Genomic DNA, 57,671 nt, shown 5'->3' with positions numbered 1-57,671 from the left:
CAATATTTATAAGTATTACATTGCCTATCGGCTGGTGCTGGATGAGATCAACCGCAAGCGAGCGGCAACCGGGAAGCCGCCGATTATTCCGGCGAGCGATAAGGCGCAGCAGTAGGCTCCGAACCGCCCCGGGGTCGGCGTGAACGCCTCGCTCGGGCTACAAAAGTAGAGTAGCCCGGCCAAGCACAGCGCCGCCGGGATCGGCTCCGACCCAACAGACATAAAAAAACCCCGACGAATCGGGGCTTTTTTTCAGACGGTTATCTGCCGTTTATCAGAACGGGATATCGTCATCGAAGTCCATTGGCGGTTCGTTAGACGGTGCCGGAGCGGACTGCTGCTGCGGGCGAGACTGTGCGCCGCCGCTGAACTGGTTGCCGCCCTGTGGCTGCTGAGGCTGACCCCAACCGCCCTGCTGCTGCTGGCCGCCACCTGCTGGTGCACCGCCGCCCTGGCGTCCACCCAGCATCTGCATGGTGCCGCCAACGTTAACCACGACTTCGGTGGTGTATTTTTCAGCGCCGGACTGATCGGTCCATTTGCGGGTACGCAGCTGGCCTTCAATGTAGACCTGAGAGCCTTTACGCAGGTATTCGCCTGCTACTTCCGCCAGCTTGCCGAACAGCACAACGCGGTGCCATTCAGTCTGCTCTTTCATTTCACCGGTCGCTTTGTCGCGCCAGGATTCGGAAGTCGCCAGCGTAATGTTGGCAACTGCGCCACCATTCGGCATGTAGCGTACTTCCGGGTCCTGGCCCAGGTTACCGACGAGAATCACCTTGTTTACGCCTCTGCTGGCCATGTTTGTCTCTCCTGAAATATGAATCTTGATTAAGTGTAAACGCGCCAGTGTATCATTTCCAGACGGTATTTTGGTAGCTGGGAGACAGATTCCACTAAACATCTTATCCCGCTGCAATTTTCATCAGCATCCGGAATCGGCATTCCAATACTGTATATTCATTCAGGTTAAGTTGTGTCATAATTAGCCGTTTCTGCCGTTTGTCCTTCTAACAAACCAGGCAATCCGTGTATCTCCTCTACCGGGAAAGGTGAATGGATAAGATCGAAGTTCGGGGCGCCCGCACCCATAATCTCAAAAATATCAACCTCGTCATCCCTCGCGACAAACTGATTGTTGTGACCGGGCTGTCCGGGTCTGGCAAATCCTCACTGGCTTTTGACACCCTCTACGCCGAGGGGCAGCGTCGCTATGTAGAATCGCTTTCTGCCTATGCGCGCCAGTTCCTGTCGCTGATGGAAAAGCCGGATGTCGATCATATTGAAGGGCTGTCGCCTGCGATTTCTATCGAGCAGAAGTCGACGTCACACAACCCGCGTTCGACGGTCGGTACCATTACCGAAATTCACGACTACCTGCGTCTGCTTTACGCTCGCGTAGGCGAGCCACGCTGCCCGGATCACGATGTGCCGCTGGCGGCGCAAACCGTCAGCCAGATGGTCGATAACGTGCTGTCGCAGCCGGAAGGTAAACGCCTGATGCTGCTGGCCCCAATTATTAAAGAACGTAAGGGCGAGCACACCAAAACGCTGGAAAACCTGGCAAGCCAGGGCTATATCCGCGCGCGTATCGACGGTGAAGTCTGCGATCTGTCCGATCCGCCGAAGCTCGAGCTGCAGAAGAAACACACCATCGAAGTGGTGATTGACCGCTTTAAAGTACGCGATGACCTGACGCAGCGTCTGGCGGAATCGTTTGAAACCGCGCTGGAGCTTTCCGGCGGCACGGCGGTGGTCGCCGATATGGACGACCCGAAAGCGGAAGAGCTGCTGTTCTCCGCCAACTTCGCCTGCCCAATCTGCGGCTACAGCATGCGCGAGCTTGAACCACGCCTGTTCTCATTCAACAACCCGGCGGGCGCGTGCCCAACCTGCGATGGCCTGGGCGTGCAGCAGTATTTCGACCCTGACCGCGTGATCCAGAATCCAGAGCTGTCGCTGGCTGGCGGCGCGATTCGCGGCTGGGATCGTCGTAACTTCTATTACTTCCAGATGCTCAAATCGCTGGCAGAACACTACGAATTCGACGTTGAAGCGCCGTGGGAAAGCCTTGATGCCGCCGCGCAGAAAGCGATTCTCTACGGCTCCGGCAAAGAGTCGATTGAATTCAAATACATCAACGACCGTGGCGATACGTCCGTGCGTCGCCATCCGTTCGAAGGCGTGCTGCACAACATGGAGCGCCGCTATAAAGAGACGGAATCCAGCGCGGTGCGCGAGGAGCTGGCGAAGTTCATCAGCAACCGTCCGTGCGCCAGCTGTGACGGCACCCGCCTGCGTCGCGAAGCGCGCCACGTCTACGTTGAAAATACACCGCTGCCGACGATCTCAGATATGAGCATCGGTCACGCGATGGACTTCTTCAATAACCTGAAGCTCTCCGGCCAGCGTGCGCAAATTGCGGAAAAAGTGCTGAAAGAGATCGGTGACCGCCTGAAGTTCCTGGTCAACGTCGGCCTGAACTACCTGACGCTTTCCCGCTCCGCAGAGACCCTCTCCGGCGGCGAGGCGCAGCGTATCCGTCTGGCAAGCCAGATTGGCGCGGGGCTGGTTGGCGTGATGTACGTGCTGGATGAGCCGTCCATCGGCCTGCACCAGCGCGACAACGAACGTCTACTCGGCACGCTGATTCACCTGCGTAACCTTGGCAATACGGTGATTGTGGTAGAGCACGACGAAGACGCGATTCGCGCCGCCGACCACGTTATCGACATTGGCCCTGGTGCCGGTGTGCACGGCGGTCAGGTAGTGGCTGAAGGGACGCTGGACGACATTATGGCGGTGCCAGAGTCGTTAACCGGGCAGTTCATGAGCGGAAAACGCAAAATTGAAGTGCCGAAAAACCGCGTGCCAGCGAACCCGGAAAAAGTCCTCAAGCTGACGGGCGCCACAGGTAACAACCTGAAAGACGTCACCCTGACGCTGCCGGTCGGCCTGTTTACCTGCATCACCGGCGTCTCCGGTTCTGGTAAATCGACGTTGATTAACGACACGCTGTTCCCGATTGCCCAGACCCAGTTAAACGGCGCCACCATCGCTGAACCGGCACCGTACCGCGACGTTCAGGGGCTGGAACATTTCGATAAAGTTATCGATATCGACCAGAGCCCGATTGGCCGTACCCCGCGTTCCAACCCGGCTACCTACACCGGCGTCTTTACGCCAGTACGTGAGCTGTTTGCAGGCGTGCCGGAATCGCGTTCACGCGGCTATACGCCAGGCCGTTTCAGCTTTAACGTCCGCGGCGGTCGCTGCGAAGCCTGTCAGGGCGATGGCGTCATCAAAGTCGAAATGCACTTCCTGCCGGATATCTACGTGCCGTGCGACCAGTGCAAAGGCAAACGCTATAACCGCGAAACGCTGGAGATTAAGTACAAGGGCAAGACTATCCACGAAGTGCTGGATATGACCATTGAAGAGGCACGTGAGTTCTTCGATGCCGTTCCGGCGCTGGCGCGTAAGCTGCAAACGCTGATGGACGTTGGCCTGACCTACATCCGTCTCGGCCAGTCGGCCACCACGCTCTCCGGCGGTGAAGCACAGCGCGTGAAGCTGGCGCGCGAGCTGTCAAAACGCGGCACCGGTCAAACGCTCTATATTCTGGACGAACCGACCACCGGCCTGCACTTTGCCGACATCCAGCAGTTGCTGGAAGTGCTGCATCAGCTCAGAGATCAGGGCAACACCATTGTGGTTATCGAGCACAACCTGGACGTGATTAAGACCGCGGACTGGATTGTCGATCTCGGTCCGGAAGGCGGTAGCGGCGGCGGTGAAATCCTCGTTTCCGGTACGCCAGAAACGGTAGCTAACTGCGAAGCCTCGCATACGGCACGTTTCCTGAAGCCTCTGCTGGGTTAATCACGAGTACATCTGCTGTCGGAGCGTTTCCGGCAGCAGATCCACCGCCAGCTGATACGACGCATCTACCAGATAGTAAATTTGTGAGCTTGGCAGCGAACCGTCCAGGTAGATGGTGCTCCAGTGCGCTTTGTTGAGATGGCGACTTGGGCGAACGTCTTTATGCTGCTGGCGCAGCAGTTCTGCCAGTTCGGGGCTGGTTTTCAGCGACACCGCCGGGCGGTCTTCCACATCCTTCACCATCGCAAACAGCACGTCGGCCACTTTAATTTGTGTTGCTTTCCAGTCGCTGTGTACGCTCTGTTCCGCGCCACGCTTTGCCATGCAGTACTGCAGAAGATCCGAACTGGTCATCATTTTATACTCCTCAGTCTCGCAAACCACGTTGTGCAAAAAAGCATCACCTCAGTGTGCAACAAGACGCCGAAAGGATAAACCTTTCAGCGCCTGATTTTGACTAAAAAAGCATCATTTATTGGTAGGGCGTTAGTACTCGGAGTTAACGATCACTTCTTCGTTAAACGCACCGGCCTGCGGCAGCGGGCGGTAGGTCGAGTTAGAGGCGCGCAGGACGCGGATACCGCGGGCTCCCACTTCACGCGCGGCGGTGATGTCGTTATCGGAATCACCGTAGAACACCCTGATGTTCTTCTCTTTCAGCCACTGGGTCTTGGTGTTCTGGCCCGGTTCATCACCGGCAAAAATCACCGGGTTCATGTTCGCGCCAGGGATCAGGAAATCATCCTGCAGCGTTTTGGAGACGGTTTCGGTTTTGGTCTGGCTACGACCGGTGACGAAGTAAATGCTGTCGCCGCGCTTCACGTGCATCGCAATCAGCGAACGCGCTACTTCTTTCGGGATGCTGAACGCGTCCCAGCCGTTATTCATTTTTTCCCAGAACTCCGGGTTCTTCAGGTAATCCTGGCTGTCCGGGGAGTAGGTTCTTTGCCCGCGCCAGAAGCCTGGGCTTGAGAACAGGACGGTGTCGTCGATATCAAAACCGACCGCCATTGGCGGATGGCCCATCAGGCTGTTTTCAATTTGCGCCACGGAAACCCAGTGGATAGGAGCCTGTTCGGCCAGCTTCGCAACGTCGGTGCCTGGATAGATTGGAGAAGGTGACGAGGCGTGAGCCGTCACCGAAGCATTCAGTGCAAATAACAAGCAGACGGCACTGAGAGCTTGCGTGATCTTGCGCATGTTTTCCCTTAATTCGTCGAGTCGTTATTGTAATAAAGTGAGTGTTGCTTCAAATAAAAGCACTGCGACCTTACCGTCTGAGGGATACGATTGAAAGGTTTATCTCAGAATAATCCTGAAAAAAGTAAGGGGATCACAGTTTAGTGCTTTGAAAGGACGCTGGCTCAGAATATACCTCCGAGCCAGCGTAAGCACTTACTTACATCACTGCAGCAAATGCTTTTGCCACGCGCTGTACGTTACGGCTATTGAGGCCCGCCACGCACATACGACCGCTGGCAATCAGGTAGACACCAAACTCATCGCGCAGGCGATCGACCTGTGCAGCGCTCAGGCCGGTGTAACTGAACATCCCGCGCTGTTTGAGCAGATAGTCGAAGTTACCGTTCGGCATCTCTTCTTTCAGCACATTCACCAGCGCCTGACGCATGTCCAGAATGCGGGTGCGCATCCCTTCCACTTCCGCCAGCCAGTTGGCTTTCAGCTCGGCATCACCAAGCACGGCGGCCACAATCTGCGCGCCGAAGTTCGGCGGACTGGAGTAGTTGCGGCGTACGGTCGCTTTCAACTGGCCCAGTACGCGCAGCGCGGTGTCGTTATCTTCGCAGATAATCGACAGGCCGCCGACGCGTTCGCCGTACAGGGAGAAAATTTTGGAGAACGAGTTGCTGACCAGCGCCGGCAGGCCTGCGTCGGCAATCGCGCGGATCGCGTAGGCGTCGTCGTCCATGCCCGCGCCAAAGCCCTGGTAGGCGATGTCGAGGAACGGAATCAGATCGCGGGCTTTCAGCACTTCCACCACGCCGTCCCACTGATCATGCGTCAGATCTGCGCCGGTTGGGTTGTGGCAGCATGGATGCAGCAGCACGATGCTGCGCGCTGGCAGCGTGTTCAGCGTTTCGAGCAGCGCGTCGTAGCGCACGCCGTTGGTGTCGTTGTCGAACCACGGATAAGTGCCGACCTTGAAGCCTGCGCCTTCAAAAATCGCGATATGGTTTTCCCAGGTTGGGTCGCTGACCCAGACGCCGGAATCAGGGAAATAGCGCTTGAGGAAATCTGCCCCCACTTTCAGCGCGCCGGAGCCGCCCAGCGTCTGGATGGTTGCTACACGCTGCTGCTGGAGAACCGGGTGATCGGCGCCAAACAGCAGCGGAGCCACGGTATGGCGATAGCTGTTCAGCCCTTCCATCGGCAGATACAGCGACGCGCCGTGCGGCTGCGCGTTAAGGCGCGCTTCGGCCTCTGCCACCGCCTGAAGCTGCGGAATAATGCCATCTTCGTTGTAGTACAGGCCGATGCTGAGGTTAACTTTGTCGCTGCGCGGATCTTCTTTAAAGCGTTCCATTAAAGAAAGGATAGGGTCGCCCGCATAGGCGTCAACTTTTTGAAACACGCGATGGTTCTCCAGGTTTACAGAAGGCAGGAAATAACACAATAAACCGGATGGGGAGGAAGGTCGAGCGGTAGTTGGTGGGTTTTTCCCGGCGTCACTGCGTTCGGCCGGGCTACGTTAGCATTGTAGCCCGGCCGAGCAACGCGACGCCGGGGAATAGCGGCGTAAAACTAATCGATATACTTCATCGCCACCCGCGACGTCAGGCGCGTAATAAGTTCGTAAGCACTCACTTTTGTGATTTCAGCAATGCGTTCAACCGGCAGGCCATCGCCCCACATAATCACTTCATCACCGGTTTTATCCTCGGCGTTCGGGCCCAGATCGACGCAGACCATATCCATCGCCACGCGGCCGACAATCGGCACTTCACGGCCGTTGACCAACACAGGCGTGCCGGACGGTGCCGCGCGCGGGTAACCATCGCCGTAGCCCATTGCCACCACACCGAGGCGGGTATCGCGTTCACTAACCCAGGTGCCGCCATAGCCAACCGGTTCACCGGCTTTATGCTCGCGCACGGCAATCAGGCTAGAGGTCAGCGACATCACCGGCTGCATGCCGAAGTCCGGGCCCCACGGTTTCTGCTCCAGCGGAGAGACGCCGTAGAGAATGATGCCAGGGCGCGCCCAGTCGAAGTGCGACTGCGGCCACAGCAGAATGCCGCCGGATGCCGCGATAGAACGCAGGCCCGGCTTGCCGTCGGTAAAGGCGGTGAAAATGGCGAGCTGTTTTTCCGTTGCGCCGCATTCCGGTTCATCGGCGCGGGCAAAGTGGCTGACCACGTTAACCGGCTGGCGCACGTTTTTGCACTGGCTCAGACGCTGATAGAACGCATCGGCATCTTCCGGGAGTACGCCCAGACGGTGCATGCCAGTGTCGAGCTTCATCCACACGGTGACCGGTTCGCTGATGTCGGCAGTTTCCAGCGCTTCAAGCTGTTCGATGTTATGTACGGCGGTATGCAGATGCTGCGCGGCAATCGTCGGCAGGTCGGTCGCATTGAAGAAGCCTTCCAACAGCAGGATCGGCTGGGTAATGCCGCCCTCGCGCAGGCGCAGCGCTTCTTCAAGACGGGCAACGCCAAAAGCATCGGCGTCGGGGAGCGTTCGCGCGGTCTCGAGGAGGCCGTGTCCGTAAGCGTTCGCTTTCACCACCGCAACCAGCTTGCTGGCAGGTGCCAGTTCACGCAGACGTTGCAGGTTGTGTCGCAGAGCGCGGCGGTTAATGACTACAGTTGCCGCTTGCATTTGTGTTCCTTGGTATGTGTTTGCTGATTCAGCGTTGTTATTCGTCGTCGTATTGCGGGCCAGCGTAGTTATCGAAGCGCGACCATTGACCGTTAAACGTCAGGCGTACCGTGCCGATGGGGCCGTTACGCTGTTTACCGATAATAATCTCGGCGATGCCTTTTAAGTCACTGTTTTCGTGATAAACCTCATCACGGTAGATAAACATGATTAAGTCGGCATCCTGCTCGATGGAGCCGGATTCACGCAGGTCGGAGTTGACCGGGCGTTTATCCGCACGCTGTTCCAGAGAGCGGTTAAGCTGCGACAGCGCCACCACCGGCACGTGCAGCTCTTTGGCTAACGCTTTGAGCGAGCGGGAAATTTCGGCGATCTCCAGCGTACGGTTGTCGGAAAGCGACGGCACGCGCATCAGCTGAAGGTAGTCGATCATGATAAGGCCGATGCCGCCGTGTTCGCGGGCGATACGGCGCGCACGAGAGCGCACTTCCGTCGGCGTCAGGCCGGAGGAGTCATCGATATAGATGTTTCGTTTTTCCAGCAGAATGCCCATAGTGCCGGAGATACGTGCCCAGTCCTCGTCATCGAGCTGGCCGGTACGAATACGGGTCTGGTCAACGCGCGATAGCGATGCCAGAGAACGCATCATAATCTGTTCGGAGGGCATCTCGAGACTGAAGATCAGTACCGGTTTATCCTGCAACATCGCCGCGTTTTCGACGAGGTTCATCGCAAAGGTGGTTTTACCCATCGACGGACGCGCTGCCACGATGATCAGATCCGACGGCTGCAGGCCCGCTGTTTTCTTGTTGAGGTCGTCATAGCCGGTGTTCACCCCGGTGACGCCGTCATGCGGTTGCTGGAAAAGCTGTTCGATGCGCGCGACGGTAGCGTCGAGCACTTCGGTAATATTTTTTGGGCCTTCGTCTTTGTTGGCGCGGCTTTCGGCGATTTTAAAGACGCGGGACTCGGCGAGATCCAGCAAATCTTCACTGGTGCGCCCCTGCGGGTCAAAGCCGGCTTCGGCAATCTCGTTGGCCACCGCAATCATTTCACGGACAACGGCACGTTCGCGGACGATGTCAGCGTAAGCGCTAATGTTTGCCGCACTTGGCGTATTTTTGGAGAGTTCTGCCAGATAGGCAAACCCGCCGACGCTATCCAGTTGCCCCTGGCGCTCCAGCGATTCCGCGAGCGTAATCAGGTCAATCGGGCTACCGCCTTCCTGCAAACGCCCCATCTCCGTAAAGATGTGACGGTGCGGACGGGTATAAAAATCTTCCGCCACCACGCGCTCGGCAACGTCGTCCCAGCGCTCGTTGTCCAGCATTAGACCGCCCAACACCGATTGTTCCGCTTCAATCGAGTGCGGCGGTACTTTCAGCCCGTCTACCTGAAAATCGCGGACGCGAGGTTCGGTTTGCGGTTTGTTGAAGGGTTTATTTGCTGCCATAGTGAATGGTATTACCGAGATAAAGAGTGGGTCGAAAGATTACCACATAATCGTTCTGGAGGAAGCATGGCAACCCGTATTGAATTTAGCAAACATGGCGGCCCGGAAGTGCTGAACGCCGTTGAATTCACCCCATCCGCCCCTGGCGAAAACGAAGTGCAGGTGGAAAACAAAGCCATCGGTATCAACTATATCGACACCTACATTCGCAGCGGGCTGTACCCACCGCCGTCAATGCCGAGCGGTTTAGGCACCGAAGCGGCGGGCGTGGTCAGCCAGGTCGGCAGCAACGTGAAGCACATCAAGGCGGGCGATCGCGTGGTCTATGCGCAGTCCGGGCTTGGTGCTTACAGTTCGGTGCATAACGTCCCGGCGGATAAGGTCGCCCTGCTTCCAGCGGCTATCTCCTATGAGCAGGCCGCCGCCTCGTTCCTCAAGGGCTTAACCGTCTTCTATCTGCTGCGCAAAACCTACGAAATCAAACCCGGTGAAGCGTTCCTGTTCCATGCCGCCGCAGGTGGCGTGGGGCTGATTGCCTGCCAGTGGGCGAAAGCATTAGGGGCGAAGCTTATCGGTACCGTCGGCAGCGCGGAGAAAGCACAGCGTGCGCTCGCGGCCGGTGCCTGGCAGGTGATTAACTATCGCGATGAGAATATTGCCGAGCGCGTCAAAGAGCTAACCGGTGGGAAAAAGCTGTCGGTGGTGTACGACTCGGTGGGGAAAGACACCTGGGAAGCGTCGCTTGACTGCCTGAAGCGCCGCGGGCTGATGGTCAGCTTCGGGAACTCTTCCGGCCCGGTCACCGGGGTTAACCTCGGCATTCTTAATCAAAAAGGCTCACTGTTCGCCACCCGCCCTTCCCTGAACGGCTACATCACCAACTATGACGAGCTGAAAGAGGCCAGCCACGAGCTGTTCTCGCTGATTGCGAGCGGCATTATCAAAGTGGACGTGGCGGAGAGTCAGAAGTACCCGCTGAAGGATGCACGACGCGCGCATGAGATTCTGGAGAGCCGGGCAACGCAGGGTTCAAGCCTGCTGATTCCATAACGGTTGTATCGCACAAAAGACTAGGGCTTCCCGTAGGAAGCCCTTTCTTTTTTTAGTTCGGCTGTATGTAGGGTACAGCTCGATGAATTCGTTAACGACGGCAATAGTGACAGATTTATTACGCAAATCCTATGGGGTTTTATGCAAAATTATTGAGGTTGTGACGAGTACCTCAATACCTCCGATAATTGCCGCGATACGGCCGTTCTTTCGGTGAATTAATCGCCCGGATAATCCACACCACCGCGACGGCAAGGATTAGCCACGGCAGTAACTTAATCATAATCGCAAACAACCCGCCGACGAACATTAATACGGTGGCCACCACCAACGCGGCAATAATGCCGAGCAGTGAAATCCCGGTGACCAGCAGCATCACAAAAAATCCAATTACAAATAACAGTTCCAGCATGGTGGTTCTCCCAGAATTCAAACATCACTGTCTGAACTATTACAAAAACCGTGCCAAAACTAACTTATTGATTATCAATAAAAACGCCCCGCAACGTTGTGCAGGGCGTGGTGAATTTGACCAGAAATTAGCGAAAAAATTAACGCTTATTGGCCACCAGCTGTAACGCGTGTTCCAGCACGTTGATATCGGCACCGGCTTTATGGGCGTTCTCACTCAGATAGCGACGCCACTGGCGCGCGCCCGGAATCCCCTGGAACAGGCCCAGCATATGACGGGTGATATGGCCCAGATAGGTGCCGTTACTCAGCTCACGCTCGATGTACGGATACATGGCGCGCACCACCGCGATAGGGTCAGCGTCAACGTCGGTAGCGCCAAAGATTTCGCGGTCAACCGAAGCCAGAATGCCAGGGTTCTGATAGGCTTCGCGGCCCACCATCACGCCGTCCATATATTCCAGATGCGCTTTGGCTTCTTCCAGCGACTTAATGCCGCCGTTGATGGACATGGTCAGGTGTGGGAAATCACGCTTGAGCTGGTAGACGCGCGGGTAGTCCAGCGGCGGAATTTCGCGGTTCTCTTTCGGGCTTAAACCGGAGAGCCAGGCTTTACGGGCGTGAATAATAAACATCTCGCACTCGCCGCGGCCGGAGACCGTGTCGATAAAATCGCAGAGGAATTCGTAGCTGTCCTGGTCGTCGATGCCGATGCGGGTTTTCACCGTCACCGGAATGGAGACCACATCGCGCATCGCCTTGACGCAATCCGCCACCAGCTGCGCATTGCCCATCAGGCAGGCGCCAAACATGCCGTTCTGCACGCGGTCGGACGGGCAGCCAACGTTGAGGTTAATTTCATCGTAGCCGCGCTCCTGGGCAAGCGCGGCGCAGTGCGCCAGTGCCGCCGGGTCGCTGCCACCAAGCTGCAGCGCAATCGGATGCTCTTCTTCGCTATAGGCCAGATAGTCGCCCTTGCCATGAATAATCGCCCCGGTGGTCACCATTTCGGTATACAGCAGCGTGTGCTGCGACAGCAGGCGCAGGAAGTAGCGGCAGTGTCTGTCGGTCCAGTCGAGCATGGGCGCGATGGAGAAACGGTGAGCGGGGAAATGGCGTTGTGATTCTGAAGACATGGCGAAGTTTTGAGCATCTGGTGAATTGGGGGCGCTACTATAGCACAGGCCGCAATCGGATACGATTCGCCTTGATGTGATATCACAAAGTGATATCATAAATTGGACTTTGGCGGATGCAATACACAACGCAATGGAAGCATAAATGAAGTCATTAAACGCCAGGCACCAGAAAACACTGCGGCTGATATTTTCGTTACCCACTCCTGCCACTCTGGAATGGCGAAAAATTGAGTCTCTGCTTGTCGCGTTAGGTGCAAAAGTATCGGAAGGAAACGGCTCCCGGGTACGGTTCGAAATCAATCAGATTGTGGCTTCTTTCCACCGTCCCCACCCCGATAAAGAGGCAAAGGTTTACCAGGTTCGTGATGCAATGGCATTTCTTATCGCAGTAGGAGTAACTCCATGATGAATACCATGACGTACAAAGGCTATGCCGCAAAGATTGATTACAGCGACGAAGATTTATGCTTTATCGGGCGAGTGGCAGGCATCAGGGACGTGATTGGCTTTCACGCCGATAACGTTGCTGATCTTCGTACGGCCTTCGAAGAAGCCGTTGACGATTACATTGCCTATTGCGCTGAGCAAGGACGGGAACCACTGCGGCCAGCAAGTGGCAAAATCAGCCTGCGCATTTCTCCTGAGGTTCACTCCGCCATCAACGTTGCGGCAGAGGTTTCGGGGAAAAGCGTTAATCAGTGGATTAACGATACGCTTTCCAGGGCCGCGCACGGCTAGCAAGTATTGAGAGATCCCGGCGGCGCTTCGCCTGACCGGGCTACAGGTTTGTGTGGCCCTGTAGCCCGGACGAGGTGCGCAGCACCGACGCCGGTAAGGGAGCTCAGTCAGAACGCGACGCTCAACTGCGCCCCCGCGCCCCAGGTTTGGTTTTCGCCATACAGCCCCATCAGGTCAACGTGTACCCGGTTAAACGGCGCAAAGCCAACGCCGCCGGTAAAGACGTTGCTGTCGTTGTGCTTTACATCGGCACGATAACCTGCGCGCACCGCCAGCCAGTCGAGTGGCCGCACTTCCGCGCCCACGCCAACGTACTGCGAGGTGTCTTCGCTTTTAAAGCCTTTGGTTTCGGTGAGATCGCCATCGGCGCTGAGGGTCAGCATATCGGTGTGCCAGGCCACCCCGGCGGTCACCAGCGGGCGAATCTGGTAGGTATCGTGCACGCCATCGACCTCTTTGGTGTCGATGTCACGGGAGAACAGGTTTTGCCCGCTTAGGCCTACCGTCCAGTTATCGCCAACATCAGCGGCCAGACCGGCGTCAACGTTGAAGCCGGTATCGTCATTGCGATAGCGGCTGCTATTGATATCGTCGCTGCTGAAATTGTAGATGGAGGTAGTGTAGTTATAGAGCCAGGTTTGCTGCAGCTTTGGTGTAATACCCAGCGACACCGGCACGCCGCCGACGTCAAACTGGCGCGCGATAGCCACGCCGTAGTCGCTGACGATCGCTGCGCGGCCGTAGCCTTTCGACTTGAGATCCTGAGCACTCGCACCGGCCGCATTAAGAGGATTCGACTGAATGCGGCGCAGAAGCTCGATATCCCCTTGATCGATATACGAACTGACCCTCGCCCTTGCATTCGCTTTCGCCACGAAAGCCACATTCAGCGTATCGTTAGGAATACTGACTGCCAGTCCGGCACCGGCTTTGCCGCTGGCGGTTTTTCCTTTCAGCGAGGAGAGTTGATTTGCCAGATCGCCTGCCGCCGCTGAAATCTGGCTAAGATTAAGCGTACTTAACACCCGTCGGTAGTTGTTCACCTCATCGCTGATGTCGTCAATTTTGCTGCGCAGATCGTCCTTATCGGAAATCTGCGCACCAATGGTCGGCGCAATCAGCGTGATACCATCGTCCGGCTTCGCCTTCGCCAGCAGCGCCGGGTTGATGAGTACGCCGCTGCCATAATTCGCAGAGGCTACCCCCGTACCGCCCATCGCGTCGTTACGCGCCTCCGTCCAGCCATTTGCCGCCCCTGCCTGTCCCGCCACGAAAAAGGAGACAGCGACTCCCATTAGCGAAAATTTGTCTTTTTTATTCACAGTTTGCTCGTCTTATTGTCGGTAATGAAACAACCCTCCATCCGTTATCACCTGGATGGAGACGAACTGTTGCTGTGAATAGCGGGAAAAAAAGCGGTGTGTTCCCCTAACTGAAATTTTTTCGGTTATCGTTATTTTTAATAAGCACCCTAATCTTTATAGAAGAAGATGCTAATTTCGCCCAGGTTTTCCATCGTGAGGGCCGAAAAACTGCGGCGGGTGATCGACCCAGCGATCCTCGCGCGTCACGGCGTACGAGGCGTTCAGCGGGTAATAGATGCGGTTGTGTTTTTTGTTCGCCTCACCCACCACCAGTAGCCGAACCTCTTCGGAGGTGTTGTTGATAAAGGTATGGCAAACGCCGGTTCCGGCAGGAAAGCCGACGCTATCTCCCGGCTGCAGCTTCCACAGATAGCCGTTGATCCACGCCTGCGGGTAGCCCTCCAGCACGTAGATAAACTCCTCTTCGTCGCTCTCCGCATGTGGGTATGAGGTGCGGCGACCTGGCGGGAGGCGCTCGTGGTGTATACCGAGATGACGTAGCCCCAGCGCGCGGGCCAGCGGCGCACCGATGGCAAAAAGCTCATTGCTGTCGGGGTAAGTGGAGTCATCGGGTCCTTCAACATCATGCCAATGGCGAATGCAATCGGGTCTTTTCATCATTTTTCATCCTGAGTGTGAAGTACGCCTGCTATAACACACCTATAGCACACCTGCGGAAACTCGGCGTTTCCGGCATAACATGATAAAGTAGGGGTTTGTTTCACCCGTAACCCGAGGACGCCAATGGATAAGACCACTACGCAAGAACTGTTAGCGCAGGCTGAAAAGCTGTGTGCGCAACGCGGCGTGCGCCTGACTCCGCAACGTCTGGAAGTGCTGCGTCTGATGAGTCTTCAGGAAGGGGCGATTAGCGCCTACGACCTGCTTGACCTGCTGCGCGTTAAAGAGCCCCAGGCTAAACCGCCGACGGTTTATCGCGCGCTGGAGTTTTTGCTCGAACAAGGCTTCGTGCATAAGGTCGAATCAGCCAACAGCTACGTGCTCTGCCATCTGTTCGATCAGCCAACTCACACCTCCGCCATGTTTATCTGCGATCGCTGCGGCGTGGTGAAGGAAGAGTGTGCGGAAGGGGTGGAAGACATTATGCATGCGCTGGCGGCCAAAATGGGCTTTGCCCTGCGTCACAACGTGATTGAAGCACACGGGCTGTGTTCGGCCTGCGTGGAAGTGGAAGCGTGCAGCGCGCACGAACACTGTCATCACGACCATACCATTCAGATTAAGAAGAAATCCCGCTAGCAGGCGCTAAACAGGGGGAGCGTACTTCCTTGTACGCACGGGCAGGAGGACGTTATTACCAGCGGTGGTTGTGGCGTTTGTCCCAGCTATCCACCTCTTTCTCGGCCTGATCTTTCGCGTAGCCGTAGCGTTCCTGAATTTTACCGACCAGCTGATCGCGTTTGCCTTCGATCACCGTCATATCATCATCGGTCAGTTTGCCCCATTGCTCTTTCACTTTACCTTTAACCTGTTTCCAGTTACCGCCGACTTCGTCTTTATTCATCATCGAATCCTCGATCGTCAGTGAGTGAATAGCAAAACCGATGTTTCAGGAAAGACATCTTTTTCGCTAAGCGTGAGGTTAATTGTAGTCAGTCATTCTGAGGTCATTTCATTATTCGGAATCTTTAACCATTTTGTCAGGCAAACCAGCTGTTGTTTTTCCAGTGGCGGCGCCAGATAAAGGCCAGCGACAACCCGCGCAGCGCAAGGAATACGGCGAGCGCCAGCCACAGTCCGTGGTTGCCAAGCAGCGGCAACGCCAGCATGGTGAGCGCAAACCCGGCGGCAGCCACCGCCATACTGTTACGCATCTCCGCGCCGCGAGTGGCGCCGATAAACATTCCGTCCAGCAGATAGCACCACACGCCAATCACCGGCAGCACCGCCTGCCAGAGCACATAACGGTCGGCAAGCTGCCGTAGCTCAGGCAGCGACGTCAGCAGCGCCACAATATGTTCACCCAGAAGGGCGTAAATCAGCGCAAACGCCAGCGCCACGACGCCCGCCTGGCGGCATGCTGCGCGCCATACCGCCAGCAGCTTACTGCCGTCGCGCGCGCCATAGGCCTGCCCGGAGTGGGCTTCCACCGCGTAGGCAAAACCGTCCAGCGCGTAGGCGGTGAAGGTCAGCATGGTCATCAGCACCGCGTTCACCGCCACCACTTCGCTGCCCAGACGGGCGCCGAAGACGGTCACCGCGCCGAAGCAGAGCTGAAGCAGCAGCGAGCGCAGCATGATGTCGCGATTGAGCGCCAGCAGGCGGCGAAAATCGCCCTGCCAGGCCGTTTTCAGCATCGCCCACGAGATCCCGCGCATCACCAGCACCTTGCGCGCCATCCCCAGACCCACCAGCAGCGTAGCGTATTCGGCAATCACCGTTGCCAGCGCCGCACCCTGCACGTTCATATGCAGCCCCATCACCAGCCACAGGTCGAGCACGATATTCAGTACGTTCCCCACCACCAGCAGCACGACCGGCGCACGGGCGTACTGCACGCCCAGCAGCCAGCCAAGCAGCACCAGGTTCGCCAGCGATGCGGGGGCACTGAGCCAGCGGATATCAAGGAAGCGCCGCGCCTGCTCCAGCACTTCGCCGCTGCCGCCAACGATGGAGAGCGCCAGGTTAATCAGCGGCGTTTTGAAAAGAATGATCAGCAGCCCGGCGCCCAGTGCCAGCATAAGCGGCTGCACCAGCGCGCGGGCCAGCGCCTGCGGGTTCCTCGCGCCAAACGCCTGCGCCGTGAGCCCGGTGGTACTCATGCGCAAAAACAGCAGCAGCATAAACAGAAAGCTGGTTGCCGTGGCGCCAATGGCTACGCCGCCCAGATAGACGGGGCTATCGAGATGGCCGATAACGGCGGTGTCGACCAGGCCCAGCAACGGCACGGTAATGTTGGAGAAGATCATCGGCAGCGCAAGGCGCCACAGCGCCTTATCAGCGTGAGTAAGTAGCGGCATGAGTTTTGACCAGAACGAAAAAAGGCTGCGATAGCGGAAGTATCGCAGCCATTAGAATGGGGGGAGAGTTACAGCCACTCGCCGTTGCGGATAACGCCAACGGCCAGCCCTTCGATGGAGAAGTTCTGCTGACGCAGATCGACCACGATAGGCTTAAATTCGCTGTTTTCCGGCAGCAGTTCGACGACGTTACCCTGTTTTTTCAGGCGTTTTACCGTCACCTCTTCGTCGATACGCGCGACCACAACCTGGCCGTTACGCACGTCCTGGGTTTTATGCACGGCGAGCAGGTCGCCATCCATAATACCGATGTCTTTCATCGACATACCGCTGACGCGCAGCAGGAAATCCGCGCTCGGCTTAAACAGGGACGGGTCAACCTGGTAGTGACCTTCGATGTGCTGCTGCGCCAGCAGCGGTTCGCCCGCCGCGACGCGGCCTACCAGCGGCAGGCCCTCTTCTTCTTCTACCAGCAGGCGGATACCGCGAGAAGCGCCTGAAACAATCTCAAGGACGCCTTTACGCGCCAGCGCTTTCAGATGCTCTTCAGCTGCGTTCGGGGAACGGAACCCCAAGCGCTGAGCAATTTCCGCACGCGTTGGCGGCATGCCCGTCTGGCTGATGTGATCCCGAATGAGATCAAACACCTCTTGCTGCCTGGTCGTTAACGCTTTCATTCCGCCCCCTGGGTGTATATACAGTTATGCTGTGAGTATATACAGCTACTGCCTATTTTGGAACCATAAAACTCACGAAATCAGGCAGTTTTCACGACTTTAGTGAAAATGAGACCACAGCAGCGTCGCCCAGGTGAACACCGCCACGAAAATAGACAGCAGAACCGCCGCCGAACCCATGTCTTTCGCCCGGCCGGAGAGCTCGTGATAATCAGAGCCGATACGGTCAACGACTGCTTCCAGTGCACTATTGAGAATTTCCACTATCATCACCAAAAGGACGGACCCGATGAGCAGGACACGGGTGATGGCATCGACATCCAGCCAGCAGGCGATAATAATCGCGATAACAGAGGCAACCCCTTCCTGGCGGAACGCCGCTTCATTGATCCACGCCGCGCGGAATCCTTTCCAGGAATAGCCCGCAGCTTTGATGATTCGGGTAATCCCAGTGGTATTATTGGCCATCTCAAGAACCTTTTTCGTTTTTACGTCAATGACAATGCTTGTTATGAGGCGGTAGAACAGAAATTTTACGGACTTTCTGATATTCTTGCCGCGCATTTGCATGATTAACCAGAGGCTTTACATCGTTTATGTCCGGCTGGCCACGAATTTACTACAAATTACTGAATTTACCATTAAGTGTTCTGGTAAAGAGCAAGTCTATTCCGGCACAACCTGCCCAGGAATTGGGGCTTGATACGTCGCGTCCTATTATGTACGTCCTGCCTTATAACTCTAAGGCTGACTTGCTGACGCTGCGCGCTCAGTGCCTGGCGCACGATTTACCCGACCCGCTTGAACCGCTTGAGATCGACGGTACGCTGCTGCCGCGCTACGTCTTTATCCACGGCGGCCCGCGCGTGTTCACTTACTACACGCCGAAAGAAGAGTCGATCAAACTGTTCCACGACTATCTCGACTTGCACCGCAGCAATCCTGACCTGGATGTGCAAATGGTGCCGGTATCGGTGATGTTTGGTCGCTCCCCAGGACGCGAAAAAGGCGAAGTTAACCCGCCGCTGCGTATGCTGAACGGCTTCCAGAAGTTCTTTGCCGTCTCCTGGCTTGGCCGCGACAGTTTTGTCCGCTTCTCGCCTTCCGTCTCTCTGCGCCGCATGGCTGACGAACACGGTACCGATAAAACTATCGCCCAGAAACTGGCTCGCGTCGCGCGTATGCACTTTGCTCGTCAGCGTCTGGCGGCGGTCGGCCCGCGTCTGCCTGCTCGTCATGACCTGTTCAAGAAGCTGCTGGCGTCAAAAGCAATCGCCAAAGCGGTGGAGGACGAAGCGCGCAGCAAGAAAATTTCCCACGAGAAAGCGCAGCAGAACGCCATTGCGCTGATGGAAGAGATCGCCGCGAACTTCTCCTACGAGATGATTCGTCTGACCGACCGTATCCTCAGCTTCACCTGGAACCGTTTGTACCAGGGCATTAACGTTCACAACGCCGAGCGCGTACGCCAGCTGGCGCACGACGGGCATGAAATTGTCTATGTGCCGTGTCACCGCAGCCACATGGACTACCTGCTGCTCTCTTACGTGCTCTATCACCAGGGGCTGGTGCCGCCGCATATCGCCGCCGGTATCAACCTGAACTTCTGGCCAGCAGGCCCGATTTTCCGCCGCCTGGGCGCCTTCTTTATTCGCCGTACCTTTAAGGGTAATAAGCTCTATTCCACCGTGTTCCGCGAATACCTCGGCGAGCTGTTCAGCCGCGGTTACTCCGTGGAGTACTTTGTGGAAGGCGGGCGTTCCCGTACCGGTCGTCTGCTGGATCCGAAAACCGGCACCCTGTCGATGACCATTCAGGCGATGCTGCGCGGCGGTTCCCGTCCTATCACATTAGTGCCAATTTATATCGGCTACGAACATGTGATGGAAGTGGGCACCTACGCGAAAGAGCTGCGCGGCGCGACCAAAGAGAAAGAGAGCTTACCGCAGATGCTGCGCGGCTTGAGCAAGCTGCGTAATCTGGGCCAGGGCTACGTCAACTTCGGCGAACCGATGCCGCTGATGACCTATCTGAACCACCATGTGCCGGAGTGGCGCGAGTCTATCGACCCGATCGAAGCCGTGCGTCCTGCCTGGCTGACGCCGACCGTCAACAAGATGGCGGCTGAGCTGATGGTGCGTATCAACAACGCAGGCGCGGCAAACGCCATGAACCTGTGCTGTACCGCGCTGCTGGCTTCTCGTCAGCGTTCACTGACGCGCGAGCAGCTGACTCAGCAGCTCGATTGCTATCTGGCGCTGCTGCGTAACGCACCGTATGCGCCTGATGCGACGGCTCCAACGTCTTCTGCCAGCGAGCTTATCGATCACGCGCTGCAGATGAACAAGTTCGAAGTCGAGAAGGACACCATCGGCGACATCATCATTCTGCCGCGCGAGCAGGCGGTGCTGATGACCTACTACCGCAACAACATCGCGCATATGCTGATCATGCCGTCGCTGCTGGCATCGATTATGACCCAGCATCGCGAGATTTCCCGCGAGCAGGTGCTGAGCATTATCGATACGCTGTATCCGATGCTGAAAGCCGAACTGTTCCTGCGCTGGGATCGCGCGGAGCTGCCAGCGGTTATCGATACGCTGATTGCGGAGATGGTTCGTCAGGAGATGCTTACCGAGCACAACGACGAGCTGCGTATCAACGCTTCCCACTCCCGCACCCTGCAGCTGCTGGCTGCCGGCGCACGCGAAACGCTGCAGCGTTATGCGATCACCTTCTGGCTGCTGAGCGGCAACCCGTCGATGAACCGCAGTACGCTGGAGAAAGAGAGCCGGACGCTGGCTCAGCGTCTCTCGGTGCTGCACGGTATCAACTCGCCGGAGTTCTTCGATAAAGCGGTGTTCTCTTCTCTGGTGTTAACCCTGCGCGATGAAGGCTATATCAGCGACAGCGGCGACGCCGAGCCGGAAGAGACGATGAAGGTGTACCAGATGATGGCAAACCTGATTACCTCGGACGTGCGCTTGACGATTGAGAGCGTGACGCAGGAAGAGGCGGCGCAGTAAAAACAAAAATCCCCGGCTGAGACCGGGGATTTTTTTATGTATTGATATCGTAGCCCGGACGAGGCGGCACGCCGCCATCCGGCAATACCTGTATCAGATCTGCCAGTAACTCATCGCCAGGCCAATAAACAACACCAGCCCCACGTAGTTATTATTCAGAAACGCCTGGAAGCATGGCCCACGTTCGCGGTGGCGAATCAGCTTCTGCTGGTAAACAAACAGCGCGCCAGCAATCAGAATTGACCAGTAAAACTCCCAATGCAGACCGTTCAGCCAGCCGATAAGCGCCATCAGCCCCAGCACGCACGCCTGCAGAATACCGATAATCAGGCGGTCGTTATCGCCGAATAGAATCGCCGTCGATTTAATGCCGATTTTCACATCGTCGTCGCGGTCAACCATCGCGTACTGTGTGTCGTAGGCCACCGCCCACAGGATGTTAGCCAGCAGCATCAGCCAGCAGCTCAGCGGCAGCGTTTCGCTGACGGCGGAAAAGGCCATCGGGATAGACCAGCCGAACGCCGCGCCTAGCACCACCTGCGGCAGATGGGTATAGCGCTTCATAAACGGGTAAACCCACGCCAATGCCAGCGCGGCAATCGACAGCAGGATAGTCATGGTGTTGAGGGTCAGCACCAGTATGAAGGAGAGCAGCACCAGCACGATAAACAGCGTACGGGCCTCTTTCTCCGTCACCGCCCCGCTCGGCAGCGGCCGATTAGCGGTGCGCTTTACGTGGCCGTCAAATTTGCGATCCGCATAGTCATTCACCACGCAGCCCGCGGCGCGCATCAGCCAGACGCCGGCGACAAACACCGCCAGGATCCACAGCGGCGGCACGCCTGGGGAAGCCACCCATAGCGCCCACAGCGTCGGCCACAGCAGCAATAGCGCGCCAATCGGTTTGTCCGTACGCATGAGTCGATGGTAAGCGAGCAGCTTATTCGACCTAAGACTCCACTCCATTTTTCTTCTTCCTCTTAGTACAGCGGCGATGCGGGTAAAAAAAGCTCCGTCAGCAGCAGCGGTTTACCGCTCAGACGCAGGCGGGAACGTCGCCCCCACAGCGCATCATGACACCCTATTTCGATAAAATCCCGGGTCAACGTCGATGACGTAAACAGATAGCGCCCGAGCGGCGTTTGCCCCAGTTGCTGTAGCGCCAGCTCCGGGCCGCACAGCGTCGACTCCGGCACTACGGTACGCCCGGCAAGCCAGGGTTCGTCGCCCACGCACAATAATATTTCTCGCAGCCAATAGCGAGGTTCATCCGGCAACAAATGCTGCTCACCGTCCAGCGCGTCCCGGCCCACGAAGGCTTCATTCAGCAGCGTGACGCTAACGGTTTTCCCGAACTGCTCAAACCGTTTGGTCATGGAATCTTCCAGCATCAGCCAGTCACGCTGTGCCGATTCGAGCGGGGGAATGACGTCAAAATAGCGCAGCGCGCGGAGTTGCGTCAGTGCGGGGTGCGACATGCCTGTCTCTCCAATACATAGCTTCTGGCCATTGTATCGCAGAACACAGCGGGAGGGGGTGCAGGAATGGTCAAATACGATCATTAGCGCAACAGCAGTGCAACAGTTTGTTGTCACGCTATGGAGTGTAGAAAAATGGCGTGCCCGGATGGGCACACCAAAAGGCTTCGCCTAAACATCGGCGCTGCGGGGTAAAGCTTACCCCTTGCCTTTTACAGCGCCGATAAAGGTGGAACGAGCAGATTTCGAGCCCAGGCGTTCGGCTTCATTCATCAGCTTCAGGGCTTTGTCGATATCCCCTTTCGCTACCGCCTGTTTAATACCGTTGTTGAAGTAGGTTTCCGTGTCATCCAGCATCGGCTCAGCTTTCGCCGCTGGAGCCGCGACTGGCGCAACCACCGGAGCGGCGGCAGGCGCACTTGCGGTGTTACCCACGGTGACCGGTGCAGGGCCGGAGGAGCCAAACAGTGGGCCTACCAGCACGCTGGAGCTGCTGTTGGTTTTTACCTTCAGCTTCACGAGGCCGTCAGTGGTGTGTTTTGCCACCGGGTCTGGGATATCCGGTACCGCGTTGCCGGTGCCTTTGGCGTAGGCTTTAGCCGGATCCAGCAATGTAGTGGTCTGCTGGAGATCTTTATCCGTGGTAAAGACCAGGACGTACAGCTTTTGCTGGCCCAGTGCAGGGGTCAGGCGCATAACGCCTTCCAGACGGTCGGCGCTCATCACGCCCGGTGCCTGATAGGTAAAGTAGCTGCTTGGGAAGAAAGCAGAAGGCGTCATGTTCTGATCGAGAATCAGCACGTTCGGCGCAAAGACGTTGGTTTGTTTGTTCACTTCGCTGGTCAGCGTCAGCGTGAGTTCGCCAATATTGGCCGGCACGCTGTAGGCCACGACGTTACCGGTGATGCCCGGTACGTTCAGGCTCTGACCACCGGTAGAAATTTGGGTGGACTGCACTTTAGATTGATCGACCGGCGTCCAGGTCAGCTGCTGGAGGGCCGAGGTCGGGATAGTTGGCGCGGCGCTGGTGTTTTGCGGCACATAGTTGACGTCCGCAAGGCTGATGCCCGGAACGCTCGCCAGCAATCCAGCGGATAAGCACAGAGCAACGAGACTTTTTTTCATTTTCATTATGATGACCTCAGAAATCGTCAGTCTAGCGGTAGCCAGGCAATAGCGCGCTAAACCTTACGGAACAGAGGGGCTTTCGCCCCTCGTCAGTTTATTGCTTCAGGTTAGTGCTGAATTACCACCAGATTTCCATCTGAGCACCGAAGGACCACTCATCGCTGTCGCCACGGCTGTAGGTTTTCGCGCTGGTATCTGCTTTTGCAATACCGTTGTCATAACCCCATTTCTCATCCCACTTCGCATAGGTTGCGAATACGCGGATTGCTGGGCGGGACCAGATGCTGTCGCCCGCCTGCCACTGTTGCGCCAGGGTGATTTTGTACTGATTGTTGGTGTCGCCCGTTTTCTGAGACTTGACGTTGTCGTAACCAACTTCCATCAGGGTGCTCATGATTGGCGTCCATTTGTACATAGGACGAACACCGACGGTCCACCACTTGGTGCCGTTGCCGTCATCACGATCGACGTTCTGGTACATACCAACGTACATCAGGTCAACTTTCTCACCCAGGGAGATTGCACCGTGGTCGAGAACACGCCACATGTCACCGTTGTTGTTGATTTTGTTATCTACAGAACCAATTTCGACATCTTTATCGTAGCTGTTGCCGGTGAAGGAGCCCTGAGGAATACCTTTGCCCAGAGTGGTCATGGCATCAGTCGCGTACTGAACCACAAATTTGTTGTAGCCCTTCAGCATGCTCTGGGTATGCTCAGCGGTGAACATCCAGCCGTCTTTAGACGCGCCATCTGCGAAGCTATAGCCGTCAGTTTTATTCGCACGACCGTAGTCAACGCCCAACTCCAGCACGCCGTCCGGGTTGGTTTCCAGACCGGCTAAACGGACGTCGAAGACGTCGTTCGCGGTGTCTTTGTATTTGCTATAGATATCGTTGCTGGTGAAGATGTAAGAACCGCCAGCTTCCTGAGAACGAGTCGCTGCCAGAGACAGTTTACCGAAGCCCAGGTCAACGTTTTCGATACCAGCACCAGGACCAGAAATATCCCAGTAGTAGAAGTCGATCATGTGAACGTCATGACGCTGGTAGAAGCGCTTACCGGCCCAGATGGTGGAGCCTGGAAGCCATTCAATCAGGTTTTTACCCTGGACGTTCGCTTCACGGAACGCTGGGTCAGTGGCTTCCCAGTCGTTCTGCTGTGCTACGGAGTAAGCCACGTTGGTGTCGAAGTAGAAGCTCTTATCGCCCTCTTTCCACACTTCCTGACCTAATTTAATTTCAGCATAGGTTTCACATTCGTTACCGAGACGGTATTTACTGCCGGCACCGGTTGCCTGGAAGCACTGTTGTTCACCGCCGCTGCCCGTCCAGCCAATGCCGGAACGCGCGTAACCATGGAAATCTACGGCCATTGCCTGAGCAGACATAATGCCTGCTGCGACGGCAACCGCCACGGGGAGTTTGCGCAGAGTAATCATCATTCTATCTCCTGAGATCATTGCTTTTCTTGAACATTCCACCCTTCTTGCCTTATCGCTGGCGATGTAAGAGCTTCATGCTTGTTTTGTTTTATGGGACTTCGTTAAACGCCTGGCTCTTTGTGCAGCCGACGACATGCGGTGCCATCCTCACGGAACAGATGACAGCGCTCTGGCGGCAAACCGATAGCGAATGTGGCTCCCTCTTCAACCAACACCACGTCGTTCTGGCGATAGACCAGGTTTTGACGGATGGCAGGGATCTGGATATGAATTTGCGTTTCGTGACCAAGCTGCTCGACAACGTTGACCACCCCTTCCAGCGTCACATCGGCGATGTGGCTCGGCAGCAGGTGTTCCGGGCGAATGCCCAATGACATGTTGGCGCCAACCTGAACGTTGTTACTCTCCACCGGGAGCCAGATCTGCTGACGGTTCGGCAGCTCGACCTGCACCTGGTCGATGGCGGTCGCGGTGACTTTGACCGGCAGGAAGTTCATCTTCGGCGAGCCAATGAAGCCTGCAACGAAGCGGTCTGCCGGGTAGTGATACAGTTCCAGCGGTTTCCCGACCTGCGCGACGCGACCGGCGTCCAGCACCACGATTTTGTCGGCCAGCGTCATCGCTTCAACCTGATCGTGGGTGACGTAAATCATCGTGCGGCCTAACCGTTTGTGCAGACGGGAGATTTCAATACGCATCTGAACGCGCAGCGCGGCGTCCAGGTTAGAAAGGGGTTCATCCAGCAGGAAGACGCGCGGCTCGGCCACCAGCGTACGACCAATCGCCACACGCTGGCGCTGACCGCCGGAGAGCGCTTTCGGTTTACGCTCCAGAAGATGGGCTAACTGCAGCACTTCAGCGACCTGGGTCACGCGCTGGTTGATAATCTCTTTTTTGGCACCGGCCAGCTTCAGGCCAAAGGACATGTTTTCGGCAACGGACAGATGGGGATACAGCGCGTAGGACTGGAACACCATGCCCACGCCGCGTTCGGCTGGTGGGATATCGTTCATGCGGGTTTCGCCGATGAACAAATCACCGCTGGTGATGGTTTCGAGGCCCGCGATCATACGCAGCAACGTCGATTTACCGCAGCCGGATGGCCCGACAAACACCACGAACTCCCCTTCCTGGATGTCGAGGTTGATATCTTTTGATACCACCACGTCGCCCCAGGCTTTCGTTACATTGCGTAGCTGTACGTTCGCCATGCCCTTCTCCCTCGTTACAACTTGTCACCAACAGAAACATTCAAGATGGGCTGACTATGCCGTACACATCCATTCGGTGAATCCTCCACCCCCCCGGTTTTTTATGGGGGAGGAGACGGGAGGATGAGAAGGGGCGCTCTGCCCCCGATGACATCTCATCAAAACGAAAATCGTGATGGGGCCTGCAAAAAACGGCGCTTTTTTTTGTGCGCCAAGACGCATAACGGGGATTTATGTTACGGAGATCACACTACAGACCCCTAGGGCGTAGACTCCAGGAGGATGGAAAGGGGTTGCTAAAAAAGGAAACTCATCGACGTTAAACCACCTCTGTGTATCCACAAGTACATAACCTGAAAAGGACGGGATATATGAAAATTAAAACTGGCGCTCGCATCCTCGCGCTGTCCGCATTGACCACGATGATGTTTTCCGCCTCTGCCCTGGCAAAAATTGAAGAGGGAAAGCTGGTTATCTGGATCAACGGCGACAAAGGCTATAACGGCCTGGCCGAGGTAGGTAAGAAATTTGAGAAAGATACGGGGATTAAAGTCACCGTAGAACACCCGGATAAGCTGGAAGAAAAATTCCCGCAGGTTGCCGCGACCGGTGACGGCCCGGACATCATCTTCTGGGCGCATGACCGCTTTGGCGGCTACGCGCAGTCTGGCCTCCTGGCAGAAGTCACCCCAGACAAAGCGTTCCAGGACAAGCTCTACCCGTTCACCTGGGATGCCGTTCGCTACAACGGCAAGCTGATCGCTTACCCAATCGCGGTTGAAGCGCTGTCGCTGATTTACAACAAAGACCTCGTGCCAAATCCACCAAAAACCTGGGAAGAGATCCCTGCGCTGGATAAGACGCTGAAGGCGAAAGGCAAATCTGCGCTGATGTTCAACCTGCAAGAACCGTACTTCACCTGGCCGCTGATCGCTGCCGACGGTGGTTACGCGTTCAAGTTTGAAAACGGCAAGTATGACGTGAAAGACGTGGGCGTGGACAACGCTGGCGCGAAAGCGGGCCTGACCTTCCTGGTTGACCTTATCAAGAACAAGCACATGAACGCGGATACCGATTACTCCATCGCGGAAGCAGCCTTCAACAAGGGCGAAACGGCGATGACCATCAACGGTCCGTGGGCGTGGTCAAACATCGACAAGAGCAAAGTTAACTACGGTGTTACGCTGCTGCCAACCTTCAAAGGCAAGCCGTCTAAACCGTTCGTAGGCGTGCTGAGCGCCGGTATCAACGCTGCGAGCCCGAACAAAGAGCTGGCGAAAGAGTTCCTCGAAAACTACCTGCTGACCGACCAGGGTCTGGAAGAAGTGAACAAGGACAAACCGCTGGGCGCCGTTGCGCTGAAATCCTTCCAGGATACCTTAGCGAAAGATCCGCGTATCGCGGCCACCATGGATAACGCCCAGAAAGGCGAAATCATGCCGAACATCCCACAGATGTCTGCATTCTGGTATGCCGTTCGTACCGCGGTCATCAACGCCGCAAGCGGTCGTCAGACCGTCGATGCAGCGCTGAAGGACGCGCAGGGTCGTATCACCAAGTAATGTTTTTATCCCCTCTCCCTCAGGGAGAGGGGAAAAGCTCAAACGCTGTAGAGGAAGATCCCCATGGATGTCATTAAAAAGAAACATTGGTGGCAAAGCGACACGCTGAAATGGTCAGTGATTGGTCTGCTGGGCTTGCTGGTGGGTTACCTTGTAGTTTTAATGTACGCACAAGGGGAGTACCTGTTCGCCATCATGACGCTGATCTTAAGCTCAGCGGGCCTGTATATTTTCGCCAACCGTAAAACCTACGCCTGGCGCTACGTTTACCCTGGTATGGCCGGGATGGGGCTGTTCGTCCTGTTCCCACTGATTTGCACCATCGCCATCGCCTTTACCAACTACAGCAGCACCAACCAGCTCACCTTTGAACGCGCCCAGCAGGTGCTGATGGACCGTTCTTATCAGGCGGGCAAAACCTACAACTTCAGCCTGTTCCCGGCGGGTGATGAGTGGCAACTGGCCCTCACCGACGGCGAGAGCGGCAAAAATTACCTCTCCGACAGCTTTAAGATTGGCGGCGAGCAGAAGCTGCAGTTGAAAGAGACTGAAGCGCTGCCGACCAGCGAGCGCGCGCAGCTACGCGTGATCACCCAAAACCGTCAGGCGCTGAACCAACTGACCGCCGTGCTGCCGGATGAAAGCAAAGTCACCATGAGCTCGCTGCGCCAGTTCTCTGGCACCCAGCCACTCTACACCCTGGCCGATGACGGCCTGCTGACCAACAACCAGAGCGGCGTAAAATACCGTCCTAACAACGACGTCGGTTTCTACCAGACGGTGAACGCCGACGGTTCCTGGGGCGATGAGAAGCTGAGCCCTGGCTACACCGTCGGTATCGGCTGGGACAACTTCACCCGCGTCTTCACCGACGAAGGCATCCAGAAGCCGTTCTTCGCTATCTTCGTCTGGACGGTGGTCTTCTCGGTGCTGACCGTCATTCTGACCGTCGCCGTCGGTATGGTGCTGGCCTGCCTCGTACAGTGGGAATCACTGAAGGGCAAAGCCATCTACCGCGTGCTGTTGATTCTGCCGTACGCCGTACCGTCGTTTATCTCGATTCTGATTTTCAAAGGGCTGTTCAACCAGAGCTTTGGTGAAATCAACATGATGCTGAGCGCACTGTTCGGTATCAAACCGGCCTGGTTCAGCGACCCGACCACCGCGCGTTCGATGATTGTTATCGTCAACACCTGGCTCGGCTACCCGTACATGATGATCCTGTGCATGGGCCTGCTGAAGGCAATTCCGGACGACCTGTATGAAGCCTCGGCAATGGATGGCGCGGGCCCGTTCCAGAACTTCTTCAAGATTACGTTACCGCTGCTGATTAAGCCGCTGACGCCGCTGATGATCGCCAGCTTCGCCTTTAACTTTAACAACTTCGTGCTGATTCAGTTGTTGACCAACGGCGGCCCGGACCGTCTCGGCACCACCACGCCGGCCGGCTATACCGATCTGCTGGTGAGCTATACCTACCGTATCGCCTTTGAAGGCGGCGGCGGCCAGGACTTCGGCCTGGCGGCAGCGATTGCGACGCTTATCTTCCTGCTGGTCGGTGCGCTTGCGATAGTGAACCTGAAAGCCACGCGCATGAAGTTTGATTAAGGGAGACTCGAACATGGCTATGGTACAACCCAAATCTCAGAAACTGCGTCTCTTTACCACGCACCTTCTGCTGCTGATTTTCATTGCGGCGATTATGTTCCCGCTGCTGATGGTTATCGCGATTTCACTGCGCGAAGGTAACTTCGCCACCGGCAGCCTGATCCCGGAGAACATCTCCTGGGAGCACTGGAAGCTGGCGCTGGGCTTCAGCGTTGAGCACGCCGATGGGCGCGTAACGCCGCCGCCGTTCCCGGTCCTGTTGTGGCTGTGGAACTCGGTGAAAATCGCCGGTATCACTGCGATTGGCATCGTGACGCTCTCCACCACCTGCGCCTACGCTTTTGCCCGCATGCGCTTCCCGGGCAAAGCTACGCTGCTGAAAGGGATGCTGATTTTCCAGATGTTCCCGGCGGTGCTGTCGCTGGTTGCCCTGTACGCGTTGTTTGACCGTCTGGGCCAGTACATTCCGTTTATCGGTCTGAACACCCACGGCGGCGTGATCTTCGCCTACCTCGGCGGTATCGCGCTGCACGTCTGGACGATTAAAGGCTACTTCGAAACGATTGATGGTTCTCTGGAAGAAGCGGCGGCGCTGGATGGCGCTACCCCATGGCAGGCGTTCCGTCTGGTTCTGCTGCCGCTGTCGGTACCGATTCTGGCGGTGGTGTTTATCCTGTCGTTTATCGCCGCGATCACCGAAGTTCCGGTTGCATCACTGCTACTGCGTGATGTGAACAGCTACACCCTGGCCGTTGGTATGCAGCAATACCTCAACCCGCAAAACTACCTGTGGGGTGACTTTGCCGCAGCGGCCGTACTTTCCGCTATCCCGATTACCGTGGTCTTCCTGCTGGCACAGCGCTGGCTGGTGAATGGCCTGACGGCCGGGGGCGTGAAGGGCTAATTTTCATCAGCAATGCCACTGCTATTATCCTCAACTTGAACGTACCCTAACTTGTGACTGTTTGGCGCTCCTATGGAGCGCCTTTTTTTGTCGCAGGTATCGGTAGGCTCCGAGTCGTTCCCGGCGGCGCTTCGCTTGACCGGGCTACAAATGTGCGGGCTTTATTCTCGTTTCAGCCGCTTCGAATTGCACAGCCACAGCGTAATCACCAGCAGCAGAATGGCGGCGGAGTAAATCAGCACGTCCAGCGGTGATTTATGGTCGACGATAATCAGCCGCACAATCGCGGTAATACCGATATAGACAAAGTAGCGCAGCGGGAAGTGAAAGCCAGACTGGAAGTACTTCACAATCAAGGCGATAAATTCAAAATAGAGGAAATAGACCACCAGCCCTTCCACCAGCTCGTACTTGCTGGTGCTCTCAGGAGCGAACAGCACGTCCGCCAGGTGTAATGTCTCTTTGCCGAGGAACACGACCAGGATCAAGCCAAGGCTGAGCAGGCCCAGGTTCAGCACGGTCTGCAGAATGGTGGAGATAAACTCAACGCGGGGACGAGAGAGTGACGTCATGGCTAGCTCCTCTTTTTCTAGGCCGAGATCTTTGTATAGCGCAGAAATGTGATCTGGATCTACTTTTTTATCCATCCTGAAGCCCCATAAACCGTCTGCGTATTCATGGCCAGCCCTCACGGGAGAACCTTAAACTCTGCCTCACCGCACACTTTATCCCCTTATCCCTTACCTCTGCGCGTGGCCTGCTGGCACAATCAACATCTGTTTATCATCAGGAGTAGACGGTACATGCAAAGCATTCGCCAGGTCGATACACGCAACGTTACCTGTGGGGAAAACGTGGTTATCTACGAACCCGCCAACCTCTATGATTGCACGCTTGGCGATAACGTTTTTATCGGCCCGTTTGTCGAGATTCAGGGTAATACGCGGATTGGCGACAACAGCAAAATCCAGTCGCACACCTTTATCTGCGAGTACGTCACCGTCGGACGCGACTGCTTTATCGGCCATGGGGTGATGTTTGCCAACGATATGTTCCGCGAGGGCAAGCCCAACGCCGACCGCGAAAGCTGGGGGCGGATTACGATTGGCAACAACGTTTCTATCGGCAGCGGTGCGACCATCCTTGCGGTGTCGATTTGCGATGGCGTGGTGATTGGCGCGGGCAGCGTGGTGACCCGCTCCATTGAAGAAAAAGGGGTGTACGCCGGGAATCCGGCGCGGTTGTTGCGGCTGCTGTAACGACGGTGGCACCTACGGCTCCCTCTCCCCTTTGGGGAGAGGGTTGGGGTGAGGGGCTATGGGCACAGAGCCGAAAAATCCCCGGCGGCGCTTCGCTTGGCCGGGCTACGGGATAAGCATTATCTGAAGTTCCGGCTCTTATCGCCGGTCATGTTATACAGCTCGAACTTGCGACCCAGCATCTGACCGCCGTCGCGCGTCAGCGGCGTCCAGCCGACCACCGCACGGCTGCGGGTTGGGCCGGAGGTGAAGAGATCCATCGGGATATTCACGTAAACCCCTTTGGTGAACTCCCCTTCGCCATACTCGTCCGCCGAAACGTTGGTAATGGTGGCGTATGCGCCCACCACAATGCCGCTGTCGAAGTGTTTCGAGATATCCAGCGTACCGCCTTTATCTCCCGCCAGATACTGCCCGACGCTGGCTTTCACCAGCACATCCTGCGCGAACGATGGCGTCCAATAGGCGGTGAGATGACCGGTTTTTACGCTGTAGTCGGTAAACTTCATCATGTCCTGCGCGCTGCGCCAGTCACGCTGCTTCACGTAGTTGGCGTTCAGACCAAAGGCCCAGTTACTGTCCACCGGGCGATAGAGCACTTCCGCCCCCGCGCCGCCGTACATGGTTTCCAGATAGCCACCGTAGACCTGGCCGTAGAAATCATTGCCCAGGTACTGGAAGTAGTTCGCCTGCAGGTTATTCACGTACACATCGTTCTGCACGTATTCACGGATATGCGTACGCACGCGCGGCAGGGTTGAGTCCTTCGGTGGGTTGGTGTAGTTAAATTTATCGTAGTTGTTCGCCACGTTGGCAAACAGGCTGCCGCTGGTCAGCAGGTGGTCGGTCACCCACCAGTCCGCCGAGCCCATTACGCCCACCTGGTACATATAGAAGCTTTCCGCCCCGCCGATAGACTGGCTAAGCACCGGGTCGATATGGAAATCAAAGCGCGATTTGTCGATATACCAGCCCTGCTCGGTTTTATCCGGCACGATTGGCGCGATGCGTTTTTGCTCCAGCGGCGTCTCCTGGCCAAGCGGCTCCCCGGCAAGATGCCGTTGCAGGCTCGCCACATCGGTTTCCGTGGTCACTTCCGGCAGATTCAGCCGCGTTTCGGTAATGCGGATCGTGCGGATCCCTTCCGGAAGATCGTTGGCAATGATCCGATTGGCACGTTCGATCCCTTCACGCGAATCACGGTACTTCACCTGCTCACCGGTGACGTACAGCGTGTCGCCCTGCACCTGAATATTCGGTGCCGCAAATCCGGCGTTGTACTTAAGCTGGGTGAGTTGGTTCGCCACCACCGAATGCTGAAGGATTGGATCCTGCGGCTGAGGTCGGTAGGTCGGGCGCGCGTTGTCGTTATAGGACGGACGCAGATCGTTAAAGTTAGTGCGTAGGGTAAAGCCGAACATTACCGTATTGCCACGCTCGTAGCTCAGGTTCACGTCGGCCCAGTCGGTAACGCGATAAATGGCGCCAACGTTAATTTTGCTCTTCTGATCGAGCTTGCCAGCAAAGTCCTGCTGGTAGTTGTTACCTTCATACTCCAGCTTCAGGCGCAGCGGCTGCCACGGCGTCTGGTACTCAATACCGCCAAAATAGGCTGCCGGGCCATGGAACATCTGGCTGCCGTCGACCGAGCCCGCTTTGCGATAGCTATTATCGCGGTAACAGTATTTGTCACTGTAGGAGCAAAACGGGTTGGTCGCGTTGCCGCTGGTACCGAGGTAGCCCCAGCCTAAGCCGAGGGTAAAGTCGAACGGCCCCCAGGCTTTGCTGGCAACGATATACTCTGAGTCAAACAGGCCGGTACCGCCGATATCGCGCGCCCCGACCGCCACCTGCGGCATCCAGTAGCTCTCTTCCCACAGACGCAGCTTCACGTCGAAGGCTTTATCTTTATAAGTTTGCGAGCCGGAGAAGGCCTCTACGCTGCTGTAGTCTTTGGTGCGCACGTCGGTGTAGCGCAGCGTGGTTTCCAGCCACGGGAAAAGCTGGGCGGAGGCGGAGTAATAGCGGTACTGATCGTTATCGCGATAGTTCAGGCTGAATTCGCCGTCGCGCGCCATGCGCGCCGTGGGGGTTTGCAGCAGGCCAACGCCGCCAAAATCTGACTGCGAGGGGCCAATCGGTGCGGGGTAAGTTTCCGCATGACACGCCGCACTGACCGATAGAGCCAGTAGACTGTAAAGACAGGCTTTTTTCATTATTCAGGTCTCCGCTGCGACAGGGAGCGAAGGATTTCAGCGTTCAGCGCTTCATATTTATTCGTCCACAGTGAGTCAGCAAAGCCGACAAACAGAATGCTGCCGGGCATCGGTTCAACGTGCCGCTTATTCCAGTACGCCACCGGCGCTTTTTGCGTGCGCCCGTCCGGGTAAATCACCCAGGCGTAGCTGCGATCTGCGCCGCTGAGCAGGCTGACATCATCGAGGTAGCTGGCGGCGTCGCGCCCCGGCGTGAAGGGCATTTTTCCCGGTTTATCCACCAGCCCCACCAGCGTAACGGTGGAAGGCTCGCGCCCCAGCCACAGGGTGTAATTGCCTTCGAGCGGCGGGTTATTTTTGTTGTGAACCCTCACGGTGTCAGGGTCCAACGGCACCAGTAAGCGTCCGGTCACCGGGATAGCCTGCAACTGGTTGCGCAGAGCATTAATCGCCCCCGCCGCGCTGCCGCCCTCATCCACCGCCAGCGCGGCAAGTTCTGCCAACAGCGCCTGATGTTCACGCCCGGCTTTAGCGGCTGCCAGCGGAGAGGTGATTACCGCGCCGGGCCACCAGCTTCCCGCCAGCCTCGGTTGCCCTACCAGGTCGGCTAGTCGTTCGGCGTGGGTTAAGGTCAGCGGCTTTTCGACGCCCGCCATATGAACCTCAACGGTGCCTGCCGCCAGGGCGGCAAAGGAGATAGCGCTGAGCATAGCGGCGATAATTAACGGTTTTTTCATGATTTCGCCGCCTTGATAAGCGTGGTTTTCACCGGGAACGTCCCCGCGCCGAGGTACTGTTCCGACTGGCGAATTTGACCTTCGCTATCGACCCAGTAACGGTTGCGCCAGCTCGCTTCAGAGGTGGTGACCTCCTCTTCCAGCACGCGTACCGCGGTGTTCTGGCCTACCATCGTCAGCGTGTCGTTATCGTCCCAGCGGAAGGTGGACGTGGCGGTGGCATAGCGCACCTGCTGGTGCTCGGTCCAGCCCATCGTCCGCGTCCAGCGCGCGCCGTCGGTAATCTGGTTCGGACGGGCTAGGGGATCGTTGTCGAGGTTATTCACCGTGAGCAGGTTGTCGCCCCCGAGCTGCGTTTTCACCAGCCGTCCATGCTGAGTGACCAGCATCGCCCGGTCCTGCGTCAGCCATTTCTGCTGACCTTCTTCGGAATACGCCAGCACCACGAAGATCTGCGGGCCGCCGTTAAGCTGCATATATTGGCTGGCGTATGGCATGGTCTGGATTTCGTCATCGGTGAGCTGCACGCCCGACTCACCAGATACGCTTTGCCAAAGCGATTTCCCCAGTCCCTTGGTGCTGGGTGAACACGCCTGAAGCAACAGGCAAATTAGGGGAATAACAAGTCGCTTCACGACGCTTCTCCAGGGGCGAAATAACCACACCGAAGTGTGGTTAGGATTAACGTACCGATTACTACTGGGTACGGGTGGTCGTTGTCGTGCTGGTCGTGGTGGTGGTCCCGGTGTTGGAACCATCGCCGCCAGCCGCTGCCAGCGCCATACCGACCGCAGAACCTACGGTGCTGGCGCTGGTGGCGGTTGAACTCCCGGCCGACACGGACGTTGCTGCTGCACCAGCCGCTTCACCTGTTTCAATAGGTGCCGCGCTGGCGCTTGCCGCAGCAAACGCCGATATGGCAAAAATGCCATAGAGGATTTTCTTCATGCATATTCCCTTCATTAGATGAATGGAGATGTACCCGAAAATATTCAGGCGTCATCGAGTATACACAACCAAATGAACGGAATTCGGTGATGGGAAATAGGAGAAGGTTTTTTAGGAAAATATGAAGATGGAATATAAGAAAATAAAATATCAATAAATAACAATCAGTTAATTAAAGATACAAAAATGGCAATATACGGTTAATCCGAAACACACACCTGGGATAGGTGATATTTAGGATTATACTCAATATCAATATAATTCAGAAAACAGAGATATACGGAATTATCTGACAAAAAAATGCCGGCATTACGCCGGCATTGAGAATATATAACCTTACGCGCGCCAGGATTTATAACGGTTGATCAGGCCGTTGGTGGAGCTATCGTGGCTGTCGATGGCTTTATCATCATTCAGCTCCGGCAGAATGCGGTTAGCCAGCTGTTTACCCAGCTCAACGCCCCATTGGTCGAAGGTGAAGATGTTCAGGATTGCACCCTGAGTGAAGATTTTGTGCTCGTACAGGGCAATCAGCGCACCCAGGCTGTACGGGGTAATTTCGCGCAGCAGGATGGAGTTGGTTGGACGGTTGCCTTCAAACACTTTGAACGGTACCACGTAATCCAGGGTTGCTGGATCTTTACCCTGGTCACGGTATTCCTGCTCAACCACTTCACGAGATTTACCAAACGCCAGCGCTTCGGTCTGAGCGAAGAAGTTAGACAGCAGCTTCGGATGGTGGTCGGTCAGCGGGTTGTGGGTGATGGCCGGGGCGATGAAATCACATGGTACGATTTTGGTGCCCTGGTGGATCAGCTGATAGAACGCGTGCTGGCCGTTGGTGCCCGGCTCGCCCCAGATGATTGGGCCAGTCTGGTGCTCAACTTTGTTGCCGTTACGGTCAACGTATTTACCGTTGGACTCCATGTTGCCCTGCTGGAAGTACGCGGCAAAGCGGTGCATGTACTGGTCGTACGGCAGAATCGCTTCAGTTTCGGTACCGTAAAAATTGTTGTACCAGATGCCGATCAGCGCCAGCAGTACCGGCAGATTTTTCTCGGCCGGGGTGGTGGAGAAGTGCTTATCCATCGCGTGTGCGCCGGAAAGCAGTTCAACGAAGTTGTCGTAGCCTACAGACAGGATGATAGACAGACCAATCGCGGACCACAGAGAGTAACGGCCGCCAACCCAGTCCCAGAACTCAAACATGTTAGCCGTATCGATACCGAACTCGGACACCGCTTTACCGTTGGTAGACAGCGCGGCGAAGTGTTTTGCCACGTGCTTCTGATCGCCCGCGCTTGCCAGGAACCAGTCACGCGCGCTGTGGGCGTTGGTCATGGTTTCCTGAGTGGTGAAGGTTTTAGACGCCACCAGGAACAGCGTGGTTTCCGGGTTCAGGTTCTTCAGCGCTTCGGCGATGTGGGTACCATCGACGTTAGAGACGAAGTGCATATTCAGATGATTTTTGTACGGACGCAGCGCTTCAGTCACCATGAATGGGCCGAGGTCGGAGCCGCCGATACCGATGTTCACCACGTCAGTGATGGATTTGCCGGTATAGCCTTTCCACTGACCGGAGATGATCGCCTCAGAGAAGGCTTTCATCTTCTCCAGCACCGCGTTCACTTCCGGCATCACGTCTTTGCCATCAACGATAATCGGGGTATTGCTACGGTTACGCAGCGCCACGTGCAGCACGGCACGGTCTTCGGTGCAGTTGATTTTCTCGCCGGAGAACATGGACTTAATCGCACCGCTCAGATCGGTCTCTTTGGCCAGATCCAGCAGTTTTGCCAGGGTCTCTTCAGTAATACGGTTTTTGGAGAAATCGACCAGCATCTGATCGTCGAAGGTGGCGGAAAACTTGCTGAAACGGTCGCTATCTTTAGCGAACAGTTCCGCAATGGTCACGTCCTTCATGGCATCGAAGTGTTTCTGTAGTGCCTGCCACGCAGCGGTCTGCGTTGGGTTGATGTTTTTCATTAGCAATACCCTTCTGATTTAAGAATCAAACTGCCCTCGATTGTAGCGCCTGTCACAAAAAATTGTGATGGTTTTAATGTTATCCCCCCTAAGGCTGACAAAATCGCCCAGAAAACAGACAAAAGTATAGCCTTTATAAGCCCCGTTTCTGTGGGGCTCGCCTGCATGAAAAATCCGCATAACCCCAACGTTGACAAGCTACCCGCTAACCCTTTATTTATAAAGGTACTACCTGCGCGTGCGCAGGCCAGAAGAGGCGCGTTGCCCAGGTAAAGGGTGTGGGAGGAACCAATCCTGTGAAAACACCTGAGGGGGAGTAACGCCGAGATGCGTGAACAACAGGTTGCGTTCACCATCGGCTGCAGGGGCTGAATCCCCTGGGTTGTCACCAGAAACGTTCGCAGTCGGGCGTTTCGCAAGTGGTGGAGCACTTCTGGGTGAAATCGTAGTTGTTTATCGCTCTGCGCCCACCCGTCTTTCGCTCTTCCCTTGTGCCAAGGCTGAATAATCTGGCCCGGTTTATCTGAACCAGGCCTCCCCTGACACGAGGTTATTATGACAGCATTAGTCGTCGCCAAATTTGGTGGCACCAGCGTGGCCGATTTTGACGCCATGAACCGTAGCGCCGATGTGGTGCTCTCCGACGCTAGCGTACGCGTGGTTGTGCTGTCTGCTTCGGCGGGCGTCACCAACCTGTTGGTTGCCCTCGCCGAAGGGCTGGAGCCAGCCGAACGCCAGGCCAAACTGGAAGCCATCCGCGCCATTCAGTACGCCGTGCTTGAACGTCTGGCCAACCCTGCCGTTATCCGCGATGAAATCGAACGCCTGCTGGAAAACCTCGGCACGCTAGCGGAAGCCGCTTCTCTGGCAACCTCCACCGCCCTGACCGATGAACTGGTCAGCCACGGCGAACTGATGTCCACCTTGCTGTTTGTTGAAATTCTGCGTGAACGCCACGTGCAGGCGCAGTGGTTTGACGTGCGTAAAGTGATGCGTACCAGCGACCGCTTTGGCCGCGCCGAGCCGGACGTTGCCGCACTGGCAGAACTGGCCACCCAGCAGTTGGCCCCGCGTCTCGAAGAAGGTCTGGTGATCACCCAGGGCTTTATCGGTAGCGAAGGCAAAGGCCGTACTACCACGCTTGGCCGTGGCGGCAGCGACTATACCGCTGCGCTGCTGGGCGAAGCGCTGCATGCGACCCGCGTCGATATCTGGACCGACGTGCCGGGCATCTACACCACCGACCCGCGTGTGGTGCCAGCGGCAAAACGTATTGATGAAATCGCTTTTGAAGAGGCCGCTGAACTGGCGACCTTTGGCGCGAAAGTGCTGCATCCGGCCACCCTGCTGCCTGCCGTTCGCAGCGATATTCCGGTGTTTGTCGGTTCCAGCAAAGATCCAAAAGCCGGCGGCACCATGGTGTGCAATAAAACCGCCAACCCGCCGCTGTTCCGCGCGCTGGCGCTGCGCCGCAAGCAGACCCTGCTGACCCTGCACAGCCTGAACATGCTGCACTCCCGCGGCTTCCTGGCGGAAGTGTTCGGCATTCTGGCGCGCCACAGCATCTCTGTCGATCTGATCACCACCTCTGAAGTGAGTGTTGCGCTGACGCTGGATACCACCGGTTCAACTTCTACCGGCGACACGCTGCTGACGCAGTCATTGCTGATGGAACTGTCGGCGCTGTGCCGCGTAGAAGTGGAAGAGAACCTGGCGTTGGTGGCGTTGATTGGTAACAACCTGTCGAAAGCCTGCGGCGTGGGTAAAGAGGTGTTTGGCGTGCTTGAGCCGTTCAACATCCGCATGATTTGCTACGGTGCATCCAGCTATAACCTGTGCTTCCTGGTACCGGGCGCGGAAGCCGAGCAGGTGGTGCAGAAACTTCATCATAATTTATTTGAATAATATTTCACCACGCGATAAACAATAACTATAGCCGGGCTCGAACCCGGCTTTTTTATAACAACACAACATCCATATACACAAAATCATTCGAGTTGGATCAAGGCGGCAAGCGAGCGAATCCCCGGGAGCGTACATAAGTACGTGACTGGGGTGAGAGAGCGCAGCCAACGCAGAGGCAACTTGAAGGATGAAGTGTATAAATCGCAAGGAATACAACATGCTCGCCGTAATCACCCGGCTGTTCCCGTTATGGGCGCTGCTGCTCTCTGTTATTGCCTACTTCACTCCCACTACCTTCACGCCCATTGGGCCGCTGGTTCCTTCGCTGCTGATGCTGATTATGTTCGGCATGGGCGTGCATCTAAAGGTGGACGATTTTAAACGCGTACTGTCACGACCTGCGCCAGTTGCGGCGGGAATTTTCCTGCACTATCTGGTGATGCCGCTCGCCGCCTGGCTGCTGGCGCTGGCGTTCCATATGCCGCCGGAGCTGTCCGCCGGGATGGTGCTGGTGGGTAGCGTGGCCAGCGGAACCGCGTCGAACGTGATGATCTTTCTGGCGAAGGGCGATGTGGCGCTGTCGGTCACTATTTCGTCCGTCTCCACGCTGGTTGGCGTCGTTGCCACGCCGCTGCTGACCCGCCTGTACGTCAATGCGCATATTCAGGTCGATGTGATGGGTATGCTGCTCAGCATTCTGCAGATTGTGGTGATCCCGATTGCTATGGGTCTGGTTATCCACCACCTGTTCCCACGCGTGGTGAAAGCAGTAGAGCCTTATCTGCCAGCGTTTTCGATGGTCTGCATTCTGGCGATTATCAGTGCAGTGGTCGCCGGTTCCGCGTCGCATATCGCGTCCGTAGGCTTTATGGTGATTATCGCGGTTATTCTGCACAACACCATCGGCCTGCTCGGCGGTTACTGGGGCGGTCGTCTGTTTGGTTTTGATGAGTCGACCTGCCGTACGCTAGCCATTGAGGTCGGCATGCAGAACTCTGGGCTTGCCGCGGCGCTGGGGAAAATCTACTTCGGGCCGCTGGCCGCCCTGCCGGGCGCACTGTTCTCCGTATGGCATAACCTGTCTGGGTCACTGCTGGCGGGGTACTGGTCAGGAAAGCCTATCAAGCAGACAACGCAAAAATAAACTCGTAGCCCGGCGGCGCTTTGCCTGGCCGGGCTACAAAGATATGCCCCTTTGCCGTACACTGGGTTAACTATCCGATTGAGGGCAACCCTTATGGCACTCCCCCGCATTACGCAAAAAGAGATGACCGAGCGCGAGCAGCGTGAACTGAAAACCCTGCTCGACCGCGCGCGCATTGCGCATGGCCGTCCGCTGTCCAACGCGGAAACCAATAGCGTGAAAAAGGAGTACATCGATAAGCTGATGGTTCAGCGCGAAGCCGAAGCGAAGAAAGTCCGCCAGGTGAAAAAACAGCAGGCTTATAAACCGGATAGCGAAAGTTCGTTTTCGTGGTCGGCAAATACGCCGACGCGCGGCAGGCGTTAACGGCCTTTCTTTTTACGTCCCGGCGCGGTGAAACGTTTACCGTTTCCATTGCCCGCCGGGCGCGCTGGCTTCTCGCTGGTCTTTTCCATCTTCACCACCGGGCGCTTGATACCGGCGGTTTTCGGCTTGGCCTTCACCTTCGGCTTAGCTTCGGAGGAGGAATTTTCAATCAGCTTGAACAAATCCACCAGCTCGTCGTCGGTCAGGTCGCGCCACTCACCCAGCGGGATCCCCGTCAGGCTGACGTTCATAATGCGCGTACGCTCGAGCTTGGTCACTTCGAAACCGAAGTGTTCGCACATGCGGCGAATCTGACGGTTTAAGCCCTGCACCAGGGTAATACGGAAGACGAAAGGCGCCTCTTTCTTCACCTTACACTTCTTCGTCACCGTACCCAGAATCGGTACGCCCGCGCCCATCCCCCGAATAAACTCATCGGTAACCGGCTTGTCGACGGTGACCAGATACTCTTTTTCATGGTCGTTGCCGGCACGCAGGATCTTGTTCACCAGGTCGCCATGGTTGGTGAGGAAAATCAGCCCTTGGGAGTCTTTATCCAGACGGCCAATCGGGAAGATACGCTTGCTGTGGTTAACGAAATCCACAATGTTGTCGCGCTCGCCGTCTTCGGTGGTACTGACGATACCGACGGGTTTATTCAGCGCAATCAGCACCAGATCATCCGCTTCCCGCGGCTCAATCAATCGACCGTTCACTTTCACAACGTCGCCCGGCACAACCTGATCGCCAATGGTGGCGCGCTTACCGTTGATAAAGACGTTGCCTTGTTCGATAAAGCGATCCGCTTCGCGACGCGAGCAGATGCCGCTTTCGCTGATGTATTTATTTAATCGGGTGGATGAGTCTGGCAGCATAAATTCTCCTGTAAAAGCGAAATATACCCTACCTTTCGGGTGAGAAAAAATAGTCCGCGACAAATCATTGTTTTCATCACGCCCTTTCTGCACAAAAGTGCATGCCTATGACCAGCGGCTTTTCCATAAATACGCTTGAACTCCCTGCATGACGGCGTTATACCAGATCGAGAACCCGTTTTTACGTTTTGCACATATGTGCAGGAGTCAGCCACTTCGATGGAAAACAGCGACGATATCCGCCTAATCGTGAAAATTGCCCAGCTTTATTACGAGCAGGAGCTGACGCAGGCGCAAATCGCCCACCAGCTGGGGATTTATCGCACTACCATCAGCCGCCTGCTCAAGCGCGGGCGCGAGCTGGGCGTCGTGACCATCGCCATCAACTATGACTACAACGATAGCCTGTGGTTGGAAGAGCGGCTGAAGCAGAAATTTGGCCTGAAAGAGGCCGTCGTGGCACCGCAGGAGAGCGAGACAGGAGCCTATGGCGCGCAGCTGTTTGAACGGCTGCTGTCGCCCAACGCCGTGATTGGTTTCGGCTGGGGTCGCGCAGTCAGCGCGCTGGTTGAGGCATTACCGCAGTCCAGTCAGCCTCGTCCGCTGGTGTGCGTGCCTATCGTTGGCGGCCCCTCTGGCAAGCTTCCTAGCCGCTACCACGTCAACACGCTGACCTACAGCGCCGCCACACGACTCAAGGGCGAGTCGTATCTCGCTGACTTCCCGGCTTTGCTGGATAACCCGCTGATTCGCCAGGGCATCATGCAATCTCCGCATTTTCAGACGCTGGCCGAGTACTGGCAGCGGCTGGATATCGCGCTGGTTGGCATCGGCTCCCCCGCTATTCGTCATGCGGCCAACTGGCAGGCATTTTACGGTAATGCGCAAAGCGATGAGCTGGAGGCGCTTCAGGTAGCCGGGGATATCTGCTCGCGCTTTTTTGCCGCTGACGGCATGCCCGTTGCCACCGCGATGCAGGAAAAGACGCTCTCCATTGAGCTCGAGATCTTAAAGCAGGCCCGCTATGTCATCGGCCTGGCGAGCGGTGAAGAGAAGCACGCCGCTATCCTTGGTGCGCTGCGCGGGCAGCATATCAACGCGCTGGTCACCGACCGGGCCACCGCAGAATATTTAGTGCAGTAAAACATTAACGAGGACATGACCATGATTAACCGCGATACCCAGCTGTGCATGTCGCTTGCCGGCCGCCCCGGCAACTTTGGCACGCGCTTTCATAACTATCTGTATGAGAAACTGGGGCTGAATTTTATCTATAAAGCGTTTACCACGCAGGACATTGAGGCGGCAGTGAAAGGCGTTCGCGCGCTGGGTATCCGCGGCTGTGCGGTGTCGATGCCGTTTAAAGAGAGCTGCATGGCATTTCTGGATGCTATCGATCCCTCGGCCAAAGTCATCGACTCCGTCAACACCATCGTCAATGACAACGGCCATCTGACCGGGTTTAACACTGACTACATCGCGGTAAAAAACCTGATTACCAGCCACCAGCTTGATACCTCCGCCCGCGTGATGATTCAGGGCAGCGGCGGGATGGGTAAAGCGGTGATTGCCGCCTTCCGCGACGCAGGCTTTCGCGATGTAATTATCGCCGCCCGCAATGAAGCCAACGGCACCGCACTGGCAAAACAGTACGGCTTCCAGTGGCAGGCACAGGCGGAAACTGACGGTATTGATATTCTGGTCAACGTCACGCCTATCGGCATGGCGGGCGGCAAAGAGAGCGAGCAGCTCGCCTTTAGTGAAGCGATGGTGGCACGCGCCAGCGTGGTGTTTGACGTGGTGGCCCTGCCGCCGGAAACGCCGGTGATTCAGCTCGCCCAGCGCTTGGGGAAAAAGACCATCAGCGGTGCTGAAGTGATTGCCCTGCAGGCAGTGGAACAGTTTGTGATGTATACCGGCGTAAGGCCGGACGATGCGCTGGTAGCTGAGGCGGCGGCGTTTGCCAGAGCGGGATAGTTGACACGGTAGGCCATCTGCGAGCCCGCCTCCTGACTCTCTACTGCAACATCGTGAACTACATCAGTAAGCGGCCCGACGCAGGGTGGTAACATGCCGCCCTGCTCGATAATTTTCTGATGAATAGGAGAAATGATGGACTTACTTCTGCTGAGTAACTCGACGCTGCCGGGTAAAGCCTGGCTGGAACACGCGCTGCCGCTGATTGCCGGGCAGTTGAACGGCCGCCGTCGCGCGGTGTTTCTGCCGTTTGCGGGCGTGACGCAGACCTGGGACGAGTACACGGCAAAAACCGCCGCCGTTCTGGCACCGTTAGGCGTGACGGTCACCGGTATCCATAGCGTGGCAGACCCTATCTCCGCGATTGAAAATGCCGAGGTGATTATCGTCGGCGGCGGCAACACCTTCCAGCTGCTGAAAGAGAGCCGCGAGCGCGGGCTGCTGGCACCGATTGTCGACGTAGTGAAGCGCGGCGCGCTGTACGTCGGCTGGAGCGCGGGCGCTAACCTTGCCTGCCAGACCATCCGCACCACTAACGACATGCCGATTGTCGATCCGAAAGGGTTTGATGCGCTGGGGCTGTTCCCGCTGCAGATTAACCCACACTTCACCAACGCGCTGCCGGAAGGCCATAAGGGCGAAACCCGCGAGCAGCGTATTCGCGAACTGCTGGTCGTGGCGCCGGAATTAACGGTGATTGGTCTGCCGGAAGGCAACTGGATTCAGGTGGCAAACGGGGAAGCGACGCTTGGCGGGCCGCGTACCACCTATGTGTTCAGAGCGGGAGAAGAGGCGGTCGCGCTGGAGGAAGGGCATCGCTTCTGAGCCGTAAACCCGGGGGCGGCGTAAACGCCTCGCCCGGGCTACGTATCATCAAGGTAGCCCGGCCGAGCGCAGCGACGCCGGGGTTGCACTAGTAATCGTCGCGATCGTCGTCTTCATCCGGCTGCTCCAGCACGCTGTAGGCAACGGAGCAGAACAGCGAGTTCAGGCGCAGCATGTCACCCAGCAGCGCCAGGTGCAGCGTACTGGTTTCAATACTCTGCACGTTCTGCTGGTGCAGACGGTCGACGTGCGCGTGGGCGTAGCGGCGGTTCAGAATGCGGAACCGGTGCTTGCTGCGACGCAGGCGACGGGCGCTGGTGACGTCACCGGCAAAGAAGACCGACATCGCCAGCTGCAGGTTGCTTAACAGCAGCTCATACAGCGCTTCCAGCTCTTTTAACCCCTCAACAGAGAAGGCACGACGCGCGGCCAGCGATTTGTCGGCGATCTCGCTGCCCATGCGCTCAATAATGTCCGAGGCCTGTTCAAGGTTAAGCGACATTTCGATAATCTCCGCCCAGCGGCGGGACTCCTCTTCCGCCAGCTCATCTTTCGGCATTCGCGCCAGATAGAGCTTGATGGCGGTGTAGAGCACGTTGATATCATCCGCCTGCTTACGCAGGTTTTTCTCTTCACGCGGCTCGCCGTGCATCACCTTCTTTAACCCATCCAGCATCTGCTCGGTGGCATCACCGATGCGCAGCGTTTCGCGGGCGGCATTGGCCAGCGCCAGCGTTGGAGTATCCAGCGCGGTCACGTCCAGGTGCTTCGGCTTGAGGTTGGCATCCAGCTCCGGCTCATCGCGGATCAAGCGCTTACAGAGTCGTGCCATCGGCTCGGCGAACGGCACCATCGCCACGCAGCGAATCAGGTTATAGAAGACGTGGAAGTAGATAACCAGTTCGGACTCCGGCAGCGGCAGCTTGTGCATCACGTCGGCCAGCATATGGACGAACGGCAGAATAATCAGGCTGCCCACCAGCTTGAACAGCAGGCTTCCCAGCGCTACGCGGCGGGCGGCGGCGTTCGCGGCGCTGTTGTTGAGCATCGCCAGCAGGCCAGAGCCCAGGTTGGCGCCAATCACCAGGCACAGCGCCACCGGGAAGGAGATAATCCCTGCGGTGGTCAGCGTCGCGGTCAGCAGTACTGCCGCCAGGCTGGAGTAACTGATGATGGCAAACACCGCACCAATCAGGGCATCCAGCAGAATATCGCCGGTCAGCGAGGCAAAAATCACCTGTACGCCGTTGGCTTCGGTAATCGGCCTGACCGCCTGAACAATTAATTCCAGCGCCAGCAGGATGAGCCCCAGGCCAATTCCGACGCGGCCAAGTTGCCCTTCGCGGGTCTGCTTGCGGCCAAGGAAAAAGGCCACGCCGATAAATATCAGCAGCGGCGACAGCCACGATAGATCGAAGGTCAGGATACGCGCCATCAGCGCGGTCCCCACGTCGGCGCCCAGCACAATCACCAGCGCGGGCGTCAGGGCGACCAGATCCTGCGCGACAAAGGAGGTCACCAGCATGGTGGTGGCGTTACTGCTCTGGACCAGCGCGGTAACACCAATACCCGCGCAGAAGGCGAGCGGTTTTTTCTCGACGCTGCGGCTGAGCACGGTACGCAGGCGCGCGCCGAAGACGCGCATCACGCCAGTACGCACGATATGGGTGCCCCACACCAACAGCGAGACGGCAGAAAGCAGGTGCAGCAAAGTTAACACGGAATCATTTTCTCCTTATTGTTATGGGTTCCTGGGGCTCATGATGTCGGCATAGTGCCTGATGACGCTGCGCTTATCAGGTCGACAAATCATCCCTGTGCTGGCCGAATAAGGTATGCAACGCGCGTGAGCTTTCTTTCAGTATAAGGGTTTACGCACAATAAAGAGACAGGGCGCCCTAAGAGCGCCCTGTTAGTTGTAAGGAAAGATGACGGTTTTGTGAATCAGTCGGCATCGTAGCCGAGGTTCGGCGCCAGCCAGCGCTCCACTTCCGCCACGCTCATCCCTTTACGGAAAGCGTAATCCTCAACCTGGTCGCGCTGAATCTGCGCCACCGCGTAGTACTTGCTGTCCGGGTGGCTAAAGTACCAGCCGGAAACCGACGCGCCAGGCCACATGGCGAAGGATTCAGTCAGCTTCATGCCGGTGTGGGTTTCCACATCCAGCAGCTCCCAGATGGTGCCCTTCTCGGTGTGTTCCGGGCAGGCCGGGTAGCCCGGTGCCGGGCGAATACCCTGATAGTTTTCGCGGATCAGCTCTTCATTGCTCAGGTTTTCATTCGGCGCATAGCCCCAGTAAACCTTACGCACGCGCTCGTGCAGATACTCGGCGAAGGCTTCCGCCAGACGGTCGGAAATCGCCTTCACCATGATCTTGTTGTAATCATCGTGCTGCGCTTCAAACGCATCGGCCAGAGCATCTTCTTCCAGACCACCGGTCACCGCGAAGGCACCAATGTAGTCCGCTTTGCCGGAGGTTTTCGGCGCGACAAAGTCAGACAGGCAGTAGTTCGCAAAGCCGACTTTCTCCGTCTGCTGGCGCAGATGGCGGCTGACGGTCAGCACGTGGGTGCGCGTTTCGTCGCGATAGATTTCCACATCGTCACCCACACGGTTGGCCGGGAACAGCCCGACGACGCCACGAGGGTTGAGGGATTTCTCCGCGCTCAGTTGATCGAGCATGTCGTTGGCATCTTTGAACAGGCGCTTCGCCTCTTCACCCACCACTTCATCTTCAAGAATGCGCGGGTACTTCCCGGCCAGCGACCAGGTCATAAAGAACGGCGTCCAGTCGATGTAGTTACGCAGCGTTTCGATGCTGGCTTCGACTTCCTGCACGCCCAGGCGATGCGCCACCGGTGGAGTGTAGTTTTCCCAGTCGAATGCCAGATCGTTTTCACGCGCCGCAGCCAGCGTTACCGGCGGCGTGCGTGGTTTCTTACGCCCGTGCTGAATACGCACGGTTTCGTACTCTTTACGCGTACGAGCAACAAAGTCGTCGTGCTGGGTATCCGAGAGCAGTGCCGCGACAACGCCAACGGTGCGCGAGGCGTTCTGTACATAAACCGTTGGGCCGCTGTAGTTCTGCTCGATTTTCACCGCGGTGTGCGCTTTGGAGGTGGTCGCGCCGCCAATCAGTAGCGGAATGGTAAAGCCCTGACGCTCCATTTCTTTTGCCACGTTGACCATTTCATCCAGCGACGGGGTAATCAGGCCAGAGAGACCAATCAGATCCGCATTCACCTCTTTGGCGGTTTTGAGGATTTTATCCGCCGGGACCATCACGCCGAGGTCGATGATTTCGTAGTTATTACACTGCAACACCACGCCAACGATGTTTTTGCCGATGTCGTGTACGTCGCCCTTCACGGTCGCGATGACCATCTTGCCGTTGCTGGAGCCTTTCTCTTTGCTGGCTTCAATGTACGGTTCAAGGTAGGCCACTGCCTGCTTCATCACGCGGGCCGATTTCACCACCTGCGGCAGGAACATTTTGCCCTCGCCGAACAGGTCACCGACCACGTTCATGCCGTCCATCAACGGCCCTTCGATAACCTCAATCGGGCGCGCGGCCTGCTGGCGGGCTTCTTCAGTATCGAGTTCGATAAATTCGGTAATGCCTTTCACCAGCGAGTATTCGAGACGCTTTTTCACGTCCCAGCTACGCCATTCCGCCTGTTGCGCGTTGGCGGTCTCGTCGGTTTTGCTGCCGCGATATTTCTCGGCCAGCTCCAGCAGACGCTCGGTGCCGTCGTCGCGACGATTGAGGATCACGTCCTCTACCGCATCGCGCAGTTCAGCTGGCAGGTCGTCATAAATCGCCAGCTGGCCGGCGTTGACGATCCCCATGTCCATGCCGTTACGGATAGCGTAGTAGAGGAACACCGCGTGAATCGCTTCTCGCACCGGGTCGTTGCCGCGGAACGAGAACGACACGTTAGAAACACCGCCGGAGATCAGCGCGTGTGGCAGTTCGCGTTTGATGTCTTCACAGGCGCCGATAAAGTCCTGCGCGTAGTTGTTGTGCTCTTCAATGCCGGTAGCCACGGCGAAGATATTCGGGTCAAAGATGATGTCTTCCGGCGGGAAGCCCACCTCTTGGGTCAGAATGTTATAGGCGCGGCGGCAAATCTCAATTTTGCGTTCGCGAGTGTCAGCCTGTCCCACTTCATCAAAGGCCATCACCACCATCGCCGCGCCGTAGCGACGCACCTTTTTCGCGTGTTCGATAAACGGCTCAACGCCCTCTTTCATCGAGATGGAGTTGACGATGCCTTTGCCCTGGATGCACTTCAGCCCTTTTTCGATAACCTCCCATTTGGAGGAGTCGATCATAATCGGTACGCGGGCAATATCCGGTTCACCGGCAATCAGGTTGAGGAAACGCACCATCGCCGCTTCGGCGTCGAGCATCCCCTCATCCATGTTGATGTCGATAATCTGTGCACCGCTTTCCACCTGCTGGCGGGCCACATCCAGCGCTTCGTTGTATTTTTCTTCTTTGATCAGGCGTTTAAATTTCGCCGAGCCGGTGACGTTGGTACGTTCGCCGACGTTCACAAACAGGCTGTCGTCGCCGATGTTCAGCGGCTCAAGGCCGGACAGACGACAAGCGACCGGCAGATCCGGCAGCTTGCGCGGCGGCAAGCCTTCAACCGCGCGGCTCATCGCCGCAATGTGTTCTGGGGTGGTGCCGCAGCAGCCGCCGACCATGTTGAGGAAGCCCGCCTGCGCCCATTCCTGAATCTGGGCCGCCATCGTGTCGGCATCGAGGTCGTACTCGCCGAAGGCGTTCGGCAGACCGGCGTTCGGGTGCGCGGTCACGTAGCATTCCGCAATACGCGACAGCTCCTGCACATACTGGCGCAGTTCATCCGGGCCTAACGCACAGTTGAGGCCGAAGGTCAGGGCGTCGGCGTGACGCAGGGAGTTATAGAACGCTTCGGTGGTCTGGCCGGAGAGCGTACGCCCGGAGGCGTCGGTGATGGTGCCGGAAATCATGATCGGCAGGTCAACGCCCAGCGCTTCAAACTCTTCCTTCACCGCAAAAATCGCCGCTTTGGCGTTCAGGGTATCGAAGACGGTCTCAATCAGGATCAGGTCGCTACCGCCCTCCACCAGCGCTTTGGTGGATTCACGGTAGGCCGCCACCAGTTGATCGAAGGTGACGTTACGGTAAGCCGGGTCGTTGACGTCCGGTGAGATAGACGCAGTACGGTTGGTTGGGCCAAGCACGCCTGCGACGTAGCGCGGTTTATTTGGCGTACGTGCCGTCCATTCGTCGGCACAGGCACGTGCCAGCTTCGCCGCAGCAAAGTTAATCTCCGCCGACAGGGATTCCATCTGGTAATCCGCCATGGCGATGATCGTGGAGTTAAAGGTGTTGGTTTCAATGATATCCGCGCCCGCTTCAAAGTAGGCGTTATGGATAGCGCTGATCACCTCCGGCTTGCTGAGCACCAGCAGGTCGTTGTTTCCCTTCAGGTCACAGGGCCAGTCGGCGAAACGCTCGCCGCGGAAGTCCTGCTCGCTCAGACGATAGCCCTGGATCATGGTGCCCATGCCCCCGTCCAGAACCAGAATACGTTCATTTAACTGCGCACGCAGTTGCTCCACTTTGCTGCTCACAAGCACTCCCGACACCGCTCAACGAAACCCAGACATAAAAAGGCAATAAAGCATACTGGCATAAACTGTGAGGGTGGAAAAGGAAACAACTTGCTACTTGAGACATGTTCAACATGACTCATCGGAGCAGTAATACGAACGGTTGTATTATAATCAATAAAAACGAAAACAATTTCCACGATACAGAAAGGAGTTGCGATGGTTGCCAACGTTCCTGCGAAACGCGGTAGAAAACCCGCCCCTGCCGCTGCCCCCGCAACTGGCCAGGTACAATCACTGACCCGCGGCCTGAAGCTGCTGGAGTGGATTGCCGAATCCCATAGCAGCGTCGCGCTGACCGAACTTGCGCAGCAGGCTGGGCTGCCGAACTCCACCACGCACCGCCTGCTCACCACCATGCAGCAGCTGGGATTTGTGCGTCAGGTGGGTGAACTGGGCCACTGGTCCGTGGGCGCGCACGCCTTTATCGTCGGCAGCAGCTTCCTGCAAAGCCGTAATCTGCTAGCAATTGTCCACCCGATTCTGCGCAAGCTGATGGAAGACTCCGGCGAAACGGTGAATCTGGCGGTGCTGGATAAGAGCGATCATCAGGCGATTATTATTGACCAGGTGCAGTGTACGCAGCTGATGCGTATGTCTGCCCCGATTGGCGGCAAGTTGCCGATGCACGCCTCCGGCGCGGGCAAGGCATTTTTATCTCAGCTGAGCGAAGAGGAAGTTACCAGCCTGCTGCACCGCAAGGGGCTGCACGCTTACACCCACGCGACGCTGGTATCGCCGGTGCACCTGAAGGACGATTTGGCCCAGACGCGCAAGCGCGGCTATTCGTTTGATGATGAAGAGCATGCGCTCGGCCTGCGCTGCGTGGCATCGTGTATTTACGATGAGCACCGCGAGCCGTTTGCGGCTATCTCCATCTCCGGGCCGATTTCCCGTATTACCGACGACCGGGTCACCGAGTTTGGTGCGATGGTGATTAAGGCGGCAAAAGAGGTAACGCTGGCGTACGGCGGGATCCGATAAGAAAGATTGAGTAGCCCGGCCGAGCAAAGCGACGCCGGGGAAGCTCGGAGCAAAACCCCGGCGTCGCTTTGCTCGGCCGGGCTACATCAGGTGTAGCGTACGCTGAAACGCTGGCGGCGACGGTAGGCATAAACGTCTTCTACATGCCCATTTTTGATACGCGTCTGCAGGCCGCGCCAGTAGTCGGCGCTGAGCAGGTCGGCGTGCATTTCCTCAAACAGCGGCCCGATACGCGGGTCGGCGCACAGCCAGTGGCGGAACTCCTCCGGGAAAACATCCCCCGGCGACACGCTGTACCAGGGCTCGCTGGCGAGCTCATCTTCCGGGTAGCGAGGCGGCGGAATGTCGCGGAAGTTTACCTCCGTCATATAGCAAATCTCATCGTAGTCGTAGAACACCACGCGGCCGTGGCGGGTGACACCGAAGTTTTTAAACAGCATATCGCCAGGGAAAATATTGGCGGCGGCAAGCTGGCGAATGGCGTTGCCGTACTCCTCCACCGCATCACGCAGCGGCTGGCCCTCCACCCGCTCTAGCCAGATATTCAGCGGCACCATTCGGCGTTCGATATAGAGATGGCTTATCGCAATTTTATCACCCATATCGACGATCTTACCCGGAACTTCTTGCAACAACAGCGCCATTAACGCGGGCGCAATCTGCTGCTTATCCAACACGAAGTTTTCAAATTCCTGGGTATCCGCCATGCGGCCCACGCGGTCATGCTCTTTTACCAGCTGATAGCAGGCGCGCACGTGAGCGGCAGACATCTCTTTTTGCGGTGCAAAGCGGTCTTTGATCACCTTAAACACCCGGTCAAAGCCCGGCAGCGTAAACACCAGCATCACCATCCCGCGAATGCCCGGTGCTTCGATAAACTGCTCGTCGGTGCTGGCGATATAGTTCAGGTACTCACGATAGCTTTCCGTTTTCGCATGCTTCTGGCAGCCAATCGCCATATACAGTTCGGCAGTGGTTTTACCCGGCAGGATCTCCCGCAGCCACTCCACCAGGGCGGCGGGCAACGGGGCATAAACCATAAAGTAGGAACGCGCGAAGCCAAAGACGATACTCGCCTCTTCGGTGGTGGTGAGGCAGGTATCGACGAAAAGCTCCCCTTCATCAGTGCGGTGAATTGGGATTAAAAACGGCAGAGTGCCGTTTGGCGTGATGAGTTTACCGATAAGCCAGGCCGCTTTATTACGGTAAAACAGTTCGTTAGCAATTTGCAGATGCGCACGCTGCAGCATCTCAGCGCCCAGCGTTTCGCTCAGGTGCGCCATAATGTAGCCGACATCGCGGAATTTATTTTGCCACGGCAGACGTAGCGGCAGGTCGCTGAGCATTTTGAAAATCACCGCTTCCCAGCCATATTCGGGGAAGAAGTCTTTCGCTAGCGGCCGGGGGATAGCGCGGAAGCGGCGTTCCGGCTGCGAGCTGAAAATAAATAACCGCTCGGGGCTAAGCGAGCGGTGATCGAATAATCGACAATAGACCGAGTTAAAAAAGCTCTCGGCAATTTCAAAGCGCGGGTAATCCGGCAGCAGTCGGGTGTACTGCGCCTTAACGCGCAGCAGAAAATCCGCATCGGTGCTTTTACCATCGGTAATGCAGCGCAGCTGTTCAACCACCAACCCCACGTGGTGGTCGTACAGATGGATACGGCTTTTCATCGCCTGCTGAACCGCATGCCAGTCGGCCTGTTCAAACCGTTGCTGTGCGCCGGAAGTGACTTCCAGAAAACGCCCATACTGGGCGTCAAATCCCTGCAAAATGGTCTGCGCAATCAGTAATTCCAGGCCTCGCGTCATCAATTCTCTCCATCCGGCACCGAGTCATGCCGGATGGCGCGTTCGCTTATCCGGCCTACATGTCGTTGTAGGCCCGGTAAGCGCTGCGCTACCGGGCAGTAATCAGAACTGCGACTCTTCGGTCGAGCCGGTCAGCGCGGTCACCGAGGAGGTGCCGCCCTGGATAATAGTGGTGACATTATCGAAATAGCCGGTGCCCACTTCCTGCTGGTGAGAAACGAAGGTGTAGCCATCTTTCGCCGCCGCGAACTCAGCCTGCTGAACCTTCTCAACGTAGTGCTTCATCCCTTCGCCCTGAGCGTAAGAGTGCGCCAGGTCGAACATGTTGAACCACATGCTGTGGATGCCCGCCAGGGTGATGAACTGGTACTTGTAGCCCATATCTGACAGCTGCTGCTGGAAGCTGGCGATGGTTTTATCATCCAGCTTTTTCTGCCAGTTGAACGACGGCGAGCAGTTGTAGGCCAGCAGCTTGCCAGGGTATTTCGCGTGGATCGCATCGGCAAAGCGCTTCGCCAATGCCAGATCCGGGGTAGAAGTTTCGCACCATACCAGGTCAGCATACGGCGCGTACGCCAGGCCGCGGCTGATCGCCTGCTCGATGCCCGCATGGGTGCGGTAGAAACCTTCGCTGGTGCGCTCACCGGTGATAAAGTCGCTATCGTACGGGTCGCAGTCAGAGGTGATGAGATCCGCCGCATCCGCATCAGTACGGGCGATCAGCAGGGTTGGAACACCCATCACATCGGCCGCCAGACGCGCGGCAACCAGTTTCTGAATCGCTTCCTGAGTCGGTACCAGCACCTTGCCGCCCATGTGACCGCATTTTTTCACTGAGGCCAGCTGATCTTCGAAGTGCACCGCCGCTGCACCGGCTGCAATCATCGACTTCATCAGTTCAAAGGCATTCAGCACACCACCGAAGCCAGCTTCGGCATCAGCAACGATCGGCAGGAAATAGTCCACATAGCGCGGGTCGTTTGGCTCAATACCGTTCGCCCACTGGATTTGATCCGCGCGGCGGAAGGTGTTGTTGATTCTGTCGACCACCGCCGGGACGGAGTTCGCTGGATAGAGCGACTGGTCCGGGTACATGCTGGAGGCCAGGTTCGCGTCTGCCGCCACCTGCCAGCCGGACAGGTACACCGCTTCAATACCCGCTTTCGCCTGCTGCAGCGCCTGACCGCCGGTCAGCGCGCCAAGGCTGTTGACGTAGCCCTTTTTCGATTCACCGTGCAGCAAACGCCACATTCTGGCAGCGCCGAGCTGGGCCAGCGTACATTCCGGGTTAACCGACCCGCGCAGTTTCACCACTTCTTCCGCGCTGTACGGGCGACGAATGCCCTCCCAGCGAGGCTGCGTCCACTCTTTTTGTAAATCTTCGATTTGTTGGGTACGAGTTTTCATGTGCAGATGCTCCATATTGTTATGTGGTGAATTACGCCAGCAGGCGGTAGCCAGGCAGGGTCAAGAAGTCGATAAGTTCGTCGGAGGTGGTGATCTGCTCCATCAGGCGTGCGGCATCATCGAAACGGCCGCCGCTGAAGCGCGCATCGCCCAGCTCGTCTTTGATAACCAGCAGCTCTTCGGCCAGCATCTGGCGGAACAGCGGTTTGGTAACCGGTTTGCCGTTGCTCAGCGTCTTCTGATGGTGGATCCACTGCCAGATGGAGGTGCGGGAGATCTCAGCGGTTGCCGCATCTTCCATCAGGCCATAAATCGGTACGCAGCCGTTGCCGGAGATCCAGGCTTCGATGTACTGCACCGCCACGCGAATGTTGGCGCGCATTCCCTCTTCCGTACGCTCACCGTCGCACGGTGACAGCAGTTCTTCAGCGGTAATCGGCGCGTCGTCAGCGCGGGAAACGGCTAACTGGTTTGGACGCTCGCCCAGCACCTCGTTAAACACCGCCATTGCGGTATCCGCCAGACCGGGGTGCGCCACCCAGGTGCCGTCGTGGCCGTTATTGGCTTCCAGCGATTTATCCGCCTTCACCTTGTTCAGCACCTGCGCGTTGCGCTCGGCATCTTTGCTTGGGATAAACGCCGCCATGCCGCCCATCGCGAAAGCGCCGCGTTTGTGGCAGGTTTTAATCAGCAGGCGCGAGTAGGCGCTGAGGAATGGTTTATCCATTGTCACTACCTGACGGTCCGGCAGTACGCGGTCCGGGTGGTTCTTCAGGGTTTTGATATAGCTGAAGATGTAGTCCCAACGGCCGCAGTTCAGGCCGACAATATGGTCACGCAGCGCGTGCAAAATTTCGTCCATCTGGAAAACTGCCGGCAGCGTTTCAATCAGCAGCGTGGCTTTGATGGTGCCGCGCGGCAGGTTGAAGCGATCTTCTGCGAAGCAGAACACCTCGTTCCACCAGGCCGCTTCCTGCCAGGCCTGCGTTTTCGGCAGATAGAAATAGGGGCCGCTGCCTTTTGCCAGCAACGCTTTGTAGTTGTGGAAGAAGTAGAGCGCGAAATCAAACAGGCTGCCCGGGATGGCTTCACCGCGCCATGTAACGTGTTTTTCCGGCAGATGCAGGCCACGCACACGGCAGATGAGCACCGCCGGGTCGGGCTTAAGCTGGTAAATTTTGCCCGCGTCGTTGATATAGCTGATGGTGCCATTGACGGCATCGCGCAGGTTGATCTGGCCTTCAATCACCTTGTTCCAGTCCGGCGCGAGGGAGTCTTCAAAATCGGCCATGAACACTTTGACGTTCGCGTTCATCGCGTTAATCACCATTTTGCGCTCAACCGGCCCGGTGATTTCTACGCGACGATCCTGCAAATCAGCCGGAATACCGCGAACCGTCCAGTTACCCTCTCTAATGGAAGCGGTTTCCGAAATAAAACCTGGGAGCTTACCGTCATCGATATCCTGCTGCTGCTGAATACGTGCAGCCAGCAACTTATTGCGTTTAGGCGTAAATCGGGTCACCAGTTCGGTCAGAAATTCCACCGCTTCCGCAGTCAGAACTTGCTGTTCCTGCGCGCCAGAAGGCTTCAGAAAAGCCAGTTCATCGGTTGTTGTGGCCTGTTGTGTCATGGTGCAGCTCCTCGTGAATGATCCGAATAGTTTCCCCGCCAGCTGAGCAGAAGATCGTTGTGTAGTTTTCGCTCAACGTTTTTAATCCTAATCAATAAAATTAAAAAAACAAAAACAATTTCCATTTTTAATTAAAAACAAATGCAACTTATTGATTAGTAATAAGATAAAAATTTATTTTGCACTGGGGGTGATTTCGGAAACAAAAAAGGCACCCGAAGGTGCCTGATTGAGAATGCTGAAACGCTTTAGGATCGTGGAAGGTAGAAGATCAATCCAGCGTAGGGTTCATATTCCGCAGATCATACGGAGTGATCTGGTAGACGTAGTAGTTGAGCCAGTTGGCAAACAGCAGATTTCCGTGGCTGCGCCAGGTCGCGTGCGGTTTGTTATTCGGGTCATCTTTCGGGAAGTAGTTATACGGCACTTCCGGGGTTAAACCGGCATCCACATCGCGGAAAAATTCGCTCGCCAGGGTATGCGCATCATATTCCGGGTGGCCGGTAACAAAGGCGATACGCTTATCTTTGCTGGCAAACAGATAGGCGTCACCGCCTTCCGTTTCGGCGAGAATTTCCAGGTCGGTATAGTCACGAATCAGCTGCGCCGGGAAGTCGGCATAGCGAGAGTGCGGGGCCAGGAAGCTATCATCAAAGCCGCGCGTCAGCAGGGCATGCGGGTGGAGAATGTGGTGTTCATAAACGCCGGAGAGCTTGTCGTTGCGGGTTTGCTTGGGAATGCCATAGAGAATATTGAGCGCGGCCTGTACCGCCCAACAGACAAACAGCGTCGACGTGACGTGATCTTTGGCCCACTCGAGCACCTGTTTGATCTGCGGCCAGTAGGCAACGTCGTTAAATTCTACCAGCCCAAGCGGCGCACCGGTGACGATCAGACCATCGAAGTTCTGGTCGCGAATGTCGTCGAAATTGCAGTAAAAGTTATTAAGATGCTCCGTTGGTGTATTACGCGACTCGCGCGCATCGATACGCAAGAGCTGGATATCCAGCTGCAGCGGAGAGTTTGACAGAAGACGTAAAAATTGGTTTTCTGTCTCAATCTTCTTCGGCATCAGGTTGAGGATCAGCACCTTCAAAGGACGAATTTCCTGACCCGTAGCACGCGACGTGGTCATCACAAAGACGTTCTCATCACGCAAGAAATTGACGGCTGGTAGCTCGTCCTGCACCCGAATCGGCATAACCTTATTACCTCACAGCATACGTATAAACGTTTAGACATCCAGACAGCTAACGATACCCAGATTTCCGTTAAATGTCGAGTCTGCAAGTTGAAGGTGAGAAAGTTTCAATTACTAATAAGGTAGAATGTTGAAACGATTCGAAAAGGAGAAAAACGATGATAATTCGACGTTCACAGCGCCATGAGGGCGAACGACTGATTGCGATTTGGTGTCGTTCGGTCGATGCGACGCATGATTTTCTTTCCGCGCAGGATAGGGCCGATATTGAGGTCCAGGTACGGGCATTTCTGCCGGAAGCCCCGCTCTGGGTGGCGGTAGATGATAATGATGTGCCGGTGGCGTTTATGCTGCTGTCTGAGCATCATCTGGAGGCGCTATTCGTCGATCCTGATGCACGAGGAACCGGCGTGGGGCGCAAGTTGGTTGAACATGCGCTGTCGCTGATTCCCGATCTGACCACGGATGTTAACGAGCAGAATGCGCAGGCGGTGGGGTTCTATCAGAAGATGGGGTTTGTCGTGACCGGCCGGTCGGAGACGGACGATCATGGGCGACCTTATCCGCTGCTGCATTTACGTTATTGCGGTGTATCCCCGGAGTCGGCGTAAACGCCTCGTCCGGGCTACCAGATCCGTTGTAGCCCGGGCGAACGCAGTGACCCCGGGAATATCACCGTTCTTTCACTTTCCGCAGACGCAAAAAAGCCCATCCGTCAGGATGGGCTTCTTCACTTAATTGATGCCTGGCAGTTCCCTACTCTCGCATGGGGAGACCCCACACTACCATCGGCGCTACGGCGTTTCACTTCTGAGTTCGGCATGGGGTCAG

Annotated in this window: 51 protein-coding genes, 1 rRNA gene and 1 riboswitch (1 of these 53 running past the window's edge); of the genes, 19 read left to right on the top strand and 33 right to left on the bottom strand. The window is 56.6% G+C overall.

The features are described from left to right. Window positions 1–115: the end of an MltF family protein gene (locus HII27_RS14100; RefSeq protein ID WP_317983853.1), read on the top strand. It extends 1,397 nt beyond the left edge of the window; the window shows 115 of its 1,512 coding nt (coding positions 1,398–1,512); the start codon falls outside the window, past its left edge; the stop codon is at window positions 113–115. A gap of 159 nt (window positions 116–274) precedes the next feature. On the opposite strand, the gene ssb1 is transcribed toward HII27_RS14100, so the two are convergent. Further along, complete coding sequence (gene ssb1 / locus HII27_RS14095) at window positions 275–802, bottom strand: single-stranded DNA-binding protein SSB1 (RefSeq protein WP_035896752.1); 528 nt, start codon at window positions 800–802, stop codon at window positions 275–277. Window positions 803–1,056: 254 nt separating this feature from the next. Here ssb1 and uvrA point away from each other — a divergent pair, with 254 nt between their 5' ends. Then, entirely contained in the window at window positions 1,057–3,882 is a 2,826-nt protein-coding gene (gene uvrA, locus HII27_RS14090; protein ID WP_185668459.1) for an excinuclease ABC subunit UvrA, read from the top strand. Here uvrA and HII27_RS14085 read toward each other — a convergent pair whose 3' ends face one another. From HII27_RS14085 to dnaB, 5 genes are all read right to left on the bottom strand, one after another. Further along, complete coding sequence (locus HII27_RS14085) at window positions 3,883–4,236, bottom strand: MmcQ/YjbR family DNA-binding protein (protein ID WP_185668508.1); 354 nt, start codon at window positions 4,234–4,236, stop codon at window positions 3,883–3,885. A 132-nt stretch (window positions 4,237–4,368) separates the two neighbouring features. Next, complete coding sequence (gene aphA, locus HII27_RS14080; protein WP_185668458.1) at window positions 4,369–5,082, bottom strand: acid phosphatase AphA; 714 nt, start codon at window positions 5,080–5,082, stop codon at window positions 4,369–4,371. Window positions 5,083–5,281: 199 nt separating this feature from the next. After that, window positions 5,282–6,475, bottom strand: a complete 1,194-nt coding sequence (gene tyrB / locus HII27_RS14075; protein ID WP_185668457.1) for an aromatic amino acid transaminase — start codon at window positions 6,473–6,475, stop codon at window positions 5,282–5,284. Between the two features lie 170 nt (window positions 6,476–6,645). Further along, window positions 6,646–7,725 carry an alanine racemase gene (alr, locus tag HII27_RS14070; RefSeq protein WP_185668456.1) on the bottom strand — a complete coding sequence of 360 codons (1,080 nt, stop codon included), beginning with the start codon at window positions 7,723–7,725 and terminating at the stop codon, window positions 6,646–6,648. Window positions 7,726–7,762: 37 nt separating this feature from the next. Continuing rightward, complete coding sequence (gene dnaB, locus HII27_RS14065; protein ID WP_035896759.1) at window positions 7,763–9,178, bottom strand: replicative DNA helicase; 1,416 nt, start codon at window positions 9,176–9,178, stop codon at window positions 7,763–7,765. 66 nt (window positions 9,179–9,244) lie between these two features. Here dnaB and HII27_RS14060 point away from each other — a divergent pair, with 66 nt between their 5' ends. After that, on the top strand, window positions 9,245–10,228 hold the full coding sequence (locus HII27_RS14060; RefSeq protein ID WP_185668455.1) for a quinone oxidoreductase: 984 nt from the start codon (window positions 9,245–9,247) through the stop codon (window positions 10,226–10,228). 172 nt (window positions 10,229–10,400) lie between these two features. On the opposite strand, the gene pspG is transcribed toward HII27_RS14060, so the two are convergent. Further along, complete coding sequence (gene pspG / locus HII27_RS14055; protein WP_185668454.1) at window positions 10,401–10,640, bottom strand: envelope stress response protein PspG; 240 nt, start codon at window positions 10,638–10,640, stop codon at window positions 10,401–10,403. Between the two features lie 139 nt (window positions 10,641–10,779). Further along, a complete protein-coding gene (gene dusA, locus HII27_RS14050) occupies window positions 10,780–11,775 on the bottom strand; it encodes a tRNA dihydrouridine(20/20a) synthase DusA (RefSeq protein ID WP_185668453.1) in 996 nt (331 codons plus the stop codon). A 145-nt stretch (window positions 11,776–11,920) separates the two neighbouring features. On the opposite strand from dusA, the gene HII27_RS14045 reads away from it, so the two are divergent. Both HII27_RS14045 and HII27_RS14040 read left to right on the top strand, forming a co-directional pair. After that, entirely contained in the window at window positions 11,921–12,184 is a 264-nt protein-coding gene (locus tag HII27_RS14045; RefSeq protein WP_185668452.1) for a type II toxin-antitoxin system HicA family toxin, read from the top strand. After that, window positions 12,181–12,516: a type II toxin-antitoxin system HicB family antitoxin gene (locus tag HII27_RS14040; RefSeq protein ID WP_220440478.1), complete on the top strand. Its 336-nt coding sequence runs from the start codon at window positions 12,181–12,183 to the stop codon at window positions 12,514–12,516. The genes HII27_RS14045 and HII27_RS14040 overlap by 4 nt, the downstream gene beginning before the upstream one ends. Window positions 12,517–12,623: 107 nt before the next feature. On the opposite strand, the gene HII27_RS14035 is transcribed toward HII27_RS14040, so the two are convergent. Further along, window positions 12,624–13,838 carry a conjugal transfer protein TraF gene (locus tag HII27_RS14035; protein WP_185668451.1) on the bottom strand — a complete coding sequence of 405 codons (1,215 nt, stop codon included), beginning with the start codon at window positions 13,836–13,838 and terminating at the stop codon, window positions 12,624–12,626. 171 nt (window positions 13,839–14,009) lie between these two features. Continuing rightward, window positions 14,010–14,498 carry a cupin domain-containing protein gene (locus tag HII27_RS14030; RefSeq protein WP_035897345.1) on the bottom strand — a complete coding sequence of 163 codons (489 nt, stop codon included), beginning with the start codon at window positions 14,496–14,498 and terminating at the stop codon, window positions 14,010–14,012. A gap of 126 nt (window positions 14,499–14,624) precedes the next feature. Here HII27_RS14030 and zur point away from each other — a divergent pair, with 126 nt between their 5' ends. Then, entirely contained in the window at window positions 14,625–15,140 is a 516-nt protein-coding gene (zur, locus tag HII27_RS14025) for a zinc uptake transcriptional repressor Zur (protein ID WP_035897338.1), read from the top strand. Between the two features lie 55 nt (window positions 15,141–15,195). Here zur and HII27_RS14020 read toward each other — a convergent pair whose 3' ends face one another. From HII27_RS14020 to HII27_RS14005, 4 genes are all read right to left on the bottom strand, one after another. Beyond that, window positions 15,196–15,405 carry a CsbD family protein gene (locus tag HII27_RS14020; protein WP_035897337.1) on the bottom strand — a complete coding sequence of 70 codons (210 nt, stop codon included), beginning with the start codon at window positions 15,403–15,405 and terminating at the stop codon, window positions 15,196–15,198. A gap of 136 nt (window positions 15,406–15,541) precedes the next feature. Next, window positions 15,542–16,861, bottom strand: coding sequence for an MATE family efflux transporter DinF (gene dinF, locus HII27_RS14015; RefSeq protein WP_185668450.1), 1,320 nt, complete (start codon window positions 16,859–16,861; stop codon window positions 15,542–15,544). A 68-nt stretch (window positions 16,862–16,929) separates the two neighbouring features. Continuing rightward, window positions 16,930–17,538: a transcriptional repressor LexA gene (gene lexA / locus HII27_RS14010; RefSeq protein WP_035897335.1), complete on the bottom strand. Its 609-nt coding sequence runs from the start codon at window positions 17,536–17,538 to the stop codon at window positions 16,930–16,932. Window positions 17,539–17,637: 99 nt separating this feature from the next. Continuing rightward, complete coding sequence (locus HII27_RS14005; RefSeq protein ID WP_185668449.1) at window positions 17,638–18,006, bottom strand: diacylglycerol kinase; 369 nt, start codon at window positions 18,004–18,006, stop codon at window positions 17,638–17,640. A 128-nt stretch (window positions 18,007–18,134) separates the two neighbouring features. Between HII27_RS14005 and plsB the strand changes: the two genes are divergently transcribed. Continuing rightward, window positions 18,135–20,564, top strand: coding sequence for a glycerol-3-phosphate 1-O-acyltransferase PlsB (plsB, locus tag HII27_RS14000; RefSeq protein WP_185668448.1), 2,430 nt, complete (start codon window positions 18,135–18,137; stop codon window positions 20,562–20,564). 93 nt (window positions 20,565–20,657) lie between these two features. Here the strand turns inward: plsB and ubiA are convergent, their stop codons facing one another. The 5 genes from ubiA to malK all read right to left on the bottom strand — a co-directional run bounded on the left by ubiA (window position 20,658) and on the right by malK (window position 25,825). Further along, a complete protein-coding gene (ubiA, locus tag HII27_RS13995) occupies window positions 20,658–21,530 on the bottom strand; it encodes a 4-hydroxybenzoate octaprenyltransferase (RefSeq protein ID WP_185668447.1) in 873 nt (290 codons plus the stop codon). 14 nt (window positions 21,531–21,544) lie between these two features. Further along, window positions 21,545–22,042 (bottom strand): chorismate lyase, encoded by a 498-nt coding sequence (gene ubiC, locus HII27_RS13990; RefSeq protein ID WP_185668446.1) that lies wholly within the window; start codon window positions 22,040–22,042, stop codon window positions 21,545–21,547. Window positions 22,043–22,240: 198 nt separating this feature from the next. Next, complete coding sequence (gene malM, locus HII27_RS13985; RefSeq protein ID WP_185668445.1) at window positions 22,241–23,173, bottom strand: maltose operon protein MalM; 933 nt, start codon at window positions 23,171–23,173, stop codon at window positions 22,241–22,243. A gap of 115 nt (window positions 23,174–23,288) precedes the next feature. Then, window positions 23,289–24,614 carry a maltoporin gene (locus HII27_RS13980; protein WP_185668444.1) on the bottom strand — a complete coding sequence of 442 codons (1,326 nt, stop codon included), beginning with the start codon at window positions 24,612–24,614 and terminating at the stop codon, window positions 23,289–23,291. Window positions 24,615–24,715: 101 nt separating this feature from the next. Then, on the bottom strand, window positions 24,716–25,825 hold the full coding sequence (gene malK, locus HII27_RS13975; RefSeq protein ID WP_185668443.1) for a maltose/maltodextrin ABC transporter ATP-binding protein MalK: 1,110 nt from the start codon (window positions 25,823–25,825) through the stop codon (window positions 24,716–24,718). 371 nt (window positions 25,826–26,196) lie between these two features. Here malK and malE point away from each other — a divergent pair, with 371 nt between their 5' ends. From malE to malG, 3 genes are all read left to right on the top strand, one after another. Next, entirely contained in the window at window positions 26,197–27,387 is a 1,191-nt protein-coding gene (gene malE, locus HII27_RS13970; protein ID WP_185668442.1) for a maltose/maltodextrin ABC transporter substrate-binding protein MalE, read from the top strand. Window positions 27,388–27,450: 63 nt separating this feature from the next. After that, entirely contained in the window at window positions 27,451–28,995 is a 1,545-nt protein-coding gene (gene malF / locus HII27_RS13965; RefSeq protein WP_185668441.1) for a maltose ABC transporter permease MalF, read from the top strand. 13 nt (window positions 28,996–29,008) lie between these two features. Next, window positions 29,009–29,899 carry a maltose ABC transporter permease MalG gene (gene malG, locus HII27_RS13960; RefSeq protein WP_185668440.1) on the top strand — a complete coding sequence of 297 codons (891 nt, stop codon included), beginning with the start codon at window positions 29,009–29,011 and terminating at the stop codon, window positions 29,897–29,899. A gap of 161 nt (window positions 29,900–30,060) precedes the next feature. Here malG and psiE read toward each other — a convergent pair whose 3' ends face one another. Next, entirely contained in the window at window positions 30,061–30,471 is a 411-nt protein-coding gene (psiE, locus tag HII27_RS13955; RefSeq protein ID WP_035896861.1) for a phosphate-starvation-inducible protein PsiE, read from the bottom strand. Window positions 30,472–30,702: 231 nt separating this feature from the next. Here psiE and HII27_RS13950 point away from each other — a divergent pair, with 231 nt between their 5' ends. Beyond that, on the top strand, window positions 30,703–31,158 hold the full coding sequence (locus HII27_RS13950; protein WP_185668439.1) for an acyltransferase: 456 nt from the start codon (window positions 30,703–30,705) through the stop codon (window positions 31,156–31,158). A gap of 119 nt (window positions 31,159–31,277) precedes the next feature. On the opposite strand, the gene HII27_RS13945 is transcribed toward HII27_RS13950, so the two are convergent. The 5 genes from HII27_RS13945 to pgi all read right to left on the bottom strand — a co-directional run bounded on the left by HII27_RS13945 (window position 31,278) and on the right by pgi (window position 37,045). Next, window positions 31,278–33,374: a YjbH domain-containing protein gene (locus tag HII27_RS13945; RefSeq protein ID WP_185668438.1), complete on the bottom strand. Its 2,097-nt coding sequence runs from the start codon at window positions 33,372–33,374 to the stop codon at window positions 31,278–31,280. After that, a complete protein-coding gene (locus tag HII27_RS13940) occupies window positions 33,374–34,111 on the bottom strand; it encodes a capsule biosynthesis GfcC family protein (RefSeq protein WP_185668437.1) in 738 nt (245 codons plus the stop codon). Before HII27_RS13940 ends, HII27_RS13945 begins: the two co-directional genes overlap by 1 nt. Beyond that, window positions 34,108–34,746, bottom strand: coding sequence for a YjbF family lipoprotein (locus HII27_RS13935; protein WP_317983852.1), 639 nt, complete (start codon window positions 34,744–34,746; stop codon window positions 34,108–34,110). The genes HII27_RS13940 and HII27_RS13935 overlap by 4 nt, the downstream gene beginning before the upstream one ends. Before the next feature lie 61 nt (window positions 34,747–34,807). After that, entirely contained in the window at window positions 34,808–35,059 is a 252-nt protein-coding gene (yjbE, locus tag HII27_RS13930) for an exopolysaccharide production protein YjbE (RefSeq protein ID WP_035895200.1), read from the bottom strand. Window positions 35,060–35,395: 336 nt separating this feature from the next. After that, entirely contained in the window at window positions 35,396–37,045 is a 1,650-nt protein-coding gene (gene pgi / locus HII27_RS13925) for a glucose-6-phosphate isomerase (protein WP_185668435.1), read from the bottom strand. A gap of 243 nt (window positions 37,046–37,288) precedes the next feature. Beyond that, window positions 37,289–37,486, top strand: a riboswitch (Lysine riboswitch). 114 nt (window positions 37,487–37,600) lie between these two features. Here pgi and lysC point away from each other — a divergent pair. From lysC to HII27_RS13910, 3 genes are all read left to right on the top strand, one after another. Then, on the top strand, window positions 37,601–38,950 hold the full coding sequence (lysC, locus tag HII27_RS13920) for a lysine-sensitive aspartokinase 3 (protein ID WP_185668434.1): 1,350 nt from the start codon (window positions 37,601–37,603) through the stop codon (window positions 38,948–38,950). A 217-nt stretch (window positions 38,951–39,167) separates the two neighbouring features. Next, entirely contained in the window at window positions 39,168–40,094 is a 927-nt protein-coding gene (panS, locus tag HII27_RS13915) for a ketopantoate/pantoate/pantothenate transporter PanS (protein WP_185668433.1), read from the top strand. A gap of 93 nt (window positions 40,095–40,187) precedes the next feature. Continuing rightward, on the top strand, window positions 40,188–40,460 hold the full coding sequence (locus HII27_RS13910) for a DUF3811 domain-containing protein (protein ID WP_185668432.1): 273 nt from the start codon (window positions 40,188–40,190) through the stop codon (window positions 40,458–40,460). On the opposite strand, the gene rluF is transcribed toward HII27_RS13910, so the two are convergent. Next, window positions 40,457–41,335, bottom strand: a complete 879-nt coding sequence (rluF, locus tag HII27_RS13905; protein ID WP_185668431.1) for a 23S rRNA pseudouridine(2604) synthase RluF — start codon at window positions 41,333–41,335, stop codon at window positions 40,457–40,459. The two genes, HII27_RS13910 and rluF, sit on opposite strands and share 4 nt — an antisense overlap. Window positions 41,336–41,554: 219 nt before the next feature. On the opposite strand from rluF, the gene HII27_RS13900 reads away from it, so the two are divergent. The 3 genes from HII27_RS13900 (at window position 41,555) to pepE (ending at window position 44,137) form a co-directional block, all read left to right on the top strand. Further along, on the top strand, window positions 41,555–42,478 hold the full coding sequence (locus HII27_RS13900; protein ID WP_185668430.1) for a sugar-binding transcriptional regulator: 924 nt from the start codon (window positions 41,555–41,557) through the stop codon (window positions 42,476–42,478). Window positions 42,479–42,499: 21 nt separating this feature from the next. Then, the gene (locus tag HII27_RS13895) at window positions 42,500–43,312 is read left to right on the top strand and encodes a shikimate 5-dehydrogenase (RefSeq protein WP_185668429.1); all 813 of its coding nucleotides are present in this window, start codon (window positions 42,500–42,502) and stop codon (window positions 43,310–43,312) included. A 135-nt stretch (window positions 43,313–43,447) separates the two neighbouring features. After that, window positions 43,448–44,137 carry a dipeptidase PepE gene (gene pepE, locus HII27_RS13890; protein WP_185668505.1) on the top strand — a complete coding sequence of 230 codons (690 nt, stop codon included), beginning with the start codon at window positions 43,448–43,450 and terminating at the stop codon, window positions 44,135–44,137. Window positions 44,138–44,225: 88 nt separating this feature from the next. Here the strand turns inward: pepE and HII27_RS13885 are convergent, their stop codons facing one another. Continuing rightward, on the bottom strand, window positions 44,226–45,857 hold the full coding sequence (locus HII27_RS13885) for a Na/Pi cotransporter family protein (RefSeq protein ID WP_185668428.1): 1,632 nt from the start codon (window positions 45,855–45,857) through the stop codon (window positions 44,226–44,228). 224 nt (window positions 45,858–46,081) lie between these two features. Continuing rightward, window positions 46,082–49,765, bottom strand: coding sequence for a methionine synthase (gene metH, locus HII27_RS13880; RefSeq protein ID WP_185668427.1), 3,684 nt, complete (start codon window positions 49,763–49,765; stop codon window positions 46,082–46,084). 198 nt (window positions 49,766–49,963) lie between these two features. Here metH and iclR point away from each other — a divergent pair, with 198 nt between their 5' ends. Further along, a complete protein-coding gene (gene iclR / locus HII27_RS13875) occupies window positions 49,964–50,788 on the top strand; it encodes a glyoxylate bypass operon transcriptional repressor IclR (RefSeq protein ID WP_185668426.1) in 825 nt (274 codons plus the stop codon). Window positions 50,789–50,874: 86 nt separating this feature from the next. On the opposite strand, the gene aceK is transcribed toward iclR, so the two are convergent. The 4 genes from aceK to metA form a co-directional block, all read right to left on the bottom strand. Then, window positions 50,875–52,599, bottom strand: coding sequence for a bifunctional isocitrate dehydrogenase kinase/phosphatase (gene aceK / locus HII27_RS13870; protein ID WP_185668425.1), 1,725 nt, complete (start codon window positions 52,597–52,599; stop codon window positions 50,875–50,877). A gap of 102 nt (window positions 52,600–52,701) precedes the next feature. Then, the gene (gene aceA, locus HII27_RS13865; RefSeq protein ID WP_185668424.1) at window positions 52,702–54,006 is read right to left on the bottom strand and encodes an isocitrate lyase; all 1,305 of its coding nucleotides are present in this window, start codon (window positions 54,004–54,006) and stop codon (window positions 52,702–52,704) included. A 31-nt stretch (window positions 54,007–54,037) separates the two neighbouring features. Further along, the gene (aceB, locus tag HII27_RS13860; protein WP_185668423.1) at window positions 54,038–55,639 is read right to left on the bottom strand and encodes a malate synthase A; all 1,602 of its coding nucleotides are present in this window, start codon (window positions 55,637–55,639) and stop codon (window positions 54,038–54,040) included. Between the two features lie 271 nt (window positions 55,640–55,910). Then, window positions 55,911–56,840 (bottom strand): homoserine O-acetyltransferase MetA, encoded by a 930-nt coding sequence (metA, locus tag HII27_RS13855; RefSeq protein ID WP_185668422.1) that lies wholly within the window; start codon window positions 56,838–56,840, stop codon window positions 55,911–55,913. Between the two features lie 158 nt (window positions 56,841–56,998). Here metA and HII27_RS13850 point away from each other — a divergent pair, with 158 nt between their 5' ends. Then, the gene (locus tag HII27_RS13850) at window positions 56,999–57,451 is read left to right on the top strand and encodes an acetyltransferase (protein WP_185668421.1); all 453 of its coding nucleotides are present in this window, start codon (window positions 56,999–57,001) and stop codon (window positions 57,449–57,451) included. A 132-nt stretch (window positions 57,452–57,583) separates the two neighbouring features. Here HII27_RS13850 and rrf read toward each other — a convergent pair. Continuing rightward, window positions 57,584–57,671 (bottom strand): 5S ribosomal RNA (gene rrf, locus HII27_RS13845); the annotation flags it as partial.

The organism is Kluyvera sichuanensis (genome assembly GCF_014218705.1).
In the GTDB taxonomy this organism is placed as follows: domain Bacteria; phylum Pseudomonadota; class Gammaproteobacteria; order Enterobacterales; family Enterobacteriaceae; genus Kluyvera; species Kluyvera sichuanensis.
The sequence above is the reverse complement of the archived record's forward strand: the minus strand, read 5'-3'. Positions and strand labels throughout refer to the sequence as shown.

Bases quoted from the DNA above. Each gene is read 5' to 3' on its own strand.
- ssb1 (WP_035896752.1), bottom strand. From the start codon at position 802: ATGGCCAGCAGAGGCGTAAACAAGGTGATTCTCGTCGGTAACCTGGGC.
- uvrA (WP_185668459.1), top strand. From the start codon at position 1,057: ATGGATAAGATCGAAGTTCGGGGCGCCCGCACCCATAATCTCAAAAAT.
- HII27_RS14085 (WP_185668508.1), bottom strand. From the start codon at position 4,236: ATGACCAGTTCGGATCTTCTGCAGTACTGCATGGCAAAGCGTGGCGCG.
- aphA (WP_185668458.1), bottom strand. From the start codon at position 5,082: ATGCGCAAGATCACGCAAGCTCTCAGTGCCGTCTGCTTGTTATTTGCA.
- alr (WP_185668456.1), bottom strand. From the start codon at position 7,725: ATGCAAGCGGCAACTGTAGTCATTAACCGCCGCGCTCTGCGACACAAC.
- dnaB (WP_035896759.1), bottom strand. From the start codon at position 9,178: ATGGCAGCAAATAAACCCTTCAACAAACCGCAAACCGAACCTCGCGTC.
- HII27_RS14060 (WP_185668455.1), top strand. From the start codon at position 9,245: ATGGCAACCCGTATTGAATTTAGCAAACATGGCGGCCCGGAAGTGCTG.
- pspG (WP_185668454.1), bottom strand. From the start codon at position 10,640: ATGCTGGAACTGTTATTTGTAATTGGATTTTTTGTGATGCTGCTGGTC.
- dusA (WP_185668453.1), bottom strand. From the start codon at position 11,775: ATGTCTTCAGAATCACAACGCCATTTCCCCGCTCACCGTTTCTCCATC.
- HII27_RS14045 (WP_185668452.1), top strand. From the start codon at position 11,921: ATGAAGTCATTAAACGCCAGGCACCAGAAAACACTGCGGCTGATATTT.
- HII27_RS14040 (WP_220440478.1), top strand. From the start codon at position 12,181: ATGATGAATACCATGACGTACAAAGGCTATGCCGCAAAGATTGATTAC.
- HII27_RS14030 (WP_035897345.1), bottom strand. From the start codon at position 14,498: ATGAAAAGACCCGATTGCATTCGCCATTGGCATGATGTTGAAGGACCC.
- zur (WP_035897338.1), top strand. From the start codon at position 14,625: ATGGATAAGACCACTACGCAAGAACTGTTAGCGCAGGCTGAAAAGCTG.
- HII27_RS14020 (WP_035897337.1), bottom strand. From the start codon at position 15,405: ATGAATAAAGACGAAGTCGGCGGTAACTGGAAACAGGTTAAAGGTAAA.
- dinF (WP_185668450.1), bottom strand. From the start codon at position 16,861: ATGCCGCTACTTACTCACGCTGATAAGGCGCTGTGGCGCCTTGCGCTG.
- lexA (WP_035897335.1), bottom strand. From the start codon at position 17,538: ATGAAAGCGTTAACGACCAGGCAGCAAGAGGTGTTTGATCTCATTCGG.
- HII27_RS14005 (WP_185668449.1), bottom strand. From the start codon at position 18,006: ATGGCCAATAATACCACTGGGATTACCCGAATCATCAAAGCTGCGGGC.
- plsB (WP_185668448.1), top strand. From the start codon at position 18,135: ATGTCCGGCTGGCCACGAATTTACTACAAATTACTGAATTTACCATTA.
- ubiA (WP_185668447.1), bottom strand. From the start codon at position 21,530: ATGGAGTGGAGTCTTAGGTCGAATAAGCTGCTCGCTTACCATCGACTC.
- ubiC (WP_185668446.1), bottom strand. From the start codon at position 22,042: ATGTCGCACCCCGCACTGACGCAACTCCGCGCGCTGCGCTATTTTGAC.
- malM (WP_185668445.1), bottom strand. From the start codon at position 23,173: ATGAAAATGAAAAAAAGTCTCGTTGCTCTGTGCTTATCCGCTGGATTG.
- HII27_RS13980 (WP_185668444.1), bottom strand. From the start codon at position 24,614: ATGATGATTACTCTGCGCAAACTCCCCGTGGCGGTTGCCGTCGCAGCA.
- malK (WP_185668443.1), bottom strand. From the start codon at position 25,825: ATGGCGAACGTACAGCTACGCAATGTAACGAAAGCCTGGGGCGACGTG.
- malE (WP_185668442.1), top strand. From the start codon at position 26,197: ATGAAAATTAAAACTGGCGCTCGCATCCTCGCGCTGTCCGCATTGACC.
- malF (WP_185668441.1), top strand. From the start codon at position 27,451: ATGGATGTCATTAAAAAGAAACATTGGTGGCAAAGCGACACGCTGAAA.
- malG (WP_185668440.1), top strand. From the start codon at position 29,009: ATGGCTATGGTACAACCCAAATCTCAGAAACTGCGTCTCTTTACCACG.
- psiE (WP_035896861.1), bottom strand. From the start codon at position 30,471: ATGACGTCACTCTCTCGTCCCCGCGTTGAGTTTATCTCCACCATTCTG.
- HII27_RS13950 (WP_185668439.1), top strand. From the start codon at position 30,703: ATGCAAAGCATTCGCCAGGTCGATACACGCAACGTTACCTGTGGGGAA.
- HII27_RS13945 (WP_185668438.1), bottom strand. From the start codon at position 33,374: ATGAAAAAAGCCTGTCTTTACAGTCTACTGGCTCTATCGGTCAGTGCG.
- HII27_RS13940 (WP_185668437.1), bottom strand. From the start codon at position 34,111: ATGAAAAAACCGTTAATTATCGCCGCTATGCTCAGCGCTATCTCCTTT.
- yjbE (WP_035895200.1), bottom strand. From the start codon at position 35,059: ATGAAGAAAATCCTCTATGGCATTTTTGCCATATCGGCGTTTGCTGCG.
- pgi (WP_185668435.1), bottom strand. From the start codon at position 37,045: ATGAAAAACATCAACCCAACGCAGACCGCTGCGTGGCAGGCACTACAG.
- lysC (WP_185668434.1), top strand. From the start codon at position 37,601: ATGACAGCATTAGTCGTCGCCAAATTTGGTGGCACCAGCGTGGCCGAT.
- panS (WP_185668433.1), top strand. From the start codon at position 39,168: ATGCTCGCCGTAATCACCCGGCTGTTCCCGTTATGGGCGCTGCTGCTC.
- HII27_RS13910 (WP_185668432.1), top strand. From the start codon at position 40,188: ATGGCACTCCCCCGCATTACGCAAAAAGAGATGACCGAGCGCGAGCAG.
- rluF (WP_185668431.1), bottom strand. From the start codon at position 41,335: ATGCTGCCAGACTCATCCACCCGATTAAATAAATACATCAGCGAAAGC.
- HII27_RS13900 (WP_185668430.1), top strand. From the start codon at position 41,555: ATGGAAAACAGCGACGATATCCGCCTAATCGTGAAAATTGCCCAGCTT.
- HII27_RS13895 (WP_185668429.1), top strand. From the start codon at position 42,500: ATGATTAACCGCGATACCCAGCTGTGCATGTCGCTTGCCGGCCGCCCC.
- pepE (WP_185668505.1), top strand. From the start codon at position 43,448: ATGGACTTACTTCTGCTGAGTAACTCGACGCTGCCGGGTAAAGCCTGG.
- iclR (WP_185668426.1), top strand. From the start codon at position 49,964: ATGGTTGCCAACGTTCCTGCGAAACGCGGTAGAAAACCCGCCCCTGCC.
- aceK (WP_185668425.1), bottom strand. From the start codon at position 52,599: ATGACGCGAGGCCTGGAATTACTGATTGCGCAGACCATTTTGCAGGGA.
- aceA (WP_185668424.1), bottom strand. From the start codon at position 54,006: ATGAAAACTCGTACCCAACAAATCGAAGATTTACAAAAAGAGTGGACG.
- aceB (WP_185668423.1), bottom strand. From the start codon at position 55,639: ATGACACAACAGGCCACAACAACCGATGAACTGGCTTTTCTGAAGCCT.
- metA (WP_185668422.1), bottom strand. From the start codon at position 56,840: ATGCCGATTCGGGTGCAGGACGAGCTACCAGCCGTCAATTTCTTGCGT.
- HII27_RS13850 (WP_185668421.1), top strand. From the start codon at position 56,999: ATGATAATTCGACGTTCACAGCGCCATGAGGGCGAACGACTGATTGCG.